Source organism: Kribbella antibiotica (assembly GCF_004349055.1).
Classification (GTDB): Bacteria; Actinomycetota; Actinomycetes; order Propionibacteriales; family Kribbellaceae; genus Kribbella; species Kribbella antibiotica.
The window spans coordinates 56,793-112,905 of record NZ_SMKX01000007.1 but is presented as its reverse complement, the minus strand read 5'-3'; the positions used below and the strand labels follow the sequence as shown (position 1 = coordinate 112,905).

General features: G+C 67.3%; 57 protein-coding genes (1 of these 57 running past the window's edge). 25 read left to right on the top strand and 32 right to left on the bottom strand.

The features are described 5' to 3' along the window. Positions 1-219 precede the first annotated feature (219 nt). The 5 genes from E1263_RS04350 to E1263_RS04330 all read right to left on the bottom strand — a co-directional run bounded on the left by E1263_RS04350 (position 220) and on the right by E1263_RS04330 (position 4,643). Positions 220-900 (bottom strand): class I SAM-dependent methyltransferase, encoded by a 681-nt coding sequence (locus E1263_RS04350; RefSeq protein WP_132165583.1) that lies wholly within the window; start codon positions 898-900, stop codon positions 220-222. Positions 901-1,094: 194 nt separating this feature from the next. Continuing rightward, complete coding sequence (locus E1263_RS04345) at positions 1,095-1,439, bottom strand: DUF3817 domain-containing protein (RefSeq protein ID WP_132165581.1); 345 nt, start codon at positions 1,437-1,439, stop codon at positions 1,095-1,097. Then, the gene (locus tag E1263_RS04340; protein WP_132165579.1) at positions 1,436-2,251 is read right to left on the bottom strand and encodes an SURF1 family protein; all 816 of its coding nucleotides are present in this window, start codon (positions 2,249-2,251) and stop codon (positions 1,436-1,438) included. Before E1263_RS04340 ends, E1263_RS04345 begins: the two co-directional genes overlap by 4 nt. A gap of 1 nt (position 2,252) precedes the next feature. After that, a complete protein-coding gene (locus E1263_RS04335) occupies positions 2,253-3,200 on the bottom strand; it encodes a D-alanine--D-alanine ligase family protein (protein ID WP_132165577.1) in 948 nt (315 codons plus the stop codon). 132 nt (positions 3,201-3,332) lie between these two features. Beyond that, on the bottom strand, positions 3,333-4,643 hold the full coding sequence (locus E1263_RS04330) for an aminotransferase-like domain-containing protein (protein WP_132165575.1): 1,311 nt from the start codon (positions 4,641-4,643) through the stop codon (positions 3,333-3,335). Positions 4,644-4,779: 136 nt separating this feature from the next. On the opposite strand from E1263_RS04330, the gene E1263_RS04325 reads away from it, so the two are divergent. The 4 genes from E1263_RS04325 to E1263_RS04310 all read left to right on the top strand — a co-directional run bounded on the left by E1263_RS04325 (position 4,780) and on the right by E1263_RS04310 (position 6,730). Next, positions 4,780-4,968 (top strand): hypothetical protein, encoded by a 189-nt coding sequence (locus E1263_RS04325; RefSeq protein ID WP_132165573.1) that lies wholly within the window; start codon positions 4,780-4,782, stop codon positions 4,966-4,968. 133 nt (positions 4,969-5,101) lie between these two features. Continuing rightward, positions 5,102-5,683 (top strand): GNAT family N-acetyltransferase, encoded by a 582-nt coding sequence (locus tag E1263_RS04320; RefSeq protein WP_238161070.1) that lies wholly within the window; start codon positions 5,102-5,104, stop codon positions 5,681-5,683. A 1-nt stretch (position 5,684) separates the two neighbouring features. After that, complete coding sequence (locus tag E1263_RS04315) at positions 5,685-6,071, top strand: DUF2784 domain-containing protein (RefSeq protein WP_132165569.1); 387 nt, start codon at positions 5,685-5,687, stop codon at positions 6,069-6,071. A gap of 29 nt (positions 6,072-6,100) precedes the next feature. Further along, positions 6,101-6,730 carry a permease prefix domain 1-containing protein gene (locus tag E1263_RS04310; RefSeq protein ID WP_238161069.1) on the top strand — a complete coding sequence of 210 codons (630 nt, stop codon included), beginning with the start codon at positions 6,101-6,103 and terminating at the stop codon, positions 6,728-6,730. Here E1263_RS04310 and E1263_RS04305 read toward each other — a convergent pair. From E1263_RS04305 to E1263_RS42525, 5 genes are all read right to left on the bottom strand, one after another. Further along, a complete protein-coding gene (locus E1263_RS04305) occupies positions 6,710-7,036 on the bottom strand; it encodes a PadR family transcriptional regulator (protein WP_132165567.1) in 327 nt (108 codons plus the stop codon). The genes E1263_RS04310 and E1263_RS04305 overlap by 21 nt on opposite strands. 23 nt (positions 7,037-7,059) lie before the next feature. Continuing rightward, on the bottom strand, positions 7,060-8,004 hold the full coding sequence (locus tag E1263_RS04300; RefSeq protein WP_132165565.1) for a DUF6528 family protein: 945 nt from the start codon (positions 8,002-8,004) through the stop codon (positions 7,060-7,062). Between the two features lie 323 nt (positions 8,005-8,327). Further along, entirely contained in the window at positions 8,328-9,137 is an 810-nt protein-coding gene (locus tag E1263_RS04295; RefSeq protein WP_165956458.1) for a helix-turn-helix domain-containing protein, read from the bottom strand. A gap of 45 nt (positions 9,138-9,182) precedes the next feature. Next, complete coding sequence (locus E1263_RS04290) at positions 9,183-9,737, bottom strand: DUF6879 family protein (protein WP_132165561.1); 555 nt, start codon at positions 9,735-9,737, stop codon at positions 9,183-9,185. After that, positions 9,730-9,936 (bottom strand): hypothetical protein, encoded by a 207-nt coding sequence (locus E1263_RS42525; protein ID WP_165956457.1) that lies wholly within the window; start codon positions 9,934-9,936, stop codon positions 9,730-9,732. The genes E1263_RS04290 and E1263_RS42525 overlap by 8 nt, the downstream gene beginning before the upstream one ends. A gap of 149 nt (positions 9,937-10,085) precedes the next feature. On the opposite strand from E1263_RS42525, the gene E1263_RS04285 reads away from it, so the two are divergent. Together E1263_RS04285 and E1263_RS04280 are read left to right on the top strand one after the other, a co-directional pair. Beyond that, positions 10,086-10,304, top strand: coding sequence for a hypothetical protein (locus E1263_RS04285; protein ID WP_238161068.1), 219 nt, complete (start codon positions 10,086-10,088; stop codon positions 10,302-10,304). Beyond that, the gene (locus E1263_RS04280) at positions 10,301-10,579 is read left to right on the top strand and encodes a hypothetical protein (RefSeq protein WP_132165557.1); all 279 of its coding nucleotides are present in this window, start codon (positions 10,301-10,303) and stop codon (positions 10,577-10,579) included. The genes E1263_RS04285 and E1263_RS04280 overlap by 4 nt, the downstream gene beginning before the upstream one ends. A gap of 9 nt (positions 10,580-10,588) precedes the next feature. Here the strand turns inward: E1263_RS04280 and E1263_RS04275 are convergent, their stop codons facing one another. The 8 genes from E1263_RS04275 to E1263_RS04240 all read right to left on the bottom strand — a co-directional run bounded on the left by E1263_RS04275 (position 10,589) and on the right by E1263_RS04240 (position 20,657). Further along, positions 10,589-11,713 carry an N-acetylmuramoyl-L-alanine amidase gene (locus E1263_RS04275; protein WP_132165555.1) on the bottom strand — a complete coding sequence of 375 codons (1,125 nt, stop codon included), beginning with the start codon at positions 11,711-11,713 and terminating at the stop codon, positions 10,589-10,591. A 47-nt stretch (positions 11,714-11,760) separates the two neighbouring features. After that, positions 11,761-12,078 (bottom strand): thioredoxin, encoded by a 318-nt coding sequence (gene trxA, locus E1263_RS04270; protein ID WP_165956461.1) that lies wholly within the window; start codon positions 12,076-12,078, stop codon positions 11,761-11,763. A gap of 56 nt (positions 12,079-12,134) precedes the next feature. Further along, on the bottom strand, positions 12,135-13,118 hold the full coding sequence (gene trxB, locus E1263_RS04265) for a thioredoxin-disulfide reductase (protein ID WP_132165551.1): 984 nt from the start codon (positions 13,116-13,118) through the stop codon (positions 12,135-12,137). Positions 13,119-13,315: 197 nt separating this feature from the next. Beyond that, positions 13,316-14,080, bottom strand: coding sequence for an anti-sigma factor family protein (locus E1263_RS04260; RefSeq protein ID WP_132165549.1), 765 nt, complete (start codon positions 14,078-14,080; stop codon positions 13,316-13,318). A 142-nt stretch (positions 14,081-14,222) separates the two neighbouring features. Next, positions 14,223-14,951: an RNA polymerase sigma factor SigM gene (gene sigM / locus E1263_RS04255; protein ID WP_238161067.1), complete on the bottom strand. Its 729-nt coding sequence runs from the start codon at positions 14,949-14,951 to the stop codon at positions 14,223-14,225. Continuing rightward, complete coding sequence (locus E1263_RS04250) at positions 14,948-16,606, bottom strand: protein kinase family protein (RefSeq protein WP_132165547.1); 1,659 nt, start codon at positions 16,604-16,606, stop codon at positions 14,948-14,950. The genes sigM and E1263_RS04250 overlap by 4 nt, the downstream gene beginning before the upstream one ends. A 93-nt stretch (positions 16,607-16,699) precedes the next feature. Then, positions 16,700-18,346 (bottom strand): murein biosynthesis integral membrane protein MurJ, encoded by a 1,647-nt coding sequence (gene murJ / locus E1263_RS04245; RefSeq protein ID WP_132165545.1) that lies wholly within the window; start codon positions 18,344-18,346, stop codon positions 16,700-16,702. Beyond that, entirely contained in the window at positions 18,339-20,657 is a 2,319-nt protein-coding gene (locus tag E1263_RS04240) for a DUF6049 family protein (RefSeq protein ID WP_132165543.1), read from the bottom strand. The genes murJ and E1263_RS04240 overlap by 8 nt, the downstream gene beginning before the upstream one ends. 96 nt (positions 20,658-20,753) lie before the next feature. Here E1263_RS04240 and E1263_RS04235 point away from each other — a divergent pair, with 96 nt between their 5' ends. Next, a complete protein-coding gene (locus E1263_RS04235) occupies positions 20,754-22,142 on the top strand; it encodes a CCA tRNA nucleotidyltransferase (protein ID WP_238161073.1) in 1,389 nt (462 codons plus the stop codon). On the opposite strand, the gene E1263_RS04230 is transcribed toward E1263_RS04235, so the two are convergent. Continuing rightward, complete coding sequence (locus tag E1263_RS04230; RefSeq protein ID WP_132165539.1) at positions 22,139-22,867, bottom strand: aminotransferase class IV; 729 nt, start codon at positions 22,865-22,867, stop codon at positions 22,139-22,141. The two genes, E1263_RS04235 and E1263_RS04230, sit on opposite strands and share 4 nt — an antisense overlap. 27 nt (positions 22,868-22,894) lie before the next feature. Here E1263_RS04230 and E1263_RS04225 point away from each other — a divergent pair, with 27 nt between their 5' ends. Then, positions 22,895-23,509: a YgjV family protein gene (locus E1263_RS04225; RefSeq protein ID WP_132165537.1), complete on the top strand. Its 615-nt coding sequence runs from the start codon at positions 22,895-22,897 to the stop codon at positions 23,507-23,509. On the opposite strand, the gene E1263_RS04220 is transcribed toward E1263_RS04225, so the two are convergent. Then, on the bottom strand, positions 23,423-23,950 hold the full coding sequence (locus tag E1263_RS04220) for a GNAT family N-acetyltransferase (RefSeq protein ID WP_132165535.1): 528 nt from the start codon (positions 23,948-23,950) through the stop codon (positions 23,423-23,425). The genes E1263_RS04225 and E1263_RS04220 overlap by 87 nt on opposite strands. Before the next feature lie 112 nt (positions 23,951-24,062). On the opposite strand from E1263_RS04220, the gene E1263_RS04215 reads away from it, so the two are divergent. Next, positions 24,063-25,616 carry an alkaline phosphatase D family protein gene (locus E1263_RS04215; protein ID WP_132165533.1) on the top strand — a complete coding sequence of 518 codons (1,554 nt, stop codon included), beginning with the start codon at positions 24,063-24,065 and terminating at the stop codon, positions 25,614-25,616. Here the strand turns inward: E1263_RS04215 and E1263_RS04210 are convergent. Continuing rightward, a complete protein-coding gene (locus tag E1263_RS04210) occupies positions 25,613-27,511 on the bottom strand; it encodes a glycoside hydrolase family 30 beta sandwich domain-containing protein (RefSeq protein ID WP_132165531.1) in 1,899 nt (632 codons plus the stop codon). The two genes, E1263_RS04215 and E1263_RS04210, sit on opposite strands and share 4 nt — an antisense overlap. Before the next feature lie 125 nt (positions 27,512-27,636). On the opposite strand from E1263_RS04210, the gene E1263_RS04205 reads away from it, so the two are divergent. Beyond that, positions 27,637-28,656: a LacI family DNA-binding transcriptional regulator gene (locus E1263_RS04205; protein WP_132165529.1), complete on the top strand. Its 1,020-nt coding sequence runs from the start codon at positions 27,637-27,639 to the stop codon at positions 28,654-28,656. A gap of 967 nt (positions 28,657-29,623) precedes the next feature. Then, complete coding sequence (locus tag E1263_RS04200; RefSeq protein WP_132165527.1) at positions 29,624-31,069, top strand: M81 family metallopeptidase; 1,446 nt, start codon at positions 29,624-29,626, stop codon at positions 31,067-31,069. Here the strand turns inward: E1263_RS04200 and E1263_RS04195 are convergent. After that, positions 31,066-31,653 carry a TetR/AcrR family transcriptional regulator gene (locus E1263_RS04195; protein ID WP_238161066.1) on the bottom strand — a complete coding sequence of 196 codons (588 nt, stop codon included), beginning with the start codon at positions 31,651-31,653 and terminating at the stop codon, positions 31,066-31,068. The genes E1263_RS04200 and E1263_RS04195 overlap by 4 nt on opposite strands. Before the next feature lie 81 nt (positions 31,654-31,734). Here E1263_RS04195 and E1263_RS04190 point away from each other — a divergent pair, with 81 nt between their 5' ends. From E1263_RS04190 to E1263_RS04165, 6 genes are read left to right on the top strand one after another with little or no spacing between them, the layout of a single operon-like run. Beyond that, positions 31,735-32,979 (top strand): acyl-CoA dehydrogenase family protein, encoded by a 1,245-nt coding sequence (locus tag E1263_RS04190; protein ID WP_132165524.1) that lies wholly within the window; start codon positions 31,735-31,737, stop codon positions 32,977-32,979. Next, entirely contained in the window at positions 32,976-33,770 is a 795-nt protein-coding gene (locus tag E1263_RS04185) for an SDR family NAD(P)-dependent oxidoreductase (RefSeq protein ID WP_132165522.1), read from the top strand. Before E1263_RS04190 ends, E1263_RS04185 begins: the two co-directional genes overlap by 4 nt. Then, on the top strand, positions 33,763-34,812 hold the full coding sequence (locus E1263_RS04180) for a phosphotransferase family protein (RefSeq protein WP_132165520.1): 1,050 nt from the start codon (positions 33,763-33,765) through the stop codon (positions 34,810-34,812). Before E1263_RS04185 ends, E1263_RS04180 begins: the two co-directional genes overlap by 8 nt. Before the next feature lie 2 nt (positions 34,813-34,814). Continuing rightward, positions 34,815-35,474 carry a histidine phosphatase family protein gene (locus E1263_RS04175; RefSeq protein ID WP_132165518.1) on the top strand — a complete coding sequence of 220 codons (660 nt, stop codon included), beginning with the start codon at positions 34,815-34,817 and terminating at the stop codon, positions 35,472-35,474. Next, positions 35,471-36,217 (top strand): SDR family oxidoreductase, encoded by a 747-nt coding sequence (locus E1263_RS04170; RefSeq protein ID WP_132165516.1) that lies wholly within the window; start codon positions 35,471-35,473, stop codon positions 36,215-36,217. Before E1263_RS04175 ends, E1263_RS04170 begins: the two co-directional genes overlap by 4 nt. Further along, positions 36,217-37,161 carry an LLM class F420-dependent oxidoreductase gene (locus E1263_RS04165; RefSeq protein WP_132165514.1) on the top strand — a complete coding sequence of 315 codons (945 nt, stop codon included), beginning with the start codon at positions 36,217-36,219 and terminating at the stop codon, positions 37,159-37,161. The genes E1263_RS04170 and E1263_RS04165 overlap by 1 nt, the downstream gene beginning before the upstream one ends. On the opposite strand, the gene E1263_RS04160 is transcribed toward E1263_RS04165, so the two are convergent. The 5 genes from E1263_RS04160 to E1263_RS04140 form a co-directional block, all read right to left on the bottom strand. After that, the gene (locus E1263_RS04160; protein ID WP_132165512.1) at positions 37,158-37,751 is read right to left on the bottom strand and encodes a hypothetical protein; all 594 of its coding nucleotides are present in this window, start codon (positions 37,749-37,751) and stop codon (positions 37,158-37,160) included. The genes E1263_RS04165 and E1263_RS04160 overlap by 4 nt on opposite strands. Next, the gene (locus E1263_RS04155) at positions 37,748-38,167 is read right to left on the bottom strand and encodes an MmcQ/YjbR family DNA-binding protein (RefSeq protein WP_132165510.1); all 420 of its coding nucleotides are present in this window, start codon (positions 38,165-38,167) and stop codon (positions 37,748-37,750) included. Before E1263_RS04155 ends, E1263_RS04160 begins: the two co-directional genes overlap by 4 nt. A gap of 61 nt (positions 38,168-38,228) precedes the next feature. Next, complete coding sequence (locus tag E1263_RS04150) at positions 38,229-39,635, bottom strand: ParB N-terminal domain-containing protein (RefSeq protein ID WP_132165508.1); 1,407 nt, start codon at positions 39,633-39,635, stop codon at positions 38,229-38,231. Positions 39,636-39,828: 193 nt separating this feature from the next. Further along, complete coding sequence (locus E1263_RS04145) at positions 39,829-41,700, bottom strand: sensor histidine kinase (protein WP_132165506.1); 1,872 nt, start codon at positions 41,698-41,700, stop codon at positions 39,829-39,831. Further along, complete coding sequence (locus tag E1263_RS04140; RefSeq protein ID WP_132165504.1) at positions 41,690-42,376, bottom strand: response regulator transcription factor; 687 nt, start codon at positions 42,374-42,376, stop codon at positions 41,690-41,692. The genes E1263_RS04145 and E1263_RS04140 overlap by 11 nt, the downstream gene beginning before the upstream one ends. Before the next feature lie 112 nt (positions 42,377-42,488). Here E1263_RS04140 and E1263_RS04135 point away from each other — a divergent pair, with 112 nt between their 5' ends. From E1263_RS04135 to E1263_RS04120, 4 genes are all read left to right on the top strand, one after another. After that, on the top strand, positions 42,489-43,547 hold the full coding sequence (locus E1263_RS04135; protein WP_132165503.1) for a hypothetical protein: 1,059 nt from the start codon (positions 42,489-42,491) through the stop codon (positions 43,545-43,547). After that, on the top strand, positions 43,544-44,839 hold the full coding sequence (locus E1263_RS04130) for a peptidoglycan-binding domain-containing protein (protein WP_132165501.1): 1,296 nt from the start codon (positions 43,544-43,546) through the stop codon (positions 44,837-44,839). The genes E1263_RS04135 and E1263_RS04130 overlap by 4 nt, the downstream gene beginning before the upstream one ends. Positions 44,840-44,853: 14 nt before the next feature. After that, on the top strand, positions 44,854-45,546 hold the full coding sequence (locus tag E1263_RS04125) for an ABC transporter ATP-binding protein (RefSeq protein ID WP_132165609.1): 693 nt from the start codon (positions 44,854-44,856) through the stop codon (positions 45,544-45,546). Positions 45,547-45,767: 221 nt separating this feature from the next. Continuing rightward, on the top strand, positions 45,768-46,955 hold the full coding sequence (locus E1263_RS04120; RefSeq protein ID WP_238161065.1) for an ABC transporter permease: 1,188 nt from the start codon (positions 45,768-45,770) through the stop codon (positions 46,953-46,955). Here the strand turns inward: E1263_RS04120 and E1263_RS04115 are convergent. Further along, entirely contained in the window at positions 46,857-48,194 is a 1,338-nt protein-coding gene (locus E1263_RS04115; protein WP_132165499.1) for an MFS transporter, read from the bottom strand. The genes E1263_RS04120 and E1263_RS04115 overlap by 99 nt on opposite strands. Positions 48,195-48,222: 28 nt before the next feature. On the opposite strand from E1263_RS04115, the gene E1263_RS04110 reads away from it, so the two are divergent. Both E1263_RS04110 and E1263_RS04105 read left to right on the top strand, forming a co-directional pair. Continuing rightward, the gene (locus E1263_RS04110) at positions 48,223-48,639 is read left to right on the top strand and encodes an acyl-CoA thioesterase (RefSeq protein ID WP_132165497.1); all 417 of its coding nucleotides are present in this window, start codon (positions 48,223-48,225) and stop codon (positions 48,637-48,639) included. Beyond that, positions 48,636-49,739 carry a zinc-dependent alcohol dehydrogenase family protein gene (locus tag E1263_RS04105; RefSeq protein WP_132165495.1) on the top strand — a complete coding sequence of 368 codons (1,104 nt, stop codon included), beginning with the start codon at positions 48,636-48,638 and terminating at the stop codon, positions 49,737-49,739. Before E1263_RS04110 ends, E1263_RS04105 begins: the two co-directional genes overlap by 4 nt. On the opposite strand, the gene E1263_RS04100 is transcribed toward E1263_RS04105, so the two are convergent. Continuing rightward, complete coding sequence (locus E1263_RS04100) at positions 49,728-50,165, bottom strand: YciI family protein (protein WP_132165493.1); 438 nt, start codon at positions 50,163-50,165, stop codon at positions 49,728-49,730. The genes E1263_RS04105 and E1263_RS04100 overlap by 12 nt on opposite strands. A gap of 165 nt (positions 50,166-50,330) precedes the next feature. On the opposite strand from E1263_RS04100, the gene E1263_RS04095 reads away from it, so the two are divergent. Beyond that, positions 50,331-51,764: a PPC domain-containing protein gene (locus E1263_RS04095; protein ID WP_132165491.1), complete on the top strand. Its 1,434-nt coding sequence runs from the start codon at positions 50,331-50,333 to the stop codon at positions 51,762-51,764. Positions 51,765-51,857: 93 nt separating this feature from the next. Next, positions 51,858-53,285, top strand: coding sequence for a pre-peptidase C-terminal domain-containing protein (locus E1263_RS04090; RefSeq protein WP_132165489.1), 1,428 nt, complete (start codon positions 51,858-51,860; stop codon positions 53,283-53,285). A 50-nt stretch (positions 53,286-53,335) separates the two neighbouring features. On the opposite strand, the gene E1263_RS04085 is transcribed toward E1263_RS04090, so the two are convergent. The 3 genes in view from E1263_RS04085 to E1263_RS04075 are tightly spaced (at most 21 nt apart) and all read right to left on the bottom strand, a layout consistent with a single transcriptional unit that may run on beyond the window. Further along, the gene (locus E1263_RS04085; protein WP_132165487.1) at positions 53,336-54,517 is read right to left on the bottom strand and encodes a M20 metallopeptidase family protein; all 1,182 of its coding nucleotides are present in this window, start codon (positions 54,515-54,517) and stop codon (positions 53,336-53,338) included. A 21-nt stretch (positions 54,518-54,538) separates the two neighbouring features. Then, entirely contained in the window at positions 54,539-56,104 is a 1,566-nt protein-coding gene (locus E1263_RS04080) for a hypothetical protein (RefSeq protein ID WP_132165485.1), read from the bottom strand. Beyond that, on the bottom strand, positions 56,086-56,113 hold the 3' end of the coding sequence (locus E1263_RS04075) for a hypothetical protein (protein ID WP_132165483.1). 923 nt of this gene lie beyond the right edge of the window; only the last 28 of its 951 coding nucleotides appear in the window; its start codon lies off the right edge, out of view; the stop codon is at positions 56,086-56,088. The genes E1263_RS04080 and E1263_RS04075 overlap by 19 nt, the downstream gene beginning before the upstream one ends.

Here is a 56,113-nt window from a genome sequence, read left to right as displayed (position 1 = left end):
GCTCCCCAAACCAGTTTGGGGAGTCGAGCAACACGGTGGAATTCGACGGGCTCCGCGCTGTGATCGGTGCCGGTGCGGGGTGATTTCGGGGCGCCGATATTCCTCTGTAGGACGGATTCTCCGGGCCGACCGGATCTCGGTGTCTTTCCAGGTCCGCTGAGAATCGCGCTCTCAGAGGAATATCGCGACTCTCACGAATCGGTAGATATATCGACAAAGCTACTTGCCGACACGCGGTTCCGTTCCACGTGAAACATCTCGGGGTGCGCGGATCAAATATGTCGCCGGAAGGTGACTTGCGGCGACACTCAAACCGCCGTACATGTCGGCAATGGGGAACTCGGTGAAGTGGGTGAGCCGGAGCCCGGCCGCGAGTAGTGCGGTGATGATGTCGGACGGCGGCCAGACGAACACGGTGAAGGCCGGCGGCTCCGGTGTATCGCGAGCGCCAGTGGGGAGCTTCACGTTGTCGATCGTGGAGCGCGGGGTGTTGCGACCGAAGTAATCGGTGCTGACGGTCAGGCCGTTCGGGCCGGTCACCGTCAACACTTCCCAGATCGGGTGATGGTCGGCGATCAGAATTGAGCCGCCGGGTCGGAGTCGATCGGCGACCATGGTGGCCCAGACGGAGAGGTCACGCACCCAGCAGATCGCACCCCAACTGAGGTAGATCAGATCGAGGTCAACCAGGTCGGCCGGTAGGTCGAACATGTCAGCCCGCCGGAAGTCGACCGGAATGCCAGCCTCGACCGACTTGGTACACGCCAACTCAATCGCGACCTCGGAGAGGTCGACCCCAGTGACTGATGCACTGAGCTGCGCCCAAGAGAGAGCTTCGTCGCCGCAGGAACAGGCGAGCTGAAGAACGCGCCGACCGGTGACATCGCCCGCGGCGGCCACCTCTTCGTCGCTGAGAGCCGACCCTCCACCCGCGAGAAGTCAGCGGGCCGGTCGTGGTGGATCGAGTTCCAGCTCACCCGAGTGGCTGCGGTGATGTCACGCAGTTGAGTGGCGCGCACAGGGCCGACGGTCCTACGTGGCAAGGGCGCGTCAGCTGGAGTGAGCGGGGCGGTGGTCGGCCCCGCTCAACGGGATTAGCGTCCGAGGAGTTCGTGGGTGGTCTTGCGCTCGGCGTAGAACGAAAGGAACGGGATGGTGCCGGCGACGGCCATCAGGACCAGCCGGGGGAGGGTCCAGCGGACGCGGCGGAAGAGGTCGAACGTGGCCAGCAGGTAGACCACGAACAGGAAGCCGTGCATCGGGCCGATGACGTTCATGGCGGCGGGGTTGTCGCCGAGGTACTTCAAGGGCATGGCGACGAACAGCAGCAGCAGGAGCATCACACCGACGATGTACGCGATCACCCGGTAGCGGGTCAGTGCGCCGCGGACGGCGGGGGTGAGCTGCGAGCTGGCAGTGGCGTCTGCTGGTGAGGTCACGCTGAAACGGTACCGCTTGAGCCGACGGGCTCAACTTCCTGGTCCTGCTTGAGGGGAGCGTCGTCGTCCTCGTCGGTGGCGCGGTGGGCGTCCAGGACCATTCGGCCCCACATCCACAACGTGAAAGCAGCGAAGATCCACCACTGGAAGGCGTAGGCCACATTGCGCAGACCGGCGTGATCGGTCGGCGGTGAAGGCGGCGTCACGGCGGCCGGCGCAGGCGACGGGACGGTGCCCGAATCCAGCGCAGTCTGTACGACGAAGGCGTCGTACAGGCGGTAAGTCACCATGTGCACGAGGGTCGGGATGCGCAGTGAGGACAGCACTCGGCCCTTGGCTGCATCGCCGGATGAGTCGGCGGCCTCGGAGGCAACCACAGATCCGGACAACTGCACCGGCCCACTCGGGGCAACGCCTGCGGGGTCGTCCACCGTCGCGACCCAGCCACGCACGACCATCACGGCGCCGGTCTCGAGCTTCACCGGGCTGACCACCCAGAAGCCGTCCTGGGTGCCGTGGCGCCGGTCAGCGATGAAGACCTGGTCGGCCGCCGGACCCCAGGTCCCAGCGACCGTCACGCGCCGGCCAACAGCCTTCGCCGGTAGGCCCTCGTCAACCGAGAACAGCGACTGCAAAACAACCGGCGCTGCCAGTGCCTGCTTGGCCGTGGCCTCGGCGGTCTTCGAGCGGTAGACATCCAACTGCCACACACCGAGGACCGACATCGTCCCGGCGATCGCCAGCGCGAGCAGCAGCAATGCAGACCAGCGCGGCGAGAACGCCGTCCGCCACAGGGGCCGTTCGGGGGTCATCTCAACGAGCCGCGGCCGCAGCCAGCAGGTCGCGGCACAGCACCCCGAGCTCGATCCCAGCGGCCTCGGCCGCGAGCGGGACCAGTGACGTCTCCGTCATGCCCGGCGCCACGTTGACCTCCAGGAACCACGGCACGCCGTCCGCGTCGACCACGAGATCCGACCGCGACAGGTCACGCAGTCCCAGCGCCACATGCGCCGTCACAGCGGCCGCAGCGCAAGCGTCCGCGACATCAGCAGCAAGCCGAGCCGGTACGACGAACTCTGTCGCCCCCGCCGTGTAGCGCGCCTCGTAGTCGTAGAACCCCGAGTCCGGCACGATCTCGACCGCCGGGAGTGCGCGCGGTCCGTCACCGGTGTCGACCACGGTGACCGCAACCTCGATGCCGTCGACGTACCGCTCGATGAGCGCAACCGGCCCATACGCGTAGCAGTTCACCATCGCCGTCGGCAGCTCCTCAGCGGAGCGGACGATCGACGCGCCAAGCGCGGAGCCACCGCGGGCCGGCTTCACCACGAGCGGCAGACCGATCTGCTGGACGACCGCCGACATCAGCGCGGCAGCGCCGAGCTCACGGAAGGTGTCATGGCCAAGCACGACCGACTCCGGGGTGTGCAGCCCGGACTTGCCGACCATCGTCGCCGCGACCGGCTTGTCGAAGGCGGTGCGGCAGGCGGCCGCATCAGCGCCGACATAAGGAACGCCGTACAGGTCGAGGACCTGGCGCAGGGCGCCGTCCTCACCGGTCACGCCGTGCAGAACGGGGAAGATCGCGTCCGGAGCGTCCTCGCGGAGCCGGTCGACCAGGCTCGCGTCGACATCCCGCTGCTCGACCTCGACCCCGACACTGCGCAAGGCGTCGGCGACGCGTCGGCCTGAGCGCAGCGAGACATCCCGCTCATGCGAAAGTCCGCCGGCCAGTACCAGCACTCGACCCAGATCACTCATCACACATTTCCCGATCACTCGAAGGCGACATCCGGCGGGCGCCGGTCCCGAGGCCCACTGAGACGGTACCGCTAGCGAATCAACGATCTCCCGTCGCCTGGAGATCCCTGGCGGAACCTTTGCCCAGAAGGGCTAACTCAATTCCGGACCCGGCGCTTCGTAACCGTGGCTCGCGCCCGGCCTCAGCGGCCCGAACGTGTGCCGCAGCTCCAGCTCCTCGTTGATCACCGCGGCCAGTCGCGAGACACCTTCGGTGATCCGCTCCGGCGTCGGGTGACAGTACGACAAGCGCATGCACTGCGAACCGAAGCCGTCCGCGAAGAACGCCGTACCGGGGACGTAGGCGACGCGTGCCGTCACCGCGCGCGGCAGCATCGCCTTGGCATCAAGGCCTTCCGGCAGTGTCAGCCAGACGTAGAAGCCACCACCGGGCTTCGTCCAGGTCGTTGCTGCAGGCATCTTCTCGGTCAGCGCGGCGAGCATCGCGTCCCGGCGTTCGCGGTACATCTCGCGGAACTGCTTCACCTGACCGAGCCAGTCATGCCTGGTCAAGTACGACGAGATGGCCAGTTGACTGAACACCGGCGGACACAACGTCGCCGACTCCTGAGCCAGCACGAGCTTCTCCCGCACCGCATGGGGTGCAACCACCCACCCGACCCGGAAACCCGGCGCGAAGGTCTTGGAGAACGAGCCAAGGTAGATGACACCCTCGCGGTCCTCGGCGCGCAGCGCGCGCTGCGGCTCACCGTCGAAGCCGAGCAGGCCGTACGGGTTGTCCTCGAGGATCAGCAGGTTCGCGGACTGGCAGATCTCCAGCACCCGCTTGCGGCGCTCGTCGGACAGCGAAACCCCGGCCGGGTTGTGGAAGTTCGGAATCGTGTAGAAGAACTTGATCTTCTTGCCGGCCGCGCGGACCGTCGCGATCGCCTGCTCCAGTGCCTCCGGCACGACGCCGTTGTCGTCCATCTCGACGTGGACGACCTCGCACTGGTACGCGCGGAACACGCCCAGCGCACCCACGTACGACGGCGCTTCGACGATGACCACGTCGCCCGGATCGCAGAACACGCGCGTCACCAGGTCAACGGCCTGCTGGCTGCCGACCGTGACACAGATGTCGTCAGGGTGCGCCTCGATGCCCTCGAGCCGCATCACGTCGCAGATCTGGTCCCGCAGACCAGGATCGCCCTGACCGGAGCCGTACTGCATCGCTACCGCGCCGTGGTCGATGACCAGGTCGCGAACGGCGCTGCCGACGACGTCGAGCGGCAGGCCGGCAATGTTCGGCATCCCACCGGCGAGTGAGACCACCTCGGGCCGGCTGGCGACCGAGAACAGTGCGCGGATCTCCGATGCGGTCATGCCCTTGGTCCGTGCTGCATACCGGTCGACATAGTTGTCGAGACGGGTTTGCCGGACATCGGGCACGTCAGCGCTCACGGAGCCACTCCACAAAGGTCTACGAGGGGAAGGTCACCAGGCTAACCCCGATAGCCCATTCGCGCCTGGGGTGTGGAACGGCGCGACCTCTCACTACCATGCCTTATAGGGGCAGGACGGCGGAAGGCAGACGGGTATGAGCGTGGGCAAGACGGTCGGCGTCGCAGCCGGTGGATTATTGCTGGGAGTGCTGGCGGGCTTCGCCGGAGAGCTGTTCCGGCGGCAACCGGCCGCGAAGGTGCAGCAACGGTACGTCGCTCCGCGGGCGGCCGAGACTCCGGATGTGCGGCCACCGGCCCCCGCGCCGGCGCCGGCGACTCGATAAGTCGACGGGGACGCAAAGTGACCGAGCTAACAGTCGGTTATCCGCCCATTGGAACGGCTGGCTGATGGTCCGCCGGCTGGAACCGCTGACACTCGCCACGCTCGGCGAGATACCAGCTCCATGCCGTGACTGCGTGTTCTGGGAGCTCGACCCGGTCGCCGCCCGCCAGGCCGGCCGCAACGGCGATACCGCGCTGGAGAAAGAAGCGTGGCTGTCCCAGATCCTGCTCGACTGGGGACCGGCCGGGGTGGTGCTGTTCGTCGACGACGAGCTGGCCGGTTATGCGGTCTACGCGCCGGCCGTTTACCTGCCGCGGACCCAGGCGTTCCCGACTGCGCCGGTCAGTGCGGATGCCGTCGTACTGGCGACTGGTCGCATTCTGCCGCGCTACCTCGGCATGGGCCTGGGCAAGGTGCTCGTGCAGGGGGTGGTGAAGGACGTGCTCAAGCGTGGCTTCCGGGCCATCGAGGCGTTCGGTGACTCTCGCTGGGATCGGCCGGGCTGTGTGTGGCCGACCGACTTCCTGACGGCGGTCGGCTTCGGCGTCGTCCGCGAGCATCCGCGGCACCCCAGGCTGCGCCTCGATCTCCGCTCGGCGATCACCTGGCGCAGCGAGATGGAGGCGGCGGTCGAGCGCGTGATGGGCGCGATCCGGCCCGAGCAGACGCCGCCGGTGACGGTTCGCGAGTCGACACCGCCGGCCCGGACGCACTGACATGGGTTGGCGGCTCCTGGCCGACGTGATGTTCGTGCTGCACGCGGCGTTCCTGCTGTTCTTCGTGGTGGGCGGTTTCCTCGCCTGGCGGTGGCCGAAGGTGGTCTGGGCGCATCTCGCCGTCGTGGTCTGGAGCCTCGCGATCGTCCTCATCGACTACGACTGCCCGCTGACCGGCGCGGAGAAGTACTTCCTGCGCCGCGGTGGCGAGGACGTCTATCCGCGGGGCTACATCAGCCACTACCTCGACGGCACGATCTGGCCCGAGGGCGCCGCCCCGACTGCCGAGAAGGTCGGCTTCGCGCTCATCGTCATCTCGTACGTCGGATTCTTGGTTCTGCGCAGCCGTCGCCGATCGAGGGTTGCGTCAGTGAAATCCCCGACGTGATCGGACCCCGGTTCGCGGACAATGAGGACGTGGCTGTCGACGAGTATCTGGCGGGTCTACGGAAAGCCCTGCCCGGCCCGCGCCGGAAGCGGGCCGACCTGCTGGCCGAGGCGCGCGATCACCTGGTCGACGCGACCGAGGCATTCGAGGCGGACGGACTCACCCGTACGGCGGCCGAGCGCGCCGCTGTCGCGGATTTCGGCCGACTGTCCGACGTGGTCCCGGCGTACCGGGAAGAGCTGTCGGTCGCGCAGAGCCGCAACACGGCTGCGCTGTTGTTCGGCGTGATGATCCTGCAGCCGCTGATCTGGCAGCCCGGCGTATGGGGCTGGAACCAGGATCTCAACGGTCCCAGCGAGCTGAGCGTTCTCCTTGAGCAGTTGGTGCGCTGGATCGGCGGCGCTTCGATTGCCGGCGCGGTGATCGCCGTGCTGGCCACCAACTTCGGTCAGCGGTACGCCGTTGTGCGGCAGCACGGGAGCCGAGTGACCGCAGTGTTCGCGCTGGCGAGTGCCGTGATCGTCAGTCTCGGCGGAGTGTCGATGACGCTCGAGTCGAGCAGCACCTCCGGACACCTCGACGTCATCCCGGTCAGCGCGTTCGTCGTCGCGCCGCTGTTGCTGGTCGCGCTGCAGGCGTTACGCCTCGTTCGGGCGTAGGACGCCTTCCACCACGGTCCGGAAGCTCAGCCACTCTTCCTTGCCGGAGGCAAGCATCTTCTGCCCGGACGAAGTCAGCTGGTACGTGCGCCGCTTGCGCCCGCCGACCGTCTGCCACTCGCTGGCCAGGTAACCGGCCCGCTCCAACCGGCGCAGCGCCGGATACAGCGTGCCGGTCGGCAGGTCGAGGGCACCGCCGCTCCGCTCGAGCAGCGCCTCCATGATCGCGTAGCCGTGCAGCGGGTCGGTCTCGACAACCGCCAGGATCATCGGATCGAGGTGCCCGCGCAGAACGTCTGCCTTCATGCTGTGCCCTTCATGTAGGCAGTCTACTCATACCGCGAACTCCACACCCGGGCTTTGTAGATCTCCGCACCAGGAATCGTCCGCGACGCAGCCGGTACGGCGAAGTTGACTGTGTCGGTGCACCATCCGGTCCGGCACCCGCTCTTCGGGGTGGTCCGCACCTGCTGCGCGTTCGGCATGCTGCTGACGCTCTTGATCGCATCCTGGTCGAAGGTCGCCACGATCGCGGCCGCGGACTTGCTCACCTGGTACACCTTCGAACCGGTCGACACCCAGAGCCGGTCATGGTCCTCCAGCACCGGTGTCAGGTCGTGCCCACCGCCGGTCAGCCCGGGAACGGTCGAAACTTCCTCCAGCTTGGGCGCGGCCGCCGTACCGGTGATCTTCAGCGCGGCCAGCTTGCTCCCGCCGAGCACCCACAGCACCTGCCGCACCGGATCCCACTGAACGCCATGCGCATCAGGCAGCGCGTAGCTGGCGTAGTTGCCGGAGGACGATCCCTGCGAGGCGGTGTACACGCGGATGAAGCCGCCGTTGCTGGCAGCCACGGCGACGTTCCCGTCCGGCAGCAGCTCGGCGCTGTGCGGATTGTTGGCCGACCCAACGTTCACGGCCCACAGCCGCTGCCCACTCGGATACCCGATCAGCGCTGCAAGCCCCCGCGAGTCCGTGACAACGGCGACGTACGCATCGCCCTTCATCCGCAACTTCACGTCAGACGGCAACCCCCAAGCCCCAGTCAACCCAGAGAACCCATTGGCGCTAGTCGGCGACCACGTCCACTTCAGCGCCGCCGCCGTACCCCAGTTGGCCACCGCAGGATCCAGCAACCGAATCCGAGCCGCCGACGGCGAGTCATAGCTCTGATCCGTAACAGCCACCAACCGCCCAGCCTCGGCCGCCTCCGCAGTCGGCGCCGAAGTCAGAAGCGTGGCGACAACACAAATACTGCCGAGCAGGCGAAGCATGGCAACCCCCAGGTCAGAATGTCACGCACACAGTAATGGCGCCGTGACAGATTGACCACCTCCCGTCCACGGCAGCGCTCGGCGCTCAGGCGCCCGCTGCTCGGCTAGACCGGGGAGCAAAACAGACCGGGATCGACAGGTAGAACTCCCCAAACCGGTTTGGGCCGGCCGCAGCCTCACGGGCACTCGCCCGTTCCCGCGCAACGGAACGCGACAACGTCCGAAGACCCGGAGACGGGCTCTCCGATCAGTCGGACGCTACGTGGAGGGAACAAATTCACGCCTCCACGACTTCGGGCGCTAGCGCGGCCCGAGCAATCTTCCTACCGACGTACCGGCTCGTTGGGTAGAAGCCGGTAGTCCTCAGCGATCCGGTCGAGCTCACGACGGGCGGCATAGTCGTAAACGGCCAGCGATTCGAGTTCCGAGAACAGTTGGTCGTAGACCGCCACGTCGGCATCGTCGGTGATCGTCGCGGTGGCAGTAGTGGTACCGATGATGACGGCCTGGGCGTCGTACAGGTCGAAGCCTTCCTGCACGAAGATCCCGGTCGGCCGGCTGAACGGGATGAGGCCGACGCGCACGTTCGACAGTTGCGTAGACCGGCTGATGTGCTCGATCTGTTCCACCATCAGGCTGGGGCTGGTGACCTGCCACCGCAATGCGCCCTCGGTGAGTAGCAGGGTGAAGTCATGGTCGGCGCCGAGGAGGGCCTGTCGGTCGATCCGTGCCTGCACAGTCCGCTCCAGCTCTTCACCGGCAACGCCGACGGAGGCGAACATGGCTCGCGCGTACGCCGGCGTTTGCAACAGTCCCGGGACGAGGGTCGGATGGAATGCGCGGACCCGTGCCGACGCCTTCTCGATGCGTCCGGCCTGCTGTTGCATTCGCCATGCTCCGCGCTGGAGCACGATGCGTGAATAGACCCGACTCTCGCTGAGGTCACTCGCAGTCTGCTCGAGTTCCTGACGGACCTGTGGGGATGCTTGGTAGGCCCGGGCCAGCTGCTTCACGTCTTCGGGCTGTGGTGTGTAGCGCCCATTCTCCAGGCGAGAGATCTTTGCCTGCGTCAGCCCGGTCGCGGCAGCAGCCTCGATCTGCGACAGTCCGGCATCCAGCCGGAGCTGTCGCAACGTGGCGGAGAGTGTCGCGTGGGCGGCGCGGGGAGAATCCACAGTTCAGACGGCCCGGTTGGCTCGGTGCTCTTCGGGATGCCGGGCCCACCAGTCCGTGAACGGCACTGCCGCGTCGGTCGCCGCCTTCATCGCAGCAAGGTAGCGCGGCAGGTCGTCGGCAGGCAGAGGCTCGCCGCCGATGAAGTGCCCAGCGTCGTCGTAGTGCATGAGCAGGAGGTGCTCGTCATCGAACAGCCAGAACTCGTCGAGGATGAGGCCGGCCGGCAGATCCTGCTCCGAGAGATCGATGATGCCGACCTGTTCTCCGGCGGAGATGTTGTACGCGTAGCCCCACTCGCACTCGTATCGCAGGTAGCCATTGAGTGGGGTGGACAGGACGTGCACCCGGGACCACTGCTTCCCCGCCGCGGTGTCATCCCGAAGCTGCTGCAGCCAACCCGACTTGTAGTCGGCGTTGGGCTCGCCTTCGCCACTGAGATAGCGCGCAAAGTCCTCGCCGTCCGTCTCGACGTCGTACACATCGAGTGCCTCGAGCCGGAACGCCGACCGGGTGAAGTAGGTGTCGAAGTAGTCGCCGACCTGAGCCAGGTCAAGCATTCTTGACCTCCGGCGCCAGACTTTCGGGGATCATCACGGCCATCTCGTCGTCGGCAATTCCCATCTGTGCGAGCACAGCCGGGTCGGTGATGATCTTCCCGACAACAGCCAACTGTCCCTCCCCGGCGTCGTAGAAAGCCGGGCAGGTTGGCCCCGAGGGTGAGTCATGCCTGAGCAGCCTGAGTTTCGGTGTAGCCATGGGGCGGCTTCCCTTCGTCGTCCGAGGCCTCAAGTATTCGCACTCGTCGCGCCTCTAGTCAATCCATAAGCGCATATGGTTACCTTCAATCTCCAATATGCACTCAAGAAGCGCATAGACCGGGAGGCGTGCAGGTGATGGAGACAGCGGTGCGATGGGTGAGGGTCTGGCTCCTGGCCTGCGGTGGGCTGGGCACCGACACGATGGTCGGCTCCTATCTGGCGTCGGACTCTGTGGTCGCGGAGCGGTATGCCGCAGCAATAGGTCGCACGTACGCCGGACTACGGGTCACGATCGATCCGCCCTCTGAATGGGCGATGCCCGCGAGGGAACTGCCAGCCGAGCGACTGTGGACGTTGGCGCCGTGAGTACGGGGGGAGTTGATCCCGAGTGGACCTTGCCGCGACGTTTCTGGCTGATTCAGCGGTACGGCGACCAACCCGTCGCCGAGGGAGTGGTGTGGTCCGGTGGGCAGGTGACGTTGCACCGGCCTGCCTGCTCGGGGTGGAGCGGACTGTGGGCATCACTCGACCGCATGCTTGCCTGCCAAGGTGACACTGTCGCCGTCGCCTGGGTCGACGACGGCGACGACATACACCGCGAGTGCGTCGAGTACTACGACGGAGCGGTGTGGATCCACTGATTCGGCGTACTAGACCGTGAGGCCGTCGAACCTCAGCATGCCGGTGGCGGCGTCTTGTTCCGGGGGGAGGTAGACGCGCTGGATGGCGACGACGATGGCTTCGGCGATGACGTCGCGGAAGGCGGCGTCGGCGAGGCGGGCCGAGTCGTGGGGGTTGGTGACGTAGCCGATTTCGAGGCGGACTGCGGGCATTTTGGTGCGGCGCAGCAGGTCCCAGGTTTTGGCGTGGGTGCGGCAGTTCAGGAGGTCGGTGCGGGCGACGATCTCGCGCTGGACGAGGCCGGCGAACTGCTCGCCGACGCTCGAGGAGGCGCCGTGCAGGTCGTTGCCGTAGAAGTAGGTGGCGACGCCTTGGGCGTCGGGGTTCGCGGAGCCGTCGGTGTGGAGGGAGACGCAGAGGTTGGCGTCGGTCTCGTTGGCGAAGGCGGCGCGGGCCAGCTCGTCGGGGCCTTGGTCGCGGCCGCGGGACAGATACGCCCGTACGCCGGTTGCTCCCAGCCGACCCTCGATTCGCGCGGCCAGGTCGTAGGCGACGTCGGACTCGCGCAGGCCGAAGCCTTCCCAGCCGTAGTCGAAACCGCCGTGGCCCGGGTCGATGACCACGGTCTTGCCGGAGAGTCGCGGGCCGGCGGCGCGAACGGCCTCCGAGGCGCGCAGCGCGTCCGGGCGGCCGCCGGTTGCCATCGGCTTGATCCGCTGCAAGGCCTTGAAGGTCGAGGGGCCACAGGTCCCGTCGGCGGGCAGGCCCATGTTGCGCTGGAACTCGGTCACCGCGCGCTGGGTGTCCGGTCCGAAGATGCCGTCGATCCGGGCGACGGCGAAGCCGAGCTCCTGCAGTTTGGCCTGCAGGGCCTGGACGTCGTCCCCGGTCTGAGCGTGCGAGACGACGAACGTCAGCAGCCGGTCACCCAGCCGCCAACGGGCGTCGTCGATCGCACGGTAGGTCTGCGGGCCGACGATCCCGTCGATCATCAGGCCGCGTTGCTGCTGGAAGCCCCGGACGGCGTGCGCGGTCGCTTCGTCGTAGACGTCATGACCGCCGGTCAGCAAGCCCAGTCGTTGCAGCTTGCCGATGATCTCGGCCACGGCCTCACCGCTGTCGCCGATCCGGTACACACCGTGCGGAACTCCCATATGTACAACTCCCTTACCGTGGCGGACGGAGGTCCTACCGAGAAGAATTACGCCGTGAAGTCGGCGAGCTCCTTCAGCAGTGCCGCCTTCGGCTTGGCGCCGACGATGGACTTCGCGAGCTCACCGTTCACGTAGACGTTGATGGTAGGGATACCGGTGACGCGGTAGTTGCTCGGGGTGACCGGGTTCTCGTCCACGTTCATCTTCAGGAAGGTCAGCTTGTCACCGTGGTCGGCGTTCAGCTCCTCCAGGATCGGCGAGACCTGGCGGCACGGGCCACACCACTCGGCCCAGAAGTCGACCAGTACCGGCTTGTCGCTCTTCAGAACCGTCGCGTCGAACTCGGCGTCGGTGACGGCATTCATCTTCTCGCCCACGGCGATATCTCCTTCAGGGTGGTGTGAGGTCAGGACTAGACAGTTCAGACAGTGACGGGAACGGTGGCCGCAGCCGCCACGGTGTTCTCGAACTCGAGGGTCGCCAGGAAGCGCTCCGCGTCCAGGGCCGCGGCACAGCCGCTACCCGCCGCGGTGATCGCCTGCCGGTAGGTGTGGTCGACCAGGTCGCCGGCCGCGAACACGCCCGGCTGGTTGGTCTCCGTGCTGCCCTCACGCGTCAGCACGTACCCTTCCTCGTCCAGACGAATCTGGCCGTGGATCAGCTCCGAGCGCGGGTCGTGGCCGATCGCGACGAACAGACCGGTGATCGGCAGCTCGCGCGTCTCGCCCGTCGACGTGTCCCGCAGTACGACGCCGGTCAGCTTCGAGTCGCCCTGGATCTCGGCGACCTCGGAGTTCCAGGCGAAGTCGATCTTCTCGTTCGCGAACGCCCGGTCGGCCATGATCTTCGACGCGCGCAGCTCACCACGGCGGTGCACGAGCGTCACCTTGGAGGCGAAGCGGGTCAGGAAGGTGGCCTCCTCGATAGCGGAGTCACCGCCACCGACAACCGCGATCTCCTGCTGACGGAAGAAGAACCCGTCACAGGTCGCACACCAAGAGACACCGTGGCCCGACAGCCGCTCCTCGTGCTCGACACCGAGCTTGCGGTAGCCGGAACCCATCGCCAGGATCACCGAGTGCGCCTGGTGGACGGTGCCGGCCGAGTCGGTGACCGACTTGATCTCACCGGTCAGGTCCATCGACACGATGTCGTCAGCGACCAGCTCAGCGCCGAAGCGCTCCGCCTGGGTCCGCATCTGGTCCATCAGGGCCGGGCCCATGATGCCGTCGGAGAAACCGGGGAAGTTCTCGACCTCGGTCGTGTTCATCAGCGCACCGCCCGCGGTGACCGATCCCTCGAACACCAGCGGCTCCAGCTGCGCACGTGCGGCGTACACGGCGGCTGTGTAACCGGCCGGGCCGGAGCCGACGATGATGACGTTGCGAACCACGGAGTCGCTCATGCCTCCACCTCGCTGCGCTCAGCTCCGGCCTGAGCGACAAGGTCAACAGTTCTATTCGTTCGCTCGCTACGCTCACTCATGCAGGCGTTCCTCGAATCGTTGAGACGGGTACGTCGTTCTCAACGGATCCTTGAGGCCGACCATTCCCACGGTACCGATTACGGGACGGGAACGCCCAAATGGCCCACGCGAAGCGGTCAGCGGTTTCGGAGAGTCACCGTGGTGTCGTAGATCGACGTACCGGTGGTCCCACCGGCGTCACAGCCTGTCAGCACGAAGACCTGGATGTCCCGGGGTGAACCGCCCTGCAGACCGAGGATGGTGGCGCGCGTCCCGTCGATCCTGGCGGGCTGCACCAACCGGACCTCCGGATTGGGGCGGGTGGCGGCGAAGGATTTCGCGCAGCTGACCTCGTTGGCCGAGGCGTTCAGCACCACGCCGCTGCTCCCCTCGAGGGTCTGCTGGACCTGCGGAGCGATCTGCGCCGTCGTCAGCGACACGACCCCGGTCGGCAGGATCGCCGTCGGGTTGGTGTTCGCCACGTTCTCGCCGGCGCGGTCCTTGGTCGCCATCACGACACCGACACCGACCGCAGCAATCAGTACGACGGCCGCTGCCGCCCCGAGCAGCTTCGGAATGTGCCGGTGTGGTTCCTCGCGGATCTGGGCGAGCGAGTGCACGCCGACCGTCGACGCGCGCCGAACCGCCTCCGCGCTGATCACGGCATCGAGGTGCTCGGCGACGTCGGCCGGCATCGGGATGTCGCTCCGGCCCTCGTCGGCGAGATCCTCGGAGAGCTGCAGCAGGGCGTCGTAGGTGAGCTGACAGTCCGGGCACGCTTTCACATGCTCACGAGCGCGGTGGGCCTCAGGGGCAGGCAGCAGGTTCTCGAGGAGATCCGCGATGGTGTCGGTCTCGAGGTGTTCGAGGTGTTCGCTGGTCGGCAGACCGGAATCGGTCATCGTGAACTCGCCCCCAGACGGGACGTGCCCCAAGAGGCGCGCGGTGTGGTCATCGGTGGAGTACTCCGGTCGAAGACGTCGGCAGTCGGGCCGCCAGAGTCGGGGCGTACCCCAGGCGACTCCGCTACGACGGCTTCGCGGCTCATTCGGTTCCCATGATTCCGGCAGCAGTTTCTGAAGCCTTGTCTTGCAGATCGGAGTCGCCGCCGCGGGTGGTCTGCCACTGCCGGAGCAGTGGCAGCAGGCGGGCGCGTCCGCGGGCGCAGCGGGACTTCACGGTCCCCGGTGCGCAGCCGAGGATCGAGGCCGCCTCTTCGATGGAGTAGCCCTCCATGTCGACCAGGACGAGCGCACTGCGCTGATCCGGGTTGATCTGCTTGAGCGCGTTCAGGACGTCGAGCCGGCGCTCACGCACCTCGGCCGCGTCCTGCTCGACCGGCCCGGCCAGCTCGGCCGCGCGGTCCTCGTCCTCCGGCAGCGGGTCGGCCTGGCGAACCTGCCGACGCCGGATCCGGTCCAGACAGGCGTTCACGACGATCCGGTGCAGCCAGGTGGTCACCTTGGCGTCGCCGCGGAAGGAGTCGGCCCGGCGGAACGCCGAGATGAACGCTTCCTGCAGCGCGTCGGCCGCTTCCTCGGGCTCGCCGAGGGTGCGGATCGCGACCGCCCACATCCGGTCCCGGTGCCGCTTGACCAGGAAGCCGAACGTGTCCGGGTTCCCGGCGACGTGCAGCCGGAGCAGTTCGTGATCGTCGAGCTGGTCGTACCCGCCGTGCTGCAGCACCGGAACCTGCTGTGCCACCGGGTCATGCTGACCGATCCGGGGGAGCTGCGCCGGTGGGTTGGTCCCCGAATCCAGATGTGCCGTCATTTCTGGATCGAGACCTCCGCGATCGCGCCCTGGTACTTGCTCGAGCTGACCGCGGGAATGCTGGTCAGCCAGACGAGCACGTACCGCGATTCGGTCGGCGTCGCCGGCGTCAGCGTCACCGCGCCGTCGGGTTGATCGTCCATGTTGGAGACCGAACGCCAGCCGTTGACGGTCGACGGCGACTTGGTCGTGTCGTCCTTCGGCACCATGATCTGCAGGCTGGTGCTGTCACCCTTGAGCGTGACGGTCACCTTCGAGATCGGGGTCGAGGCACCGAGGTCGTAGATGATGCCGACGCCAGGCTTCACACCGCCGAAGTCCGGCCGGTTGTTGTACTCCTGCGTGTCCCAGACGGTGCTGGTCTTCCCGTCGTACGAGTTCGGGACGTCCTTCGGATGCTCCGTGCCGTTCCCGGCGGGCTCCGGGTCGAAGTCCTTGGCGCTGACGATCTTGGCGACCGCGCCGCTGGTCGACGGCTTGGTGGTCGTCGACGGCTGGGTCGAGCCTCCGGCGCCGGGGTCGTCGGTCTGGCCGTTGTTCATCGCGCCCTTGAGCAGGAACTGCGCCATCGCAACCACCGACAGCAGCGCCAGGATCGCGAGCAGGATCAGAATCCGGCCGCCCCACGAGCCCTTCCGCTTCGGCTCGTCGGCCCGGCGGCGGCTGCCACCACCCGACGAGGGCGGCGGCGTCTGGCGCCGGGCAGCCGGCCGAGGCTCAACCGGCGCGTACGCCGCAGTCTCGGCCTGGCCGTTGGACGACTGGTACGCCGGAGGTGTCGGATCGAGAGCGGGTGGCGGGGCCTGCGGAACCACCTGGGTCGCGTCGTCGATGCTGCCGTTCTGGCGAGCGGTCTGAACGGCCTCGTCCATCTGGTTCGGCGGCTCGTGCGAGCTGCCGACGACTCCGGACAGGGCCGCGGACAGGCCGGCCGCGCTGGTGATCGGCGGCGTGTGGTGCCGCGGCGGATCGGCGAGCAGCCGGTCGCAGATGTCGTCCAGCGAGCGCGGCACGCCGGCGCGCACCTGGCGCGGGCTCATCAGCCGGCCGTGCTCAGCCGGCGCCGGCTGCAGACCCCAGGCCGCGTTCGCGCCGGGCCAGCGACCGGTCAGCGAGGCGTAGAGCAGCTCACCGAGGGCATAGACGTCTTGTTCGGCCGTACCCGGACCAGCCGACCGCAGGGCGGCCTCGGTCGCGAGGCCGACCACCTTGATCGCACCGGCGTCGGTCACGACGACCGTCGACGGGCTGATCGAGCCGTGCGCATGTCCGGTCCGGTGCAGGTTCTCGAGCGCTTCGGAGACCTCGCGGGCCAGCCAGCCGGCCTGCTGACCGGTCAGCGGACCAGCCGCGAGCATCCGCTCCAGCGGACGGCCACCGGCCCACTCACGCACGCAGTACGTGACGCCTTCGAACATGTCGCAGTCCAGCACCCGCAGGAAGCGCGGGTCGGCCGCAGCGGCGGCCCGCCGCGCGGCGTCGAAGAGCAGGTTGGTCCGCGGGTCGCCGACCGGCAGGATATCGACGACGACGGCTCGGCTGAGCACTTCGTCGACTGCCCGCCACACCCGGGCACCGTCGATCTCCGCTAGTAGCTCGGCGATCCGGTACCGTCCGGCGAGCAGGGCACCCGGACTGACGGTCTGGTTCGACACGGTGTCTCTCGCCCTCCTGGATGCGGTCGTCGGCAGCCACCATCGTAGTGGCATCGTGATCCAACGCCCGTGCACGAGTGCACAAGCATTTGATCAGCGGCGGCCAGGCAGCTTCGATGTGACCATCGACACCACGTCGTTGACCTCGTGAATCCTTAGTACCCGAGCCACCCCGGCGTACACCGGCAGCAGCACGATCCCGGCGATGGCCAGTTGGAGGATCGCACCGATCGGACCGGTGAACTCCACGAGCTGTCCGACCGCCCACAGCACCAGGCGCCCGGCACCCGCGCCGATCGCCGCGGCGATCACCATGGCGAGCAGCGGCAGCCCGATTCCGGCTCCGGCAACCCGCGGCACGCGCCGCCGCAGTACCGGCCGGGAGATCAGTACGGCGACCGTGTACGCCAGCGCGAACGAAGCGCCGAGCATGACACCGGAGTACCGCAGGTGGTCCTCGTCGAGCAGCACCCGGACACCGACCAGGGCGGCCGCGATGTTGGTCGCCGCAATCACGCACTGCAGGAAGAACGGCGTACGGGTGTCTTCGAAGGCGTAGAACGTGCGCAACTGGAAGTACTGGATCGTGTACGGCACGACGCCGAACGCCAGCGTCATGAGCGTGTAGGCCATCAGCGTCAGGTTGTTCTTACCCGAGCCGTAGCCGGCGATCACGGTGACGATCGGGGACGCGAAGGCGATCATCGCGGCCGCAGCCGGTACGACGATCGCCAGCGTCTGCCGGATCGAGCGCGCCGACAGCCGGGCCACCTCGGTCAGGTCCCGGTCGGCGGCCAGTGCCGACATCTGCGGCAGCGCCGCGGTCGCCAGCGAGACCGTGATGATGCCGTGCGGCATCAGGATGATCAGCATCGCGGTCTGGTAGGCGGTCAGACCGGCCTTCGCGCCGATCTCGGCCGAGGCGCTACCGGCCAGGGCGAGCTTGGTGACGACGACAAGCGTCACCTGGTTGACCGCGACGAACAGCATCGTCCAGACCCCGAGCTTCGCGGTCTGGCTGAGACCGGTCCCGCGCAGGCCGAACTTCGGCCGGAAGGTGTGGCCGCTCGCCTTCAGGTACGGCAGCAGGACCAGCAGCTGGACTGCGATCCCGGCCGTGTGCCCGAGCCCGATCAGCAACTGCTCGCCGTGGCTGAAGGTCGCCGGGGTGTCCCCGGTCCGGTAGACGAGCAGGAAGACCACGATCACCGCGCAGGCGACGATGTTGTTCGCGATCGGCGCCCACATCATCGGCCCGAACCGGCGCCGCGCGTTCAGCACCTGGCCGACCAGCACGAACGCGCCGTAGAAGAAGATCTGCGGCAGGCAGAGCTGGACGAAGAAGATCAGGTTCGCCTTCTCCGCGAGCCGGGACGGATCGTGCAACTCCTCCGGCATGTACAGGTCGGCGATCGCCGGCGCCAGCATCACACAAGCGGTCGTGACCACAGTCAGGGCGACGAAGCCGAAGGTCAGGATGCGGTTGGTGAAGTCCTGACCGCCGTCGTCGTGGTTCTTGATCGCGCGCACGAGCTGCGGGACCAGAACCGTGTTGAACACGCCACCGGCCAGCAGGATGTACAGGCTGTTCGGGATCGTGTTGGCGGCATTGAAGATGTCGGCCCGCAACGCGGTACCGATGGCTGCCGCGAGCAGGGCGAGCCGGACGAATCCGAGCAGGCGGGACAGCACCGTCCCGGCTGCCATCACCGCCGCGGAGCGCAGGGTGCGGTCAGCCATCCTTCGAGCCGACTCCTTCTTTCAGAGACGCGTCGGCGGGGGTGCCGACATCCGGGGTTGCGGGGGCGGCCGGCAGGGGAGCCGGATGAAGCGGGTCGGTCTCTGGTTCGGTACTTGCCTCGGTGGAGCCGTCGTCGGCCGGCGGGTTGCGGCGCTCCCGGCGAATCCGCCGGTAGATCCGGACGAACGACGTACCGAAGAGCAGTGCGCAGGCGGCGCCGACCAGGACCCAGCCGACACTGCCGTACTGGCTGGCCTGGATCAGCATCGGCCGCGGTTTGCCGATCGGCTCGCCGTTGGCGGTGACCACCTGGACCTCGGCCTTGATCAGACCGTTCTGCTCGGCACTGGCCGTGATCCGGGGCGTCCATTTCTGGCCTGCCCGAACGGTCACCGGCGCAACGTTGTTGACGCGGAGGTCGTTCCGGTTCGCCGACCGGACGATGACCTTGACCCGGACCGAGTGATCGAGATCGTTGGCGATGGTCAACGGAAAAGTCCCGTTGCTGCCGGCCAGGTTGACCTTGATCTCCTTCTCTTTGCCCTTGTCGACGCTCGAGACCAGGTGCACCTTGCCCAGCTGGCCCCGCACCGAGCCCAGCTGGATCCGCGCGTACAGGTCGGCCTGGGCCGGGAAACCCTGCCAGGCCAGCGAGGTGGACTGCAGCAGTCCCTTCCGCATCTCCGGGATGATGTTGCCCGGCTCGGAGAGCAGATTCTGGTACGTCGTCAGCTCCGTCTCGAGTTGCTTGACGAGACTGAGCTGAGTACCGGAAAGCGACCCGTTCTCCTTCGGCGCGTCCGGCGCGGCGACAGTCGGCGGCTTCGGCGTCTGCTCGAGGACCTGGGTGACGGTCACCGGCTCGAGCCACGGCAGGTTCAGCAGACCGGCCAGCGTCGCGGTCGCGCTTCCGTCGGCGTCCCAGCCCCGGGGCGGAAGAACGACTGTTGTCGCCGTCGTCCCCTTCCCGGCGGTCGACAGCAACGCAGTCTCGGCGATGAATCGCTGCCGGACCTGGAGCGGATCGGCAGTGGAACCGGCGTCCGGTCCGCCTGCGGTCAGTGCGGAGTTCGCGACGACGGTCCGGACCTGCTGCTCCGGGCCTTCGGGGGTCAGCACCTGGTAGACCGAGGTCCCCGTGCTGAGTGTCTTCGGAACATCGGTGGACCAGGCGGCACTGTTGACCAGGTTCAGATCCTGGGTCTCTTCGACGCCCGGAAAGCCGCTCGAGGCGAACGCTAGATAGCGGCTGGCCGCGGAACCGTTCTCCAGCCAGAGCCCGTTGGTCCGCGCAGAGCCGAGGCCGGCTCGCTCGCTCTCCATCCGGGCCTGCCGGACCAGGTCTTTCAGCGGTCCGCCCGCGTCGACCAGACCGGCCACGTCTACGTCGCCGTACGGAAGGGCGACCACCTGGTCGCCCTTGTCGTCACCCTTGACAGGACCGTCCTGGCTCGCACTGAAGTCGCTCAGCCACTGGGCCGCGATCGCGCCCTTGGTGCCCTTGTCGTAGGCCGACGCGGTGCGCCCGATCCCGTACCCGTCCACGGCCGTCATCTGCTCGGCCGCCTTGATCAGCGCCGGGTCGACCAGCCAGGTCACCTTGTGCTTCTTGCCGAGGTCGAGCAACCGGCGAAGCTCTCCGCCCGGTCCCATCGACTGCGCCAGCGAGTCGTCGGTGAACAGGAAGCCGCCGAGGTACGTCGGCGGCTGCACGAGGGGGATCACCAGTGCGGTGCTCACCTTGCGGGTCGGCGGCTTGGCCCCGATCACCGGCATCAGCGTTCGCGCCCGGCCAGCCGTCGTACGGCTGCGACCCTCCGGTGTTCCGCGGAACATCACACCGACCGTGTACACACCGGTGTCGCTCGTGATCCGCCAGTCCTTCCACGGCACGGACACCGTGAACGCCACCTTGGCCTTCGGCGCCAACTGCTCACCGAGAACCTTGTACGTCGGTGAATCCGAGTCCTGGACCCCGATCCCGACGCAGCTGTCCCGGTCGTTCATCGGGACGTTCTGCTCGTTCGAGATCGCGGCGATCTCCGCCGCCGTGTTCAGCTTCTGGTGGTCGATACAGGTGACAACCTGCGGGCTCGCGCCGAAGGTCGTCGCACTGGTGTTGGTGACGGTGCCCTTGATGGTCACCGTGTCACCGGGTTTGGGCGCGGCCGGGCTGAACGAGTCGATCGCGACCTCAACGGTCGGTTCGTCGTCCACCGCCGCTGCCGGAACCGCCGAAATGGCTGCCGGGGCAACGATCAAAAGGCTCGCGGTCACGGCCGCGGAGAGCCTCAATCGCCGTCTGAACACGCCGTCACCGTAACCTAGTTCCCCGTGTCACCATTTGCCGACCAGTCAGCCTCTCCGGGATCGCTCTCTGCTGTACAGCGCCAAGGCGTCCAGTCACTGCTGGCGATCGCCCCTGTCGTTGACGAACTGGGGGACCGGTTCGTCGCTGCCGGGCACGAGATCGTGCTCGTCGGCGGTCCGGTCCGGGACATTCTGCTCGGCCGGGGCAGCAAGGATCTGGACTTCGCGACATCAGCGCACCCCGATGCGGTCGAGCGGCTGCTGGCCGGCTGGGCGGACCATGTCTGGGATATCGGCAAGGCGTTCGGCACCATCGGTTGTCGCAAGGGTGAGTGGGTCCTGGAGGTCACGACCTATCGGTCGGAGTCCTACGATCCCACCTCGCGCAAACCGGAGGTGTCCTACGGCGACAGCCTCGAAGGCGACCTGGCCCGGCGCGACTTCGCGATGAACGCGATGGCCGTGCGGCTCCCGTCGCACGAGTTCGTCGACCCGTACGGCGGCATGGCCGACGTCGCGAACAAGGTGATCCGGACGCCCGGCAGCCCGGAGGACTCGTTCTCCGACGACCCGCTGCGGATGATGCGCGCGGCCCGGTTCGCCGCCCAGCTCGGCTTCACGCCGGACCCGGCCGTGGTCGCCGCGATGACCGCGATGGCCGACCGGATCACGATCGTGTCGGCCGAGCGCGTCCGCGACGAGCTGGAGAAGCTGATCTGCGCTCAGCACCCGCGGATCGGGCTCGACCTGCTGGTTTCGACCGGCCTGGCCGACCACGTGCTGCCCGAGCTGCCCGCGCTGAAGCTCACCGAGGACGAGCACCACCGGCACAAGGATGTCTACCAGCACTCCCTCACCGTCCTAGATCAGGCGATCGATCTGGAATCGCGTCTATCTGTTCCGACGCCGGATTTCGTGATCCGGTTCGCTTCGCTGATCCACGACATCGGAAAACCGAAGACGCGCCGGTTCGAGGACGGCGGCAAGGTGACGTTCCATCACCACGACGTCGTCGGCGCCAAACTGGCCAAGAAGCGGATGAAGGCGCTGCGGTTCAGCAACGAGCAGATCGACCAGGTCAGCACGCTGATCGAGCTGCACCTGCGCTTCCACGGCTATGGCGAGGGCGAGTGGACCGACTCCGCCGTACGGCGTTATGTCCGCGATGCCGGTGATCAGCTGGAGCGCCTGCATGTCCTGACCCGCGCCGACTGCACCACGCGGAACCGGCGCCGGGCGGAGTCGCTGCGGGCCGCGTACAGCGACCTCGAGGAGCGGATCGCCCGCCTGCAGGAGCAGGAGGAGCTCGACTCCCTGCGCCCGGACCTCGACGGCAACCAAATCATGCAGATCCTCGACGTGCCGCCCGGCCGCGAGGTCGGCGAGGCCTACAAGTTCCTGATGGAGCTCCGCCTCGACCAGGGCCCGCTCGGCGAAGAGCGCGCCCGCGAGGAACTCCTCCGCTGGTGGTCCGAGCGCGGCTAGATCGGTTGTGCTTCCTGCGTCGCGTAGGCGGCCGCGATCGTCGCGGCCGACTCCGGATGGGGCGCGAAGGTGCTGTCACCGATGGAGGCAACCGGTAACGCGGGGTCGATCGAGTTCGTCAGGTACGCCGCGTCGTAGCCCCCGAGCTCGCTCACCAGCACCGGCTGCGTTGTGAACGCTGACAATCCCCGCTGAAGCACTTGCTGCCGAATCCCGTTCAGTACGGGTGCCGCGGGGAACACGATGGTCGTGCCGCGCGCGAAGCAGATGTTCCAGATCGACGCCTCGGAGATCTCGCCGGCAGCGGTGTGGAAGAGCGCATCATCTCCGAAATAGATCAGGTCGAACGTTCCGGTGTGTTTGAGATGTGGCAGCGCACGCTGGTGCTCGACCAACCGCAAGCCGACCGGATCTGTTGCGGGCTCCACCGGCGGGCTGACTCGAATCAGCAGGTCGAGCTCGCCGGCACCCGAGAAGACGTTGACTCGGAGGCTGCAGTCCGCGATGGCCGCCAGCCGCAGTTCGCGCCGGATCCGATCAGCCGGCAGCGACTGGCCGAAGACCTCTCGTGAGCTCCGGTCGAGGCGCTCGAAGTGCAGGTCCAGTCCGTCGACCCGGCCGCCGCGGACCTGCATCGACGAGAAGTGCCCGTAGCTGGTTGCCCGGAGCAACGCCGGAGGCACGGTGTGGAGTGGTTCGCCGTTCAGCAGCAGGAGTTCGGTCACTGTCCCAGTCTGGTCTACGCTCGCGCTGTGGACGTCTGGAGCATCATCGGCTGGGGCGGATCCGCGTTGGTGGTGGTGTCACTGCTCCAGACGCGGATCCTGCGGTTGCGGTTACTGAACCTGATCGGTTGCATCGTCCTGGTCGGGTTCAACCTCGTCATCGGCGTCTGGCCGATGGTCGGCATGAACGCCGTACTGGCCGTCATCAACGTCGTGCACCTCTGGCGGCTGCTGCGGCACCGCCACGACGACGCCGAGTACGCGGTGCTCCGGGTCAACTCCGACGACGCCTATCTGACGCACGTGCTGGCCGCGCACAGTCGCGACATCAGCCGCTTCAACCCCGGTTTCGTCCTCGGCCGGACGCCGTACGCGTTCCTCGTCCAGCGCGGCGAGACCACCGTCGGGGTCGTCCTGGCCCACGACGCCGGCTCCGGCCGCGCCCAGATCGACCTCGACTACGTCCTCCCGGCCTACCGCGACTTCACGCCGGGTGAGTTCGTCTACCGGCGCTCCGATGTGTTCACCGACCAGGGCTTCACCCAGGTCCTCGCCTCACCCCGGATGCGCGACTCCTCGCCGTACCTGAATCGCCTCGGCTTCCACCGAGACGGCGACGCCCTCGTCCTCGACCTCGCCTAGATCCTTCGCGAAGCACAGCGAAGCGACCTCGTTCTCGAAGGGCGGGAACGGCGGTGTCCGGGTGTAGCCGTGGTTTGTGTAGAGGGCGATTGCCTCGTGCTGCAGGTTGCCGGTCTCCAGGCGTAGACGGTTGATGCCCTTGCGTCGGGCGTCTGCCTCGACCTCGGTGAGGAGTTTGCGGGACAGGCCCCAGCCGCGGGCGGACGGCTCGACGTACATGCGCTTGATCTCGCCCAGACCGGGCTCCACCGGCTGCAGTCCGATGCAACCGACCGGGCTGCCCTCGAGGATGAGCAGCGTGAACGTGATGTCGGGATGCAGTTCGACCTGCGGCTGATCGTCGCCGTACAGGGCGGCGAGCTCGGCCTGCTGCGCGGTGGCGAGTGCTCGCACGGTGGGATCGGTGCTCGGTACGGCGCGCAGTTCGAGGTCCTCGATCATGCGTCCGGACGGTAGCAAGAGGGCGTGACGCAGCTGTTTCGGTTTCCTCTCGCCGACTTCGGGTTGCCGTGAGGTCTTCCGCTGTTCATGAAAATCTTTCATTATTCTGGTCATGACTGTGACTCGGCGTACCGTTCTCGGCACGGTAGGTGTTCTTGGTGCGGCGGTTGCCGCGCCCTCCCAGGCATTCGGTACGCCGACGCTCCGTACGGCGGCCGACGCGTCGCCGACGCTGGTCGTCGGGGCGACGTTCCCCGAGGGCGTGATGGCCGGGGTCCCGCGGACCGACGGCGCGATGCTGTGGACCCGGGTGCCGCGCGGGCTCTTCGACGGGGATGCCGAGTTGGCGGTCGTGGTCTCGCGGCACCGCGATCTGTCCCGGCCGGTCATCGTCGAGACGGTGATCGCGGAGAAGCAGTGGGACGGCTGCGTGCACTTCCCGGCGAACGGGCTGGCCGCGGGGGAGGAGTACTTCTACCAGTTCCGCGGCAAGGACAAGGTCTCGCCGATCGGCCGCTTCCAGACCCTGCGGCCGGCGGACTCGAACCAGCCGGTGCGGATCGGCTTCTTCACCTGCCAGGGCTTCACCGAGGGCTACTACTCGGTCCACAAGCACCTCGCCGAGGAGGAGCTCGACCTGGTCGTCTGCCTCGGCGACTACGTCTATGAAGCCACCGTCCCGGGTGTCCGCGGGATCGACCTGAACCTTTATCCACAGGTCCTGCCGTCGATGCGGGCGAAGTACACCCTCTACCGCAGCGACGAGAACCTGAAGGCGATGCACGCGCAGCACGCGTTCTTGCCGCTGTGGGACGATCACGAGTTCCGCAACAACTACACCAAGAACAAGTGGACGCTGCCGGAGCTGTTCTTCCAGGAGAAGAAGTCCGCCGCCTGGCACACGTGGTTCGAGCGGATGCCGGTCCCGCGGTACGCCAACGACATGACCCGGACGTATCGGTCGCTACGACTCGGCAAGACGGTCGAGCTGTTCGCGATCGACAACCGGCAGTACAAGGACGACCAGCCGTGCAACGACGGCGGAGGTCTGGTTTGCGAGGCCGCGGATGCGACCGGCCGGACGATGCTCGGGCCGGATCAGAAGGCCTGGCTGGAGAACGGGCTGCGCTCGTCGGGCGCGCGCTGGAAGGTGCTCGCCAACCCGAACATGATGATGGGCATGGTCACCGGCGCCGCTGGTGAGCGGGCCTTCATGGACACCTGGGACGGGTACGGCGCCGAGCGGACCGAACTGCTGTCGCTGGCGGCTGACCGGGTTTCCGACCTGGTGGTCGTCACCGGGGATGACCACGACACGTTCTCCGGCGAGCTGTGGAACACGGGGTTCGCTCCGGGCACGCCCGGGAACCCGGCCGGGACAAAGCGAGCAGGCGTGGAGTTCGTCGTACCGTCGGTGTCGTCGACCAACACTGGTGACACCAAGGGTGTTGCGGGGGCGAAGGCCGAGGAGCAGAAGCGGCTGCAGTACAACCCGCATCTGAAGCAGATCGACATGCGGCAGCACGGGTACGGCGTACTGGAGGTGACCCGCGACGAGGCGAAGCTGTCGTACCGGGCGGTCGACAAGCTGCACCCCGACGCGGGCGTCAGCACCAGCTACCAGTTGCGAACCGGACGGGGCAGCGCCCGGCTCGACACGATCTAGCGGTACAAACGAACATCCGCCAGACTCCACCAGTGTTCGCTGGTGCCGTTCGAGGTGATGCGGACATAGCGCGCGTACGTCGGTCGCACGTTCACCGTGGTGAGCTGGCCGGTCGACGTACCGGTCACCGGCTTCGACCAGTGCACGCCATCGTTGCTTGTGGCAACGTTCCAGTTGGTGGCGAAGTCGCCGAGCTGACCGCCGCTGTCGAGTGCGACCTGACGGAACAGCTTGCGGGCGCCGAGGTCGATCTGGATCGACTGGCCAGGAGCCTGCGCAGTCTTGCTCGACCAGACGGTGGATCCGTCCGCGTCGACAGCAAGCCCTGCCTCAGCGCCATTGACACTCGCGGTTGCGCCGGCGATTGACACCGGCGTCGGGGTGTAGATCCAGCTTGACGGCCAGGTGAACGTCCCGATCGAACCACCAGGCAGCTCGTACTCGAACGACTTGTCGCCGACCGCCACCGCGAACTTCCGCGGTTCATCGTTCTCGTTGTGTACGACGAGTGCCGTCGACCCGTCGGTGTTCCGGAAGGCCGTGGTCATCAGCTGACCGTTCCAGCCGGTCGTCCCGTACGACGTACTCCCGATCCGCACCGCACCCGGCTTCACGAACTTCGACAGGTGGCCAATCGTGTAGTACTCCGCATCCGTGGTGACCGTGCCATCGGCCTGCAGCGTGACGAGACCGGTGCAGGTCCCACAACCGCCGAGGTGCGGGCCGCCGGTGGAGTCGAGCGCGATGTTCCAGTTGACGACCGACTTCGCCCAGTTGCGGGTGGTGCCGAGCATCAGGTTGCGGGCATGCCAGGTGAGCGTGCCGCGGAAGACCTGCGGCGGGGTGTCGTTCGGTCCGTGCGAACCGGAGCACTCCGTGAACCAGATGCCCTTGTCCGGGAAGGCGTTGTGCAACGCGGTCTGAGCCGCCGCATTGCCCGAGTAGCAGTGATACGCCGTACCGGCGATCCACTTCGCGGCCGACGTCTGCAGCAGCTTGAACGGGTAGTTGGTCTCCGGGTCCTCGCCGGGCGGGGTGGTCCCGACGTCTCCGGGGTGCGTCGACCAGTTGTGGTCGTAGCCGAGGATCTTGGTCCGCGGGCTCGCCTTGTGCAGCAGCGGGCCGAGCCGCGAGATGACCTCGGCCTCCTGCCGAACCGGTACGTCGGTACCGGGGTAGCCGCCGGGCTTGCGGTTCTGCGGCTCGTTCTGGATCGACAGGAAGTCGACCGGTACGCCGGCCCGCGTGTACGCCTCGACGAACTTCACCAGGTAGCGCGCGTAGGCGTCGTACACCTTCGGGTCGTCTTTGAGCCGACCACCGACGAGGGAGTCGCCCGTCTTCATCCAAGCCGGCGGGCTCCACGGGGACGCCATCACCTTGAGGCTCGGGTTCAACTGCTTGGCGCGGCGAAGCAGCGGCAGCACCTGCTGCTCGTCGTGCTTGATGCTGAACTTCTTCAGCGGGAAGTCGGTCTCGCCGGGCGCCACGTCGTCGAACGTGTAGTGCTCGGCCGCCGCGGTGAAGTCGGACGAACCAACCGGCTGCCGCAGGAAGCTGACCCCGATGCCTTGCTTGGGGTCGAACAGTTTCCGCAACGTCTCCTCGCGCAGCGCCGAGCTCAGCCGGGACAGCACATCGGCCGACGAGTCCGTGATCGAGGCGCCGAAGCCGTCGATGGTCTGGTACGTCGTCCGCGGGTCGACCGTGATCGTCGTCAGATCACTGGTGTCCCGCTCGAAGGCCACGGGCGCGCGCTCGTGTAGTAGTTCAGCCCGGTCAGGGGTCGTCACCCAGACCCTCGCCTGGGCGGTCGGGTGGTGGGCCTCGGCAGCCGGCACGGTCAGCAGACCGGTGGTGAGCGCCAAGGCGGTGGCGATCATCGGTGTTCGCATCGCACTCCTCAGGGTGTGAAACACAAGTGCAACAAACGCCCTCAGGAAACGATCTGATCCGAGCCCTGTCAATGCTCCGAGGCGGGTGAGTAGAGTGCTGAGCGTGAAACAAGACGATGTAACAAATGCCTAGGCAGCGCGCGACTGTGCGCGAGGTCGCGGCCGCGGCCGGGGTGTCGAGCGCGACGGTGTCCCGCGTTCTCAACCAGCAGAGCAGCGTGTCCCCCGAGACACGGCGCCTGGTCGAGCAAGCAGTCGAGGAGCTCGGCCTGCTCGCACCCGCCCCGCGCGGCGGCACACCGAAGCCGGTCGACGGTGCTGTGTACGTCCGCTGCCCGTATCTGCTGACCGACTACTTCGGCCTGATCGTCTCGTCCATCGCCGAGACCCTCGACCGCCACGGCCGCCAGGTAGTCCTCAACGCAGGCGAAGCCGCAGCCCACGACCCGGTCCTGAACCGCCTGCCCGCACAGCGCGATCTCGCCGGCGCGATCCTGATCCTCCCGCCCGAGTCGAGCGAAGACCTCGTCCGCCTCAGCTCCCGCCGCTTCCCCTTCGTCGTCGTCGACCCACGGACGCCACTGCCGCGCGACATCCCCTCAGTCTCGGCCGCCCACCACTCCGGCGCCCGCCAACTGACCGCCCACCTGACGTCCCTCGGCCACACCCGCATCGGCGTCATCGCCGGTCCCCGCGAATGGTTGGCCGCCGACGCGCGCCTCTCCGGCCACCACGCCGCCCTGGCCGACGTCGGCATCCTCCCGAACCCGGCACTTATCCGCCACGACCACCCCACCACCGCCCACGGCTACCAAGCCGCCCTGGAGTTGTTGTCGTTGACGCCCCGCCCTACGGCGTTGATCGCCTTCAACGACAAGGCTGCCGTGGGTGCGCTCCAAGCCGCCGCCGCTCTGGGGCTCTCGGTTCCGCGTGAGCTCTCGATCGCCGGTTTCGACGATCTAGACCTGAGTCAGGCCACCACCCCAGCGCTCACCACCGTCCGTCAGCCGTTGGCCGAGATGGGCCGGATGGCCGTTTCGCTCTTGATCCGTCTCCTGGACCGGCATGCCCTCGAGGCCCTCCACATCGAGCTAGCCACCGAGTTGGTGATCCGTCCCTCCACCGGTCCCGCCCCCTCCATGTGATCGCTCGGCCCCGCTCCCTTGGGGTCGGGTTCGTTTCCGGTACGGCGGTGCATGGTTGATCGCCGCTCCGGACAAGCCGGGCACGTTGTCTGTGGCTGGTCGCCGCGGCGGCCGCGTTACATAAAGAGCTTGGCTGGGGCCGGTGCCTGGTTGAGGTACTGGCGAGGTCGGCGATCGCGTGACCGCTGCTTGAGGTGCTCGCTATGGTTGCGGCCGGTAGCGAGGAAGCCTTGAACGTGACCCTCCGCTGTGGTGAAAAGCGCTGGCAACGAGGTGCGGGGTGCTGCCGCGCCCGGCTGACCCCGGCCGCCGAGCTGGTTGCCCATTTCTCGTCGCGGCGCTGTCCACTCGTCGGGGGTTCGTCGGCCGGGTGGTGGGCGTGAACAAGTAATTACCTGTCCAGGCCCACTGCTTCATGTTCAAGCCCCCGGCTGTTGGCCCGACCAGCCGCGCCAGCCGTTACTACGCGTGAGTTTTTCGGCGTATGGACCCGAAAAATCCCCGCGTAGTGCGAAACGGCGGGCGGGTACGCCGGTGGAACTCCCCGGCGCCCGATTCGTCGGGTATCCGGCCGGGTTGGGGAGCGAAACTGACCTGGAATGACGGGTAAAGCTCCCCGGCCCCACCCACCAGCCCGCTCAGGGTCACTGGGTGGAACGTTTTGTGCAAATGGCGACATGAAGTTTCCACACTCGGCGCTGCTTTTCGACCTCAGCCATAGCGGGCACCTCAAGCAACGGTCACGCGATCGCCGACCTCGCCAGTACCTCAACCAGGCACCGGGCCCAGCCAAGCTCTTTATGTAACGCGGCCGCCGCGGCGACCAGCCACAAGCAACGTGTCCGGCTTGTCCGGAGCGGCGAGCAACCAGCATCGCCGTACCGGAAGCAGCGACGCCGCAGGCGACTAGGCCCATCAGGTGGAGTGGGGGTGGGCGGGCAGCGGAGTGGTGTGAAAAGTTGAGGGTATGAGGATCGGGATTGCCGGGATCGCTATTGAGTCCAGCACGTTCTCCCCGCATCGCGCGGGGGCGGGCGACTTCGACGTACGGCGGGGAGACGCGCTGCTGCAGCGGTACGACTTTCTGCAGAACGAGTGGGCCGATGGCGTCGAGTGGGTGCCGCTGGTGCATGGGCGGTCGCTGCCGGGTGGCGCGGTCGTGGCGGAGTTCTATGACGAACTGTCCGCGGAGATCATCGAGCGGATCGGTACGGCGGGGGAGCTCGACGGACTGTTCTTCGACATCCACGGCGCGATGAGTGTGGTCGGCCGTGAGGACGCTGAGGCGGATCTCGCCACACGCGTTCGGGCAGCGCTCGGACCGAACGTGATGATCTCGACCTCGATGGATCTCCACGGGAACGTTTCGCGGGAGTTGGGTGCGGCGGTCGACCTGATCACTTGCTATCGGATGGCGCCGCATGAGGATGCGATGGAGAGCCGGGAGCGTACGGCGCGCAATCTCGTCGAGCGGCTGCAGTCCGGACTGGGGAAGCCGAAGAAGGCTTGGGTGCAGGTGCCGGTCCTTCTGCCAGGCGAGAAGACGTCGACGCGGATCGAGCCGGCGGCATCCATTTACCGGCGAGTGGGCGAGATCGCGGATGAGCCCGGCGTACTGGATGCGGCGGTGTGGGTCGGATACGCGTGGGCCGACGAGCCGCGGTGCCAGGCGGCCGTCGTCGTGATGGGTGATGACGAGGCGCTGATCACCGAGCGCGCGACCGAGCTGGCCAAGGCCTACTGGGACGCCCGAGCCGACTTCGAGTTCGTCGCACCGACCGGGACACTGCACGAGTGCGTGAACGCCGCGCTGCAAAGCACCGCCAGGCCGTTCCTGATCAGCGATTCCGGCGACAACCCGACCGCGGGTGGCGCGGGTGATGTCTCCTGGACGCTGCGCGAACTGCTGTCGATCGAAGACCTGACCACCGGTACGGCGACCGCCATCCACGCGAGTATCGCCGACCCCGACGCAGTTGCGGCGGCGGTTGAGGCAGGTGTCGGGAACCCGATCAGCGTCGCCGTCGGCGGCAAGGTCGACTTCGGTCCGGCCGGTCCGGTCGAGGTGACCGGCACGGTCTTCTCGATCACCGATGACCCGGTCGGCGGGACGGTCGCGGTGATCCAGGTCGGCGGCCTGCACTCGATCATCACGTCGCGCCGCAAGCCGTACCACCATCTCGCGGACTTCACGCTGCTCGGCCTCGATCCGGCCAAGACGGATCTCGTGATCGTGAAGATCGGCTATCTCGAGCCAGAGCTCTACAACCTCGCAGCCGACTGGCTACTCGCGCTCACTCCAGGTGGCGTCGACCAGGACCTGCTCAGGCTCGGCCACCATAAAGTTGTTCGGCCGCTCTTCCCGTTCGACCCGGACATGGCCGAACCGGATCTCACACCGGAACTGATCTAGAGCTTCCGGAGAACGTGCAGTGCCTCGATCGAGTGGTCGATGAGCTCGTCGGCCGTCATCGTCTGCTTGTCCTCGGGCTGGCCGGACCACTCGATCGCCAGGTCCTCGGCGTAGCTGAGCCAGGCGTGGACCCGCAGGTACTCCGCGGAGGTCCGGTTGTCGGCGACCTCCGGCGTACCGAGGAAGGTGAGGACGCGGCGGGACAGCCCGATCCGGGTGTCGTCGTACACCTCGACGGCGTAGTCGTCGCCGCCGGCGGCACCGCGGACGAAGGAGATGTACGCCGTCCGGCGCCGCGAGATGAAGGCGACGAACTGTACGAGCATCTCGCGCAGCGCTTCCTCGGGCGGCAGATCCTCGTCCGGCTTCGTGACCCGGAGCAGTCGGCGGCCGGCCGCGGAGATGACCGCCACGTAGTAGTCACGCTTGCTCGGAAAGTAGTGGAAGAGGAGACTGCGAGAGATCCCGGCCTGGCCGGCGATAGCGTCGATGGAGAGCTCGTGGATCGGCTGATCACGCAACATCATCAAGCCGATCTTGACGAGCTGCTTCTTGCGATCTTCCGCGGTCAACCTGTTGTCCACACTGTTGAGCATTGCTCAAAAGGGCGCTACGGTCAAGATTACCCGGCGGTACCCCGCCGGTTTCGGAAGGAGTGCTGTCACATGGGGTTCGAACCGTCGGCCCGTGCGCAGGATCTGATCGGGCGCGTCGAGGAATTCATCCGCACCGAGATCGAGCCCGTGGAGGCGCAGCTACACGCCGCGACCCGGGCCGCCGCTGATCCGTGGCAGCCGCAGCCGCTCTTCAAGGAACTGCAGGCCAAGGCCCGTGCCCAGGGGCTGTGGAACCTGTTCCTCCCACCGGCCGAGCCGGGCAACGAGCAGTACGGCGAAGGCCTGCCGAACCTCGACTATGCCCCGATCGCCGAGCTCACCGGCCGTTCGTTCATCGCGCCGTACGTGTTCAACTGCAACGCGCCCGACACCGGCAACATGGAAGTGCTGCTGCGCTACGGGAACGACGAGCAGAAGGAGCAGTGGCTCAAGCCGTTGCTCGACGCAACGATCCGGTCCGCGTTCTGTATGACCGAGCCGGGCGTCGCGTCGTCGGACGCCACCAACATGGTCGCGACCGCGATCGTCGAGGGTGACGAGGTCGTCCTCAACGGACGCAAGTGGTGGAGCACCGGTGTCGGCAATCCCGAGTGCGAGCTGCTGATCTTCATGGGTCTCACCGACCCGGAGGCGCATCGCTACGCCCGGCACACGATGGTGCTGGTCCCGATCGACACGCCGGGCGTGAAGGTCGAGCGGTTGCTCCCGGCAATGGGCCGGTACGACGAGCCGTTCGGCCACGGTGAAGTTTCGGTCACCGACGTGCGTGTGCCGGCAAGCAACATCCTGGTCGGCCCAGGTCGTGCGGTCGAGATCGCGCAGGGCCGGTTGGGCCCGGGGCGCGTGCACCACTGCATGCGGCTGATCGGGCTCGCCGAGAAGTCGCTCGAGCTCGCGCTGCAACGCGGTACGAGCCGGCACGCGTTCGGGAAGCCGCTGGTCAACCTCGGCGGCAACCGGGAGCGCATCGCCGACGCCCGGATCGCGATCAACCAAGCCCGCTTGCTGGTGCTGCAGACGGCGTACCTGCTCGACACGGTCGGGCTCCAAGGCGCGCTGAGCGAGGTCAGCCAGATCAAGGTCGTCGCGCCGCGGATGGCGCAGGACGTGATCGACATGGCGATCCAGCTGCACGGCGGTGGCGGTCTCTCCGACGACTATCCGCTCGCGGCCGCCTGGACGACTGCTCGCGCGCTGCGCCTGGCCGACGGCCCCGATGAGGTGCACCGCGGCGTCGTCGCCCGTATCGAGCTGGCCAGCTACCTCGCCGAGCGTAAGGAAGAATCGAAATGAGTCGGGTACTAGTCACTGGTGGCGCAAGCGGTCTCGGAGCTGCGCTCGTCAAGCAGTTCGTTGCCCAAGGCCACCAGGTCCTCCGCTCCGACATCGGTACGACGTACGACGGCGACGACGGTCCTTATCTGCGACTCGACGTGCGCAATCCCGCCGACTGGGATGCCGCCGTCGCCTGGTGCGATGAGCACTGGGGCGGGCTCGACATCCTGGTCAACAACGCAGGCATCGCGACCGGCGGCCGGATCGACGTCGAGACGCTGGACGAGTGGGACCGCGTCATCGACATCAACCTGATGGGTGTCGTCCGCGGTTGCCGCGCATTCACGCCGGTCTTCAAGAAGCAGCACTCCGGCTACATCGTCAACACGGCATCGGCGGCCGGGCTCATGCATCCGCCGATGATGAGCTCGTACAACACGGTCAAGGCCGGCGTCGTCGCGCTCTCCGAGACGCTGTCCCACGAGCTGCAGCCGTTCGGGATCACCACGTCGGTCATCTGCCCGTCGTTCTTCCAGACCAACCTGGCCGATTCCTTCCAGGGTGCGGACACCGCGATGAGCTCGTCCGGTAAGCGGATGATCGAGAGCTCACCGCGGACCGCCGACGACATCGCGACCGTCGTACTGGCGGGGATCGCGAAGCGGCGCTTCCTGATCATCCCGGATCGTCCCGCGCGGCTGGGCTACCTGGCCAAGCGCTGGGCCCGCCCGCTCTACAACCGTCAGATGCAGAAGGTCGCCGCGAAGGCGCACAGCCGGGCAGAGAAGGCCCAACACGCCAATGGGTGATGGTGCTCGCCCCGTTCGGGACGAGGATGCGTTCGACGTTGCCGCGGTCGACACCTGGCTGCGTCAGCACACGGAGTTGCCTGCCGGACTTCCCGAGGTCCGGCAGTTCTCCGGTGGTGCGTCCAACCTGACCTACCTGCTCCAGTACGCCGGGCACGACTTGATCCTGCGCCGGCCACCGGCCGGGACCAAGGCGAAGAGCGCGCACGACATGGGCCGCGAGTACCGGATTCAGGCTGCGCTCAAACCGGTCTTCCCGTACGTCCCGACGATGGTTGCCCACTGCACCGATGACGCGGTGATCGGCTCCGAGTTCTATGTGATGGAGCGCGTCATCGGAACGATTCCGCGCCGCTCCGAACTAGGCGTCGACCTGAGCTCCGAGCAGACCGCGCAACTCTGTCGCACGCTGATCGACCGGCTCGTCGATCTGCACGCGGTCGATCCGGCCGAGGCCGGGCTGGCCGATCTCGGGCGAGGCGCGGGATACGTCGGCCGACAGGTCAGCGGTTGGTCGGAGCGGTATCGCAAGGCAAAGACCTGGAACGTTCCGAGCTTCGAGAAGGTCATGGCCTGGCTCGTGGCCAACCAGCCGGCCGATATCCGCATCTGCGTGATTCACAACGACTTCCGGCTGGACAACGTCGTACTGGCTCCGGATGATCCGCAGCGAGTCGCCGGGATCCTGGACTGGGAGTTGGCCACGCTCGGCGATCCGTTGATGGATCTCGGCAGCGCGCTCGCGTACTGGGTGCAGGCCGATGACGACTGGGCGTACCGCCGATTCCGGCTGCAGCCGTCGGACGCGCCGGGGATGCTGACCCGCGACGAGATCGTTGCCTACTACACCGAACGCTCCGGGCTGAAGCCCGAGAATTGGGCGTTCTACGAGGTGTTCGGGCTGTTCCGGCTGGCGGTGATCGCGCAGCAGATCTACTACCGCTATCACCACAAGCAGACGCGGAACCCGCGCTTCAAGAACCTCTGGCTCCCGGTCAACCTGCTGGAGCGTCGCTGCCGCCGCATCATCCGGCAGGCTTGAGTATGGCCGTCATTTATCTCGTCCGGCACGCGCAGGCGTCGTTCGGGTCCAAGAACTACGACAAGCTCTCCGACCTTGGCGAGAAGCAGGCGCTTGCCCTCGGCAACACCTTTCGCGTCCGTGGAATCATCCCGGACCTGGTGATGTCCGGGTCGATGAAGCGGCACGCGAAGACCGCGACGCTGGCCGGGTTCGCGCCGGAGGCCGACCATGGGTACGACGAGTTCGACCATGACCAGCTGATCGTGGCGCACAAACCGGCGTACAAGGTCCGGGCTTTTCTGATGGCCGACCTGGCGCGGACCGGGAACCCGAAGCGGGCGTTCCAGGACATGTTCACGGCGGCGACCGATCGCTGGATCAGTGGTGCGGACGGCTACACCGAGACCTTCCAGGCGTTCTGCGACCGCTCCAACGATGCCGTACGACGGACTGCCGATCGACTGGGGAAAGGCGAGACCGCGGTGGTGTTCACCTCGGGTGGGCCGATCGCGGCCGTGGCGAGCCGGCTGTTGTCCGGCGGCGACGGGCTGTGGGCCAAGCTGAACCCGGTCACGATCAACACCGCGATCACGAAGGTCGTGTCCGGCCGCAGTGGACTGACTGTGGTCAGCTACAACGAGCACGGTCACCTCGACAAGCAGGAGCTCACGTACCGATGAGACGGAACATCTTGATCACCGGCGCGAGCGCCGGGCTCGGCGAGGAGATGGCACGCCAGTTCGCCGCCAAGGGACACAACCTTGCGCTGACCGCGCGCCGCGAGGACCGATTGGCTGCGCTCCGAGACGAGTTCCTGGCGAAGCATCCTGGGCTGACGATCACGATCCACAAGCTTGATGTCACCGATGACGAGCAGGTCTTCAGCGTTTTCCGCGAAGCCGACAAGGCGCACGGGCAGCTCGACCGGATCATCGTGAACGCCGGCATCGGCAAGGGCGCACCCGTCGGCACCGGCCGGCCCGAGGTGAACCGCGAAACGCTGCAGACCAACTTCATCGCCGCCTTCACCCAGGCCGAGGCCGCGATGGAGCTGTTCCGTTCACGGAACGCCGGCCACTTGGTTTTCATCGCCTCCGCCGCCGCGCTCCGCGGTCTGCCCAAGACGATCACCGCGTACGCCGCCGCGAAGGCGGGCGTTGCCTCGTTGGCTGAGGGGCTGCGGATGGAGATGCTGGGCAAGCCGATCACGATCAGCACGATCTATCCCGGGTACATCAAGACCGCGCTGAACGAGAAGGTGAGGAACACCCCATTGATCGTCGACACCGTGCCTGGCGTCCGGTCGATGGTCGCCGCGATCGAGGCGGAGAAAGCGAACGCCTATGTCCCAGCCTGGCCGTGGGTGCCGCTCGCGCGATTCATGAAGGTTGTGCCGTTGCCGATCTTGAAGAGGATCATCTGATGCGCTGGGGACTCACTGTTCCGCTGACCGGGGTGCCGCTGCGGGACCACAAGCCGCTCATCACCGAGCTAGCTTCGCTCGGGTACACGGATCTGTGGTCGGCCGAGGTGGCCGGTGCCGATGCGTTTACGCCGCTGGTGCTGGCGTCCGAGTGGGATGACCAGTTGCGCTTGGGGACTGCCGTCGTACCGGTGCATACGCGCGGGCCGGCTGCGCTCGCGATGAGTGCGGCTGCGTTGGCTGATTTGGCGCCGGGGCGGTTCGTGCTCGGGATCGGGGCCTCGTCGGAAACCATCGTGACCGGGTGGAACGGGATCGCGTACGACCCGCCGTACGCGCGGACTCGGGATGTCCTGCGGTTTCTGCGGCAGGCGTTCGCGGGGGAGAAGGTCGACGGGACGTTCGACAGCTTCACGATCAAGCGGTTCAAGCTGGAGAAGGCGCCCGACGTACCGCCGTCCTTGATGCTCGCCGCGCTGCGTCCCCAGATGCTGAAGCTTGCCGCGCGTGAAGCCGATGGCGCGATCACCAACTGGCTCTCGGCGGATGACGTTGTGCAGGTGCGGGACGAGCTCGGCGCGGACAAGGAACTGGCCGCGCGGATCTTCGTCTGCGTCACCGAGGACGCCGAGATGGCGCGCAACATCGGTCGCTACCTGATCGCCACGTATTTGAGCGTTCCCGGGTACGCCGCCTTCCACGACTGGCTTGGTCGCGGTCCCGCGATGAAGCCCATGCGGGAAGCGCTGGCTGCCGGTGATCGCAACGCCGCGATGGCCGCCGTACCGGTGGAGGTCATCGACTCGCTGATCGTCCACGGGACGGCGGAGCAGTGCCGGGACCACATCAACCGGTACGTCGCGAATGGCCTCGACACCCCGATCATCGCCACGCTCCCCACCGGCACGAGCCTGATCGAGACCGCCCGCGCGCTGGCGCCCTAGCCGAAGGCCGGCAGCAGGAACGCCTTCACACACGGCCGACCACTGCCGACCTCCATCACGAGGGTGCCGCCGACAGTGGCTCCCCTCGTAGTGCCGTTCAACGCGAACACCACGATTGGCCCAGCGTTGCCTACCGGAGTCTTGTTCATGGTCAGCGACGTCGGTGGGCGAACGTACTGCTTGATCAGCGGCGGGATGGTCACCTTGGTGTCCGCACAGGCGAGGGCGGTTGCGCCCTTGACGTCGTTCGCGTTCAAGCGCCCGACGAACTGTGTGGCGACCTGCACCGGGGTGCCCGACGCTGGTGGCACCGGTGTGATCGGGACGGGCTTGACCGGGACGGTTTTCACGGGCTTGGGCGGCTTCGGCTTGGCTGTCGTAGGTCGTGGTGCAACCGACGTGATCGGAGCAGGCGGCGGGGTGGAAGGCGACGGCTTGATGTCTGCGACCACCTTGCTGGCGACCCACACTCCGGTCCCCAGGACGGCGACCAGCAGCACCAGCATCAGGGCGATGAACAACCCGGGCCGACTCTTCTTGGGCGGGCGTCCGTAGTCGGGCGCGGCGATCCCGCCCGGTTGATAGCTCACAGTCGGTGCTCCTTGAGCCACGTGGTGGCCCGGCGGTTCGAGGCTCGCGACAACCAGGCGTCCTGAATGATCTCGGTCAGCTCCTGCCGGCCGAGCTCCCCGATCCGACTCGCCCGCACCAGCACCGACGGATGCCCGTCGAAATGCGGCGTACTGAAGAACGGCGTCGACTCGTCCGCCACCAGCGCCAGCTTCTCGGCCTCGGACTCGGTCCAGATCATGATCACGTCGTCGTACTTCTCCCCGGTCTCCGGATCGACGGCGTCGGGCCGAGCCGTCCGGAAGAATACGAACGACTTCGCGCCGATTTGATACACCGGCCGGTCCGTCCCGTCGTCCCGTTCCCACACTGTGACGTGCGGCAGCCCCTGCGCGACCGCATGCACATCCGCCACCCGCGCCTTCCGATCCCGCATGGCTAGATCGTACGGCGGCCTGGACCGGCCCCGCCGTCGTCGGACGGCGAGGCCACTGTGATCAGGCCGAAGACTCGGCGCCGGACTCCGCGCCGTCATCGACATCCGTGTCCGGCTTCAGACCGCGCACCGCCCGGCCGGCCAGAGTCTCCGGGTTCGTCAGCGCTCGCACCGCAGCGGAGCCGAGTTCCTTCGCTCCCGACGCCGCGAGGGCGAACTCGTCCTCGCTCGTGTCCCCGGCGACCTTGCTGGCGACCTTCGGCTTCGGCACCTTCGAGACCTTGCCCGCGATGCCCTGCCACGCCAGCCCGACGCGCCAGTCGATCTCGCGGAGGAAGCGCTTGTGCTGCTCCTGCTTCGGCAAGTTGACCTCGAACCACGGGTTGCCCATCACGCCCAGAGCGACCTTGATCGGCATGGCGCGCACGACGCGACCTTGGTCGGTGAACACGCGAGCGTCGCGAGTCCCATCGGGCAACGTGTCTGCGTCGAAGTGGTCCAGCACGTGGCCGAACCAAGCGATACCCGCCTCGATCAGCCGGTCGTAGTCCTTCGGGTCCTTGATCACGTCATCAACCGATGAGCTCGACACAGCCTTGCTGAAGCTGCCGAGACCGAGCCCCCGGACCATGGTGATGGCCTGACCGATGACCAGATGCTTGTGCTCGACCTGAGCCACAGCCGTCGCCGTCCGTCCGGTCGTCACCAACGGAACGTGCAAGCCCCCGAAGATGTCCTTGGCTGCCCGGGTCCACAGGTCGCGGATGTTGAGGGCCTCGGTCTCGTTCCGCGTCATGGTCACGCCTTTGCCGTTCAGATCGGCATAGATCTGTCCCATCGCTTTGGTGGGGATGCCGTGGATGACGTCGACAGAAACTAGCGTGGCACGGAGCTTCTCCTGCCTGGTGCCCGACAACTTCGAGTTGATGGCCAGCGCACGGCGAATCGCGAGGAGACGAGATTCGCCGTCGGCCTCCATCGCCTTCTTGGCCCGATCGACGGTGTAGATGTGGAACTCTCCGCCCATATAGGCGTTGAAGTCCTCCTGCTGCTCGCCCTCCAGCTGTTCGGGCCAGTAGATGGTGAACGCGGGCAGGGTTGCCTCGAGCGGCGGGGTGTTGAGGAACGGGCCTTCGATGTAGCGCTGGAGGTCGCCGGTCGCGTTCAGGTACTTGCGCGTGGGGCTCCAGGCTTCCGGCCGGCGTTCGGGCCTTTTCTCCCCGGTCTCAGGATCAGTGACCCGGACCGTCTTCATTGCGCGATGAAAGAACTCGCGCTGGATCTCGCCCCGAGCCTTGATCAGCTCAGCCACCCGATCGTTCAGATGACCGAAGCTCTCACCGGCCACCTCTTTCGGCTCGAACGCCATGCCGGGGACCGTGAGATCCACCAGCATCGAGATCGGGAGAACGGTGGTGAACCTGTTGTCGTCGGTGCGGATTCCACCCAACTGCAAGGGAATTGCCATGGCTAGACTTCCTTCTGGTTTGCCGAGGCGGTCCCTTCTCCCGGCTAGGACGTCGGGACCGCCTCGGTTGGCTATCTCGAGGCAGATTAGCACCGCCTCGAGGCAATCGATGGTTGCCTCGAGGTAACGCGCGCGTGTCCGGCGTGTCCCCGACCCTGTTGAGCTCCGCGCGGCCGAGATTCCGCTCGGCTATCTAGCGCGGATCTGCCGGGATCCAGAGCGTGAAGACGGAGCCCTCGCCTAGTTTGCTCGTCACCGTGATCCGGCCGCGGTGCGCCTCGGCCAGGTGTTTGGTGATGGCAAGACCCAGACCGCTGCCGCCGGTAGAGCGGCTGCGCGACTGCTCGGCGCGGTAGAAGCGGTCGAAGAGATGCGGAAGGTGCTTCTCGGCGATCCCGGCGCCGTTGTCGGTGACGGTGAGGTTGTAGCCGTCGGGAACCCGCCGGACCCCGACCACCACGGTGCCGCCGGTCGGCGTGAAGCGGATCGCGTTGGAGACCAGGTTGCCGAGTGCCTGCCGCATCCGCGAGCTGTCGACCGAGGCAACGGCCTCCGCCGGAACGTTGGCCGTCAGGGCCACGCCAGCAGTTTCAGCGGCCGGCCGATGCGCGAGGACGACCTGCTGGGCGAGTTCGCTCAGGTCCCGCGGGGCCGGGTGCAGGCGGAGCATGCCGGCGTCAGCCAGGGCGAGGTCCTGCAGGTCGGCGACGAGGTGTTCGAGGAGGCTGGTCTCCTCCAGCAGCGACGTGACCAGCTCGGCGTCGAGCGGTACGACGCCGTCCTCCGACGCGACCAGGTAGCCCTTGATGTTGGCCAAGGGGGTTCGGAGTTCATGGGCGACATCACTCACCATCGCCTTCCGCTGGAAGTCGGCTCGCTGGATCGATTCGGCCATGGCGTTGAACGCGTGCCCGAGCCGCGCCACCTCGTCCTTGCCGGTCACCGGGACCCGGGCGGCATGATCGCCGTTCCGCATCCGCTGCGCCGCCCCGGTCAGCGCGACGATCGGCCGCACCAGCCGCCGGCCGGTCAGCAGCATCACCACGGCCGCGATCAGCATCACGCCGAGCGCGGTGGCCGCCGTACGGAGCATTCCTTCACCGGAGAACACGTTGAACGTGCTCGCCGAGCCCAGGTACAGCTTTGCCTGCGGCGCCACGTACGGCGTGATGGCCTGCGACTGAGCGGTGGTCGCGCACTGGTTGAACTGGCCGTCCATGTCCTGGTAACCGTCGAGTGCGGTCACCACCTGCAGGCCATCAGCCGAGGTGGCACGGCGGAACGGAACACCTGTGGCCGTCAGGCAATCCGACGCCCGCCGGACCTGGTCGTCGTTGACCAGCTTCGCCTTGGCACTCGGCGCGTACAGCTCGGCGCGGTAGCAGGGGTCCGGGGTTCCGCCGGACTCCACCGACAGCGGTGCCGACGGCCGCACACTCGCGCCGTCCGACGCCTCGAAGTTCATGGCGAGCAGCGGCCGCCCAGCGGTCAGGGAGATCGATGCCCCGGACCCGATGGCTTGGTAGCAGCGGTTCGCCTCGTCGGCAATCAGCTTGCGTTGTTCTTTCTCCGAGTCACTGAGGCCCCATTGGGCGTCGTAGTACGAGAAGGAGGCCCGGGTGACAGTGGCCATCGGCATCATCGGAACGGCGGTCGACCGTGCGGCGGCGATCCCGGAGGTGCCGGCGAACACCGCACCGCCCGAGTCCCGGGCGTCGATGGTTGCCGCCGGCACCGAAGGGAGCTCCGGTGCGGCACCGAGCATCCGGGCCGAATCCGCGATCACGGTTCCGTCGGGCTGGAGCAGCGCGATCCGGCGCCCGGTCTCGTCGGCGAGTCGACGGACCTCCTTGTCGACACCGGACCAGCTGGGGTGATTCATCGCGTAGTCGCTGAGCTCGGCGTACACCTGGCCGTCGCTCTGCAACTGGCCCGTGTTGGCGTCGATCTCGCCCTGCAGCTTCTCGCGAGTGCTGTACGTCGCGATCACCGCGGTCGCCAGCACCGCCCCGAGCGCGACCGCCAGGGACAGCCCCAGGAACCGGATCAGCAGACTACGACGCATCGGACACCACCTTGTCGGTCAGCTTGTAGCCCACGCCGTACACCGTTTTCAGGTAGGCCGACCCACCGAACTTCTTCCGCAGGTTCATCACGTGGACGTCGATCGTCCGGTCGAACACGTAGTGGTCGAACCCGAACGCGTGCTCCAGCAACTGCTGCCGCGAGAACGCCCGCCCCGGCGACGCCGCCAGGCAAGCGAGGATTTTGAACTCGGCCGGCGTCACCTCAACCAGCTCACCGCTCAGCCGAACCTCGTGCCGGCTCGGATCAATCTCCAGATCACCAACCCGGTACACCTCGCCCTCACCGCGGCTCCGGGTCCGGCGCAGTACGGTCCGCACCCGAGCAACCAGCTCCCGCGGGTTGTAGGGCTTGGTCATGTAGTCGTCCGCGCCCAGATCCAGCCCGAGCAGCAGATCGTCCTCGGTCGATCGCGCAGTCAGCATGATGATCGGTACGTCGCCATCCGCCCGGAGCACGCGGCAGACGTCCAGACCGTCCACCTTCGGCATCATCACATCGAGCACGAGCAGGTCGGGGCTGCGCCGCCGGGCCTCGTCGATGGCGGCCCGCCCGTCGTGCACGACGACGGTCAGATGGCCCTCCCGCTCCAGGTAGCGCCGGATCAGCTCCGCCTGCTTGATGTCGTCTTCGGCAACCAATATCCGCGCAGGCATGTCCCCCAATGTCCGGCAAGATCATGAGAATCCGATGAAGAACGACTAAGAGCATCGGGTGCATATCGGTCCTTCACAGGTTCTTCACAGCCCGCGCGGCACGCTCCACGCCATGAGAACCTCACGGACCGCACTTGCCGCCCTGGCCGTTCTGGCGCTGGCAGCCTGCGGAAACAACCAGGACAAGGCGCCGGTCGCCGGCGACAGCAAGAGCGACAAGAGCCCGCTTGCGGAGTACATGGGCGATGGGTTCATCAGTGCCGGCGGCGGCATGATGGCGGCCACCCGGTCGGTCGGCTCGGGGCAGACGACCGAGGAGGACCTGGCCAAACAGCGCAAGGTCGAGGAATCGATCGTCGGCTGTATGAAGACGGCCGGCTTCGAGTACATCGCGGTTCCGCCGGAGCAGAAGCAGAAGGGGAAGTTCGCCGAGGCATTCGATCTGCCAAAGGACAAGTTCGCCGAGCAGTACGGCTACGGGATCAGCACCATCGACTGGTCCAAGGCCAATTCCGAGGACGACGCGAGCAACCCGAACAAGAAGGTCCGGGACGCCCTGTCCAAGACGGCGCAGACGGCGTACGACGACGCACTGAACGGCAAGGGCGCCGGGAGCGGTACGGCGATCGCGATCGGGCCGAACGGCTCGGGCAAGCCGCAGGACGTCGGCTGCCGGGGCAAGGCCTTCAACGAGGCGTACGGCGACATGTCGAAGAACCAGGACGACTTCAAGAAGTACGACGCGCTGTTCAAGGACCTGGAAGCGCTGAACAAGCGGGTCAACAACGACCAGCGGGTCGTCGACGCGACCAAGGCCTGGTCGGACTGCCTGGCCGACAGCGGTCACACGGGCTTCACCAAGCTGGAGGACGCTCGCGGGTCGATCCAGAAGAAGCTTGACGGGCTTCTCGGGACCAAGCCGGAGCAGCCGGGCAAGGGCGACAACGCGAACGTCACCATCGGCGGACCGCCGTCGTTCGACAAGGTCGACGCGGCCAAGCTCGGTGAGCTGCGCAAGGCCGAGACCGAGCTCGCGGTCGCCGACCAGAAGTGCAAGGCCAAGGCGTTCGACGAGCCGTTCAAGACGGTCCAGTACGCGCTGGAGAAGGAGTTCGTCGCCCAGCACAAGGCGGAGCTCGAGGCGTACCGGGACGGAATGGCGAACCGATGACCGCAGGACCCAAGTCGCGGCGCCAGATCCTGGTCGGGGTGGCCGCGCTCGCGGCCAGCTCGCTCGGGGTCGGCGTCGTGGCCGGTGCCCGGATCACCTCGCCGGAGGACGCGGCCGCCAAGACGGCCGCGCCGAAGGCGTCTCAGATCACGGTGCCGGTCGAGAAGAAGGCGCTGGCCAGCAAGGTCGTCGGCCGCGGTGACGCGTCGTTCGACGGTGCGGTGAACATCCGGGTCGAGACCAGCGGCCTGACCACCCCGGCGATCGTGACCGGGAAGGTCCCGGCGGTCGGTTCGTCGATCGCCGAAGGCAAGGCGCTGCTGGAGATCACCGGCCGGCCCGTCATCGCGCTGGCCGGCGTGCTGCCGATGTACCGCGCGCTCTCGCCGGGCAGCAAGGGACCCGACGTGCTGCAGCTGGAGAAGACGCTCGACCGGCTCGGGTTCGACCCGGGCAGCGTTGACGGCAAATACGACACCGGTACGGCGCGCGCCGTACGGGAGCTGTATGAGCAGGCCGGGTACGACGCGCCGGAGGCGGACCAGCAGCTCAAGGATGCGGTCGACGGGGCCAAGAAGAACACGGATGCGGCGAAGAAGGCGCTGCGGATGGCGCAGTCGCAGCTCGCTCAAGCCAAGAAGGCCAAGGCGCCCGACCTGACGGTCCAGAAGGGCGCGGTCACCGACGCCAAGGAGGCTTTGCAGGACGCCCGCGAGGCTCAGGAAGACGCCGAGCTCAAGGCGGCGACTCCGCTGCCGGTCTCCGAGATCGTGTACGTGAAGTCGCTGCCGCGGCGGGTCGACAAGGTCAACGTCGAGCGCGGCGGTACGGCGAGTGGCGCGGTGATGTCGGCCAGCGGCGCGGCCCTGGTCGTCTCGCTCAAGGTCGACGCCGCGTCCGCCGAGCACCTGAAGGTGGGCATGGTCGCCGAGCTGACGCTGGGCGACGGCTCGACGGTCAAGGCGAAGGTCAAGCGCCTGACCCGCAAGGGCGACTCGTACGACGTCGTGGTCGGACCGGACAAGCTCAACGGCAAGCAGCTCGAGCAGCTCCGGGACGCGAACGTGAAGGTGACGATCCCGGTGAAGAGCACGAACGGCAAGGTGCTGACCGTGCCGGTCGCCGCGCTCTCGGCCGGATCGGACGGCGGTTCGCGGGTCGAGGCCGTGCGCAACGGCAAGACCGAGCTGGTCGGAGTCAAGGTCGGTCTGTCGGCGGACGGGTTCGCTGCCGTTGAGCCCACCGGTGGGGCCAAGCTGGACGAAGGCGATCAAGTAGTGGTCGGAAAATGAGCACCGCGCTCGAGATGTCACCGGTCGCGGTCGCGCTCCCGGCGCCGGTCGTCGAGATGATCGGCGTCCGGCGCGTCTTCCCCGGACCACCCGAAGTGGAAGCGATCCGGGACGTCGACCTCGTGATCCGGCAGGGCGAGTACCTGTCGATCGTCGGGCCGTCCGGTTCGGGCAAGTCCACGCTGCTGCACCTGCTCGGCCTGCTGGACAACCCGAGCAGTGGCATCTACCGCCTCGACGGCGTGGACACGATGAGCCTGAAGGAACGACGACGCGCCGTACTGCGGGGTGAGCGGATCGGATTCGTCTTCCAGTCGTTCCACCTGCTCGCCCACCGGACCGTGCTCGAGAATGTGGCGCTCTCCATGGTGTACGTCGGAGTTCCGCGTCGCGAGCGGATGGCGCGGGCCCGGGTTGCGCTCGAGCGCGTCGGCCTGTCGCACCGGATGGACTTCGGACCGACCACGCTGTCCGGCGGTGAGCGCCAACGCGTCGCCATCGCCCGCGCCCTGGTCGCCGAACCGAGCCTGCTGCTCGCCGACGAACCGACCGGAAACCTGGACAGCGTGAACGCCGAGGCCATCCTCGAACTGTTCGACGAACTCCACGCCGGCGGTATGACACTGGCCGTCATCACCCATGACGACCACGTCAGCGAGCGTGCTCAACGCCGCGTCCGCATCGTCGACGGGACTCTCCAGTGGTGACCCCACCAGCAGGCCCCCCGGACTCTCCCACCGGCGGGCCGTCCACCTCGGAGCCGGCGGCGTCCTCGTCGACGTCGCCGGCCCCGAGATCGCGGCGCAAACGCCCCCGGGTCGCCCTCGCCCGCCTGATCAGCCGCGGTTCCTCGGCGCACTCCTCTCACGCCGAGTCCGCTCGTCCCGATCCGACAGTCGTCGGTTCCGGGCGTCGTTCCAGGCCGGCGGTGCGCGACGTCCTGGACGAGGCGTTGGCGGGCGTTGCGGCTCGTCCTACCCGCCTGATCCTGACTACTCTCGGCACAGTCCTCGGCGTGGCAGCTCTCGTCGGAACCGTCGGTCTCGGGCAGACCGCCGCCGGGCAGATCAGTCAGAAGTTCGACCTCGCGCAGGCGACCCGAGTGGTCGTCGAGCCGGGCGACAAGAACGGGCAGGAGGGTGAAGCGGCGGCCGAGCTGCCGTGGGACGCACCCGACCGGCTCGACCACCTGAACGGCGTCGACGCGGTCGGCACCGTGAGCACGCTCGACGTCGGCTCCGACCTGGTCAGCAGTGTGGCCGGTCTGAACGGCGGCGAGGGCAAGGCGCTGACCGTGATGGCCGGCTCGGCCGGTCTGTTCGACGCGATTCGCGCCGTGCTGAAGACCGGCAAGTTCTTCGACGCCGGGCACGACCAGCGCGGTGACAAGGTCGTTGTCCTCGGCAAGCATGCGGCCGAGCGGCTCGGGATCAACCGGGTCGACTCCCAGCCGGCCGTGTTCATCGGCGACGAGGCCTACACCGTGATCGGCATCCTCGACTCGGTCTCCGGTCGCGCCGAGCTCAACGACGCGGTGATCATGCCGAACGGTACGGCGAAGGCGGCGTACAAGCTGAAGGCGCCGGACGCGATCGAGATCCGCACCTCGGTCGGCGCCGCGCAGCTGATCGCCGGTCAGGCACCGAAGGCGATCGCGCCGAACGACCCGAGCACGCTCAAGGTCGACTCCCCGCCGAAGCAGGGCGCCGTCCGCAAGGGCGTCGAGGGCGACCTGAACGCGCTGTTCCTGCTGCTCGGCGCGGTCGCACTGCTCGTCGGCGGTCTCGGCATCGCCAACGTCACGCTGCTCTCGGTGCTGGAACGGATCGGCGAGATAGGCCTGCGCCGAGCCCTGGGCGCCGCGCGACGACACATTGCCGCGCAGTTCCTGGTCGAGAGTGTGATCGTGGGACTGCTCGGTGGACTACTCGGTACGGCGGTCGGTGTCCTGCTCACGGTCGGAGTCTCGTTCGCGAAGGACTGGACGCCGATCCTGGACAACAAGCTGGCGTTCGGGTCACCCCTGCTGGGTGCGGTCATCGGCCTGATCGCCGGGACCTACCCCGCCTGGAAGGCCTCCGCCATCCAGCCGATCACCGCGCTGCGCGGCGCGTGAGTAAAGCACGGCGGTCGCCGCGAAGCCGAGCGCGATGAGCGCGAGCACCGGGTAGGACTTCCCATTGTCGGGCAGGATCACCGCACCGAGGGCGGCGGCGGAGACCTGTCCGACATTGAAGATCATGTCGTAGAGCGAGAAGACCCGGCCGCGGAAGACATCGTCGACACCCGTCTGCACGAGGGTGTCGACGCTGATCTTCACGCCCTGGGCGCAGAAGCCCGTCAAGAACCCGCCGACCATCAGCGCCGGCTGCGTGAACAGACCCAGCGGTACGACGGTCACCACCGCCGCGGCCACGAACAGCACGGTGATCCAGCGGCGCAGTGGCATCACCCGCGTGGCCCAAGGCGTCACGAGCGCGGCCACGAAGATGCCGGCGCCGACCATCCCGGTCGTGATCGCCAGCGCACCGAACGCCTCGTCGAGGTGATCCGGCCCGTAGAAGTAGTTCCGGTAGAGCAGGATCATCGAGACCGTGATCAGCCCGAAGAAGAACCGCAGCGACCCGATCGCCGCCAGCCCGAGCCCGGCCTGCCGCCGCTCCCGCAGATGCCGGCCGCCGTCCAGCAGTCCCCCGGCGATTGTCCGGAGAGCTTCTTTGATGCCCGGCTCATCACCCTGCAGATCCGGTCCCAGCTGGCCCCTTTGCAGTCTGAGCGCGAGCAGCGCAGCCGCGATGTACACGAGCACTGTCAGACCCAGTACGGCGAGATCCGAGTCGATCAGGATCTTCACCCCGGCGCCGACTCCGCCGCCGACGAGGAAGGACGCCGTACCGGACGTTGGGGTGACTGCGTTCGCCATCACCAGCTCGTCGCGCTCGACCACGTGCGGCAGCCCGGCCGACAGACCGGACAGCAGGAAGCGGTTCACGCCGAGGGTTAGCAACACCCCGAGATAGAACGGCACTCCCGCATTGCCCGCCGCAACGATGACGCCAACCACGCAAACCAGCGCAGCCCTCGTGAGATTCGCCCCGAACAGAATCTGTCGCCGCGACCAGCGATCCAGCAACACCCCGGTGAACGGGCCCAGCACGGAGTAGGGGAGGAGAGCCACTGCGAACAGCCCCGCGATCGCGGCCGCATCGGGCGCGCGCTCCGGCGAGAACAACACGTACGACGCCAGCGCGACCTGGAAGACACCGTCGCCGAACTGCGACGTCAGCCGCACCGCGAACAGCCGCCGGAAATCCCGCCGCCGCAACAACGTCCCGAGATCCCGGATGAACCGCACGCCTGCACCCTAACCGTAAGCTGATCGGATGGACCGGTCCGGCTTCAAGCACTTCCTGCCGATCACGCTGCGGTGGAAGGACAACGACGTCTACGGGCACGTGAACAACGTCGAGTACTACAGCTTCTTCGACACCGTGATCAACGACTTCCTGATCCGGGTGGGCGGCCTGGACATCCACGGCGGTGCGGTCATCGGGCTGTGTGTCGAGTCGCAGTGCACGTTCAAGGCTTCGCTGGAGTTTCCCGGGGTGGTCGACGCGGGGCTGCGGGTCGATCGGGTGGGGAACTCGAGCGTGCACTACGAGATCGGGCTGTTCCGCGCGGAGACTGATGAGCCGGCAGCGACCGGTCGGTTCGTGCATGTGTTCGTGGATCGGAAGGACCGCCGGCCGGTGCCGATTCCGGCCAGTCTTCGTGAGGCGCTGGAAGGGATCACCGGATGATCGTGCGCGGCGCCGTACTGCGGGAGATGGGTCTGCCGAAGCCGTACGCCGAGTCGCGGCCACTGCGGATCGAAGAGGTCGAACTGGCGCCGCCTGGGCCGGGTGAGCTGCTGGTGCGGATCCGCGCTGCCGGTCTGTGCCACTCCGATCTGTCGGTCATCGACGGTTCGCGGCCGCGGGTGATGCCGATGCTGCTCGGGCATGAGGCCACTGGTGAGGTGGTCGAGTCAGGCGCTGCTGGTTTCGCGGTGGGTGACACGGTCGGGTTCGCTTTCGTCCCAGCCTGTGGGGATTGCGGTCCGTGCGCCTCCGGCCGGGCGGCTCTCTGCGAACCCGGCGCTGCGGCGAACGCAGCTGGCAGGCTGCTCTCCGGCGTACGGCGTCTGGACGGGGTTCACCACCATCTCGGCGTCTCGGGATTTGCCGACCATGCTGTCGTCTCAGCGCGGTCTGCCGTGAAGATCGACCCGATGCTGCCGCCTGAGATCGCCGCCCTGTTCGGCTGTGCGGTCATGACCGGTGTCGGCGCCGTGGTGAATACCGCGCAGGTCCGCGCCGGCCAAAGTGCAGTCGTCTTCGGCCTAGGCGGTGTCGGGCTGGCGGCGTTGCTCGGTGCCGCCCTCGTCGGCGCTCACCCGCTGGTCGCTGTGGACGTCGTACCGGAGAAGCTTGAGCTTGCGCTGTCCCTTGGTGCCACTCATGTCGTCCCCGCCGGCCCGGACGTAGTAGAAGGGGTCCGCGATGCCACCCGTGGCGGCGCCGACTACGCCTTCGAGACCGTCGGCAGCGGGAAGGTCCTCGAACAGGCCTACGCCGCCACCCGCCGCGGCGGCACCACCGTCACGGTCGGCCTCCCGCATCCCTCGCAAACCTTCAGCATCCCCGCGGTCAGCCTCGTCGCCGAAGAACGCACCATCAAGGGTTCCTACCTCGGCTCCGCGATCCCCAGCCGCGACATCCCGCGCTACATCGCCCTCTACCAAGCCGGTCGCCTCCCGGTGGACCGGTTGCTCAGCGCAACCGTCGCCCTCGAGAACCTCAACGAAGCCTTCGACACCCTCGCCGCCGGTACGGCGATCCGTCAGGTACTAGTCCTCTGACCGCCGCGCGTCGAGCACCGCCATGGTGTTCTCCTCGCGCGCCCGCGCTTCCGGCGTGAAGTTGTCGCCGAAGTCCTCCGCCGTAGCGACCCGCCTGAGCTCGATCCCCGCCGTGTTCCCGTGGTCCGCCGCGAAACACCGCTCAGCCCACTCCTGAGCCTCCTCACGAGACGCGACCTCGATCAGACAGAACCCGGCGATCAGCTCCTTGGTCTCCGTGAACGGCCCATCGACCACGCGCGCCTTCCCGCCGTCCGGCACCAGCCGGAACCCCTCCGAGCTGGGCAACAGCCCCTCGCCCGCGAGCAGCACGCCCTTCTCAGCCATCTCGGCCATCACCTGAGTCATCTCGTTCAGGCTCTGCTCACTCGGCTGCTCCCACGCCTCGGAACCCGCGCTGGCCCGCATCATCATCACGTATCGCATGGGCTCATCCTGCTGTCCGGACCCGGTCAGCTCAAACGTTAAATCCGGCGAAAAATGTATACAGCGGGCCAAGTCATCGGGCAGGCTACGCACAGTGCGTTCTCACACACCGCTCGTGAGGCTAAGTCAAGTGAGACACGCGGAGTCCCTGAGGAGGACCCCTCTATGCACACCCGCCCCCGCCGTATCGGTGCCCTCGTTGGCGCCGGTGCCGTAGCGTTCGGCGCCCTGGCCGTTGTCGCCGGCAACTCGGCCACCGCCCAGCAGTCCGCTCCCGCCCCCACCCCGATCGACCAGTTGCTCGGCAAGGAGCTCCAAGGCAAGACCGCGCTCGGCCTCGTCCAGTCCCGGCTCACAGAGCTTGCCGACCGCAACGGCATCGCCGCCGCCAAGCTGCAGCAGATCCTGGCCACCGACAAGACCAGCTGGCTCGACCGCGACGGCAAACTGTTCTTCCGCGAGCCTGTCAACAGTGCCAAGACGGCAGCCCCGGCTTCCCCGCGCTGGGCGACCAAGGCAGTTGCCGCGGCCACCGGTCCGGCGTTCGAACTGCACAGCAAGCCCGGCTCGAACCGCGTGATCTACCTGGACTTCGACGGCCACACCATCACCGGTACGGCGTGGAACACCGGCGGGAAGCCCGCCACGGTCAACGTCACGGCGTACGACACCGACGGCAACCCCGGGAGTTACAGCACCGCGGAACAGGACGTCGTACGGGATGTTTGGGCTCGGGTGGCCGAGGACTACGCGCCCTTCGACGTAGACGTCACCACGCAGGCACCGGCCGAGTCCGCGATCACGCGCTCTGGTTCGTCCGACCAGCAGTACGGGACGCGGGTGCTGATCGACCCGACCACTTGGTACCAGTCGGGTTGTGGCTGCGGCGGAGTCGCCTACGTCGGCGTCTACGACAGCACCAGCCAGCACGCGTACTACCAGCCCGCCCTCGTCTTCACCAAGGGTGTCGGCACCGGCGCGAAGAACATCGCCGAAGCCGCCGCCCACGAGGCCGGACACAACGTCGGCCTGAGCCACGACGGTACGGCGTCGGTCGGGTACTACACCGGTCACGGCGCCTGGGCCCCGATCATGGGCGTCGGCTACTCCAAGGCGATCAGCCAGTGGAGCAAGGGCGAATACTCGGGCGCCAACAACAAGGAAGACGACTTCGCCGTCGTCGGCCAGAACGGCCTCGCCCTACGCGCCGACGACCACGGCAACGCGACCAGCAACGCCACCGCGCTCACGCTCGGTACGGCGGCCTCCGGTGTCTACGCCAACGACACCGACGTCGACGTGTTCGGCATCGACCTGGCCGCCGGCACCTTCACCTTCGCCGCCAACTCCGGTGGCGACCTGGACATCAAGCTCCAGCTGCTCGACTCGGCCGGCAACGTCGTTGTCACCGCCGACCCGGCCGCCGGACAGTCCAACTCGGCCACGCCGACCGGTCTGAGCGCAAGCATCAGCCGCCAGGTCACGGCCGGGCGCTATTACGTGCGGGTCGACAACGTTGGCTATGCCAGCCCGCTGAACACCGGCTATTCGACGTACGGGAGCCGTGGCGCGTACACGGTGCGTGTGACAGCCGGCTAGGTACAACCAGAGCTGCCCGGGGCCGTCGTTCCCACCGAGATCGACGGCCCCGGGTTCTGGGGGGAACAACCGCCCAACCCCTGGAGGACCTTCGTGAGGAAACAACTCCGCCGTACTGGCGCGCTCGCTTGCACTGCCGCGGTCGTAATAGGAGGCCTCGCTGTATCGGCCGGCGCCCACGCCGCCGCACAACAGCTCCCGCTCGACCAGCTGCTCGGACAGCCCACCCCCGGTGTCAAAGCACTGGCTCAAATCAAGAGCCGGCTGGCTGAAGTGGCCGCGAGCAACGGACTGCCTGCCGACCAGTTGCAGCGCATTCTGGCCACCGACAAGACCGCCTGGCTCGACGCCGGTAGCCGCCTGTTCTACCGCGAACCGCAGCTGACTCCGACGCAGAAGTCCGAAGAGGCGTCGCCGCGCTGGGCTACGGAGGCCGTCGACGCGGCGACCGGTCCGGCGTTCGAACTGCACAGCAAGCCCGGCTCGAACCGCGTGATCTACCTGGACTTCGACGGCCACACCATCACCGGTACGGCGTGGAACGCGGCGAAGTCGATCGACCCGGTGAACGTGTCGGCGTACGACACCGACGGCAACCCGGCGAGCTACAGCACCGCGGAACAGGACGTCGTACGGGATGTGTGGACGCGGGTTGCGGAGGACTACGCCACCTTCGACGTCGACGTCACCACGCAGGCGCCGGCGCAGTCCGCGATCGACCGGGCCGGTGCGTCGGATGCGCAGTACGGGACGCGCGTGCTGATCGACCCGGACACCTGGTACCAGTCCGGCTGTGGTTGTGGCGGTGTCGCGTATGTCGGTGTCTATGACAACAGCAGCCAGCACGACTACTACCAGCCTGCGCTCGTCTTCACCAAGGGTGTCGGCACCGGCGCGAAGAACCTAGCCGAGGCAGCCTCGCATGAGGCCGGCCACAACGTTGGTCTCAGTCACGACGGCACTTCGACCGTGGGTTATTACCAGGGCCACAACGCCTGGGCGCCGATCATGGGCGTCGGGTACTACCGCGGCATCAGCCAGTGGAGCAAGGGTGAGTACGCCGACGCCAACAACAAGGAAGACGACTTCGGCGTAGTGGGTACGCACGGTCTCGCACTGCGCGCGGACGAGGCTGGTGACACGACTGCCGCCGCTGCCGCGCTGGCGATCGGCACGACGGCCACCGGCTACATCGCGGCCGAGACCGACACCGACGTCTACAAGGTCACGGTGACCACGGCCGGCAACTACACGGCAACCGCCAACGCTGCCGCGTCCGGTGGAAACCTGGACATCAAGCTCGACCTGCTCAACAGCGCCGGTGCCGTCGTCGCCTCGGCCGACCCCGCCTCGGGCCAGAGCGATGCCGCGACTCCGACGGGTCTCGGCGCTTCGGTGACCGCCAACCTGGCTGCGGGCACCTATTACGTCCGCATCGACAACGTCGGCTACGGCGACCCGCTGAGCACGGGCTACACGACGTACGGCAGTCGCGGCGCGTACACCGTCAAGCTCGCCTGACCCCTCGAACCCCTGCGGCTGGCCAAGATCTGGCGTGGGCCAGCCGCAGGTCAGGTCAGATGCGACACGGCCAACTGCGCCAGCGCCGCGGCCTGCATCGGAAGCACATCGTCATCGAAGCGCACGATGCTCGAGTGATTGGACGGAGCCTCATCGGCCGGTACGTCGTCGGGGCGCGCACCGAGCATGATGAACGTCCCCGGCACCTCCTGCAGCACCATCGAGAAGTCCTCGGCCCCCATCTGCGGATTGGCCGTGAGGTGCACATGCTCCGGTCCGAAGAGCGTGGTCAGCTCGCCGATCGCGTGCTGAGTGCGATCGGCGTCGTTGATCGTCACCGGATATTGCAGGTTGAGTTTGGCATCGACCGTGCACCCGTGCGCTGCCGCGATCGACTGCGCCAGCACCGGCAACTCCTGTGACAGCTGGGCGAGCGTCTCGTTCGACAACGTCCGGACCGTCGCGCCGAGCTTCGCCGAGTTCGGGATGACGTTGATCGCGACGCCGGCCGACAACTGCGTGACTGTGATGACTACCGGGTCGAACACACTGACCCGCCGCGTCACATACGTCTGCAACGCCGAGACAAGCTCGGCCACCACTGGCACCGGATCCGCTGTCGTATGTGGAGTCGACCCATGCCCACCACGCCCATGGACGGTGACGTGCAGCTGGTTCGAGCCCGCCATCATCGTTCCCGGCCGGGTCTCGAATATCCCCTTCGCGGCAAGGCCCCACACGTGCACGGCATACGCCGCGATCGGCTTGTCGCCGCTCGCCGCCAGCAATCCCTCCCGCAGCATGTACCCCGCGCCACCCAGCCCTTCCTCACCAGGCTGGAACATGAACACGACGTTCCCGCGCAGTTCCTCGCGATGTGCACTCAGCAACTGCGCCGCGCCGACCAGTCCCGCCGTGTGCAGATCATGACCGCAGGCATGCATGTTCCCGTTCTCCGAGGCATAGGCCAGCCCCGTCTCCTCCACCACGGGCAGCGCATCCATATCCCCGCGCAGCAGCACAGTCGGCCCCGGCTGCCCACCGCGCAGCACGCCGACTACTGATGTCACCTCGCGCCCCGTCGAAACCTCCAACGGCAACCCGGCCACGGCATCAAGCACCCTGGCCTGGGTCCGCGGCAACACCAACCCCACCTCAGGATCCCGGTGCAACTCCCGCCGCAATTCCACCAGTCCCGCCTTGAGTTCGCCACTGTCTCGCACCAGATCCATCCAGCCACCGTACCCTCGCGATCACGGACCCGGCGCGTCCTTGAAGACCCGGTGAGTGCCAGTCGGGTCGACGTGGAAGACGAAACCGTGCGGGGTGGTCCACTCCAGCGTTGTCGGGTTGATCCGCTGTACCGACCAGCCCGGGGCATGCGTCTTCACCCGATGGTTGAGTCTTCCCAGCGGGGCAAGGTTGTCCGTCGCGGTCTGGCCCGGTGGTCCGAGTGGATCGTAGGCAGTGATGTGGTCGAGATCGATGTCGCGGTGGGTCTCGCGGGTGCCGAACGGGAAAAGCTCGACGGGGTGCGCGAGCCGGACGCGCTCGCGGATCCGATCGGGGATCTCGTAGGCATTGACGCTGATCGCTTCGCGCAGATCGATCACGGGCTTGACGACGTACGGGGTGTGGCCGATCAGTTCGTGAAGCTGGGTGGCGATCAGCGGGCCGATGCCCTCGGCTCGCAGGACGCCGCTGCCGGTGGCGAGCGTGTAGTCGGTCAGGTGAACGTAGAGCTCGGTCTTACCGGGGCGGCCGGACGCACGCTCACTGTCGGTCTTCGAGTAGGCATCCTGCTTGACCTGTGCAAGCCGCGCGTCAAGCGCACGCTGCGCGGCAGCATCCATCGGTACGCCGTCATCCGGGGCGGGGGATGAGCTCCAGGGCTCAGCCGTGAGCCGGGCCTGAGCATCGAGTGGGTCGGGCAAGTCACTGATGCTGGGATGCGGCGCGTCGCGGTCGGCTTCGTCGTCTGGCGCAAAGTCGACCGGCTCGGGTGCGGGCGGGGGCACCTGGAGCGCGGTGCTCGTCGACTGGTGAGCGCGGGCCTGGGCGAGGAGCTCCTCGGTGTAGCGGGGGTCGGCGATGATGCCGACGGCAGTTGCTCGGCGACATTGGAGACCGCGGGTGTCGCCAAAGGTCTTCAGCGCCTCCGCGATGCCGGCGATGGTCGCGTCATACCGATTCACGGCTCCGGCCGAGGCCTTGATGAAGACGGTCTTGGTCCCGTGCTCGTCGGACTGGCCGATATGCACGCCACGCTCGCGGGCTCGCGCATCAGCCTCCGCGCGAGCGCCGGCCGGATCGGCGGCATACTTCGCTGCGCGCACGATCTTGCCCAGCCGGTACGGCGTGATCGAGTCGATCAGCGCGGCGATCCGGCGATCGACGTACGCGGCGGCTTCTTCGCTGAGATTGATGCAGTCGGCGACGATTCGGGCCGCCTTCCAGGCGGTCGCTTCGCCGGACAGGACGCGCGCCCAGGTGAACGGGAAGCGATGGCGCAGGCCGAGGGCGTTGCCGATGTAGCTCGAGGCGACGCGCGGTGAAACGCCGAGCATGACCCCGAACTCGGTGATGGCGAACTCGACGATGGGTGGACAACCCTCGCCGCCCAGCACAACGGAACGCTCCCGCCCGTCGGCCGAACGGCGGCCGGGGCGGTTGGGCGTGTTGTCGGGGTGGAAGCGGTCGGCGTAGACGAGGGCCGCCTCGAACTGGCGGACGTTGGCTCGATTGGCGACGGAGACGTATCCCGCGACCGAGTCGAGCAGATCGGTCGTGGACAGGGCAGTCAGATCTTCATCGAACATGGGTTCCTC

Excerpts from the sequence above, each read along its gene's own strand:
- E1263_RS42525 (WP_165956457.1), bottom strand. The coding sequence starts at position 9,936 with ATGGCTACACCGAAACTCAGGCTGCTCAGGCATGACTCACCCTCGGGG.
- E1263_RS04105 (WP_132165495.1), top strand. The coding sequence starts at position 48,636 with ATGATCGTGCGCGGCGCCGTACTGCGGGAGATGGGTCTGCCGAAGCCG.
- E1263_RS04200 (WP_132165527.1), top strand. The coding sequence starts at position 29,624 with ATGAGGATCGGGATTGCCGGGATCGCTATTGAGTCCAGCACGTTCTCC.
- E1263_RS04095 (WP_132165491.1), top strand. The coding sequence starts at position 50,331 with ATGCACACCCGCCCCCGCCGTATCGGTGCCCTCGTTGGCGCCGGTGCC.
- E1263_RS04210 (WP_132165531.1), bottom strand. The coding sequence starts at position 27,511 with ATGCGAACACCGATGATCGCCACCGCCTTGGCGCTCACCACCGGTCTG.
- E1263_RS04125 (WP_132165609.1), top strand. The coding sequence starts at position 44,854 with ATGTCACCGGTCGCGGTCGCGCTCCCGGCGCCGGTCGTCGAGATGATC.
- E1263_RS04185 (WP_132165522.1), top strand. The coding sequence starts at position 32,976 with ATGAGTCGGGTACTAGTCACTGGTGGCGCAAGCGGTCTCGGAGCTGCG.
- E1263_RS04315 (WP_132165569.1), top strand. The coding sequence starts at position 5,685 with ATGGGTTGGCGGCTCCTGGCCGACGTGATGTTCGTGCTGCACGCGGCG.
- E1263_RS04220 (WP_132165535.1), bottom strand. The coding sequence starts at position 23,950 with ATGATCGAGGACCTCGAACTGCGCGCCGTACCGAGCACCGATCCCACC.
- E1263_RS04215 (WP_132165533.1), top strand. The coding sequence starts at position 24,063 with ATGACTGTGACTCGGCGTACCGTTCTCGGCACGGTAGGTGTTCTTGGT.
- E1263_RS04150 (WP_132165508.1), bottom strand. The coding sequence starts at position 39,635 with ATGGCAATTCCCTTGCAGTTGGGTGGAATCCGCACCGACGACAACAGG.
- E1263_RS04080 (WP_132165485.1), bottom strand. The coding sequence starts at position 56,104 with ATGTTCGATGAAGATCTGACTGCCCTGTCCACGACCGATCTGCTCGAC.
- E1263_RS04165 (WP_132165514.1), top strand. The coding sequence starts at position 36,217 with ATGCGCTGGGGACTCACTGTTCCGCTGACCGGGGTGCCGCTGCGGGAC.
- E1263_RS04340 (WP_132165579.1), bottom strand. The coding sequence starts at position 2,251 with ATGACCCCCGAACGGCCCCTGTGGCGGACGGCGTTCTCGCCGCGCTGG.
- E1263_RS04205 (WP_132165529.1), top strand. The coding sequence starts at position 27,637 with ATGCCTAGGCAGCGCGCGACTGTGCGCGAGGTCGCGGCCGCGGCCGGG.
- E1263_RS04145 (WP_132165506.1), bottom strand. The coding sequence starts at position 41,700 with ATGCGTCGTAGTCTGCTGATCCGGTTCCTGGGGCTGTCCCTGGCGGTC.
- E1263_RS04155 (WP_132165510.1), bottom strand. The coding sequence starts at position 38,167 with ATGCGGGATCGGAAGGCGCGGGTGGCGGATGTGCATGCGGTCGCGCAG.
- E1263_RS04170 (WP_132165516.1), top strand. The coding sequence starts at position 35,471 with ATGAGACGGAACATCTTGATCACCGGCGCGAGCGCCGGGCTCGGCGAG.
- E1263_RS04130 (WP_132165501.1), top strand. The coding sequence starts at position 43,544 with ATGACCGCAGGACCCAAGTCGCGGCGCCAGATCCTGGTCGGGGTGGCC.
- E1263_RS04180 (WP_132165520.1), top strand. The coding sequence starts at position 33,763 with ATGGGTGATGGTGCTCGCCCCGTTCGGGACGAGGATGCGTTCGACGTT.
- E1263_RS04300 (WP_132165565.1), bottom strand. The coding sequence starts at position 8,004 with ATGCTTCGCCTGCTCGGCAGTATTTGTGTTGTCGCCACGCTTCTGACT.
- E1263_RS04275 (WP_132165555.1), bottom strand. The coding sequence starts at position 11,713 with ATGGGAGTTCCGCACGGTGTGTACCGGATCGGCGACAGCGGTGAGGCC.
- trxA (WP_165956461.1), bottom strand. The coding sequence starts at position 12,078 with ATGAATGCCGTCACCGACGCCGAGTTCGACGCGACGGTTCTGAAGAGC.
- E1263_RS04100 (WP_132165493.1), bottom strand. The coding sequence starts at position 50,165 with ATGCGATACGTGATGATGATGCGGGCCAGCGCGGGTTCCGAGGCGTGG.
- E1263_RS04305 (WP_132165567.1), bottom strand. The coding sequence starts at position 7,036 with ATGAAGGCAGACGTTCTGCGCGGGCACCTCGATCCGATGATCCTGGCG.
- E1263_RS04110 (WP_132165497.1), top strand. The coding sequence starts at position 48,223 with ATGGACCGGTCCGGCTTCAAGCACTTCCTGCCGATCACGCTGCGGTGG.
- E1263_RS04140 (WP_132165504.1), bottom strand. The coding sequence starts at position 42,376 with ATGCCTGCGCGGATATTGGTTGCCGAAGACGACATCAAGCAGGCGGAG.
- E1263_RS04325 (WP_132165573.1), top strand. The coding sequence starts at position 4,780 with ATGAGCGTGGGCAAGACGGTCGGCGTCGCAGCCGGTGGATTATTGCTG.
- E1263_RS04085 (WP_132165487.1), bottom strand. The coding sequence starts at position 54,517 with ATGGATCTGGTGCGAGACAGTGGCGAACTCAAGGCGGGACTGGTGGAA.
- E1263_RS04135 (WP_132165503.1), top strand. The coding sequence starts at position 42,489 with ATGAGAACCTCACGGACCGCACTTGCCGCCCTGGCCGTTCTGGCGCTG.
- E1263_RS04290 (WP_132165561.1), bottom strand. The coding sequence starts at position 9,737 with ATGCTTGACCTGGCTCAGGTCGGCGACTACTTCGACACCTACTTCACC.
- E1263_RS04190 (WP_132165524.1), top strand. The coding sequence starts at position 31,735 with ATGGGGTTCGAACCGTCGGCCCGTGCGCAGGATCTGATCGGGCGCGTC.
- E1263_RS04260 (WP_132165549.1), bottom strand. The coding sequence starts at position 14,080 with ATGACCGATTCCGGTCTGCCGACCAGCGAACACCTCGAACACCTCGAG.
- trxB (WP_132165551.1), bottom strand. The coding sequence starts at position 13,118 with ATGAGCGACTCCGTGGTTCGCAACGTCATCATCGTCGGCTCCGGCCCG.
- E1263_RS04335 (WP_132165577.1), bottom strand. The coding sequence starts at position 3,200 with ATGAGTGATCTGGGTCGAGTGCTGGTACTGGCCGGCGGACTTTCGCAT.
- murJ (WP_132165545.1), bottom strand. The coding sequence starts at position 18,346 with ATGGCTGACCGCACCCTGCGCTCCGCGGCGGTGATGGCAGCCGGGACG.
- E1263_RS04175 (WP_132165518.1), top strand. The coding sequence starts at position 34,815 with ATGGCCGTCATTTATCTCGTCCGGCACGCGCAGGCGTCGTTCGGGTCC.
- sigM (WP_238161067.1), bottom strand. The coding sequence starts at position 14,951 with ATGACGGCACATCTGGATTCGGGGACCAACCCACCGGCGCAGCTCCCC.